Genomic DNA, 57,671 nt, shown 5'->3' with positions numbered 1-57,671 from the left:
ACCGCGATCATCAGGAACGGTGCAATCATCGGCAGCGTCAGATAACGGAACTTCTGCCAGACATTGGCGCCATCGATTTCGGCGCTCTCGTAAGGTTCGCGTGGCACGGCGGCGAGCCCGCCCAGCACGATCAACATGACGAGCGGTGTCCACTGCCAGGTTTCCACCAGCACCAGAGAGGGAATGACGCTCGCCTGGTTGTAGATCCATTCCTGCGGGCCGATCCCGATATAGGAAAGCAGGTAGTTCAAAACACCGAGCTGGGGATGGAACATCATCGTCCAGACGAGCGCGATGGCGACCGGGGTCGCCATCATCGGCATCACAAACACCCCGCGCAGGATGCCGCGCAGCGGAAACTGGGCATCGAAGATGAGGGCGGCCAGCATTCCGAGGAGCAGGGGAGCGACGACCGACAACGTCGTGTACAGCACGGTATGCCACAACGAGTCCCAAAAGCGCAGGTCAACGGCAAGGCGGAGGTAATTATCCAACCCGGCAAAGACCTGTGCCTGGCCGAGCGTCCAGCTGTTGACGCTCATCCACAGCGTAAAGACCCACGGAAAAACGATGACAGCGGCCACGACGATCAGGGCGGGAATGACGAAAGGCCAATAATTGGGAGCAAACCGACCCGGTTTGCTCCCCTGCTTTGTCTCGGCCTTGGCCGCGGTTGCTGTTTCCATGCTCACCGAAGCCATTATCCCTCGCTTCGAGCCAGGACCGGCTCGAATTGAGCCGTGGCCGTCTTCAGCTCCGTGGCAGGATCGGCGCCGCCGATCATGTTGGTGAGGCCGACGCCATAGATGTCGCGGAACTCCGTGACTGGAATGATAACCGGTAAGGCAAGTTGCGACACCTTCGCGGAACCTGCGACAGCATCAAGCCATGCGGCCGGCATCTTCACGCCCTCGCGCACCTTCTGATCTGCAAGGACCGACTGGCGGAACGGAACGCCGGCGCCGGCCTGAAGCAGGCGCGCACCCATGTCATGGGAAATGGCCCACTGGCAGAAGAGATATGCGGCTTCCTTCTTCTGGCTTGCGGCGACGACGCCGAGGCCGTCTCCGAACGTTCCCGCCGCCTGGGCCTTTGGCCCCTTCGGCATGATGCCGTATCCGACCTGGCCGACGACGCGCGACTTTTCCGGGTTCTCGATCGGTGGCGCAAAGCCCACGCCATCAAGCCACATGCCGATCTTGCCCTGAAGGAAGGCCGATTGGGCTTCGGCCCAATTGAAGCCGGAGACGCCGGGAGGAGCCGCCTTGGTCATCAGGCGCTGGTAGAGCTTGGCCGCTTCAACCGCTTCCTCGGAATTGGTGCGCAGCTTGCCATCCGGCCCAAGTGGGCTCGATCCGTAGCCGAGCAGCAGCGTCGTCCACACCGGGGTATTGGCATTCTTGAGACCACGGGCGACGAAGCCATAGGTGTTGGTCGACGGATCGGTGAGCGCCTCGGCAGCACTTGCCATTTCCTCGAACGACGTCGGATAGGAAAGCCCCTTTTTCTCGAAAAGCGCCTTGTTCCAGTAAACGATCCAGTAGTCGACCGAAAAGGGCAGGGAGCGCAGGACACCATCAGAATCCTTGGCGAAGGTCATACCCGCTTCGGCAAAATCGCTCTCGACCAGCGACGAATCGGTGAGTGAAGGATCCTTGAGGAAGCCACCGATGTCGGCGAGCCAGCCACCCTTTTCGAACTGTCGCTTCTGGACGTGATAGCTCATATGCACGACGTCGAAACTCGGCTTGCCGGAGCTCAATTCGATTGTGGTCTTCTGGCGCTGCTGCTGCTCAGGCGTGGCTTCCGCATTGACCTTGATGCCGGTCAGTTCTTCGAACTCCGGAAGATACTTGATGAGCGTCTCGCTGCGCGGGCTTTTCACCAGATTGACTTCCAGCGTCGTGCCGGCAAAACGCTTCCAGTCGACGGCCGCCGATGCCGAGCGCACGCCCATGAGGCTGCTCGCACCGAGGGCTGCGGTACCGGCGAGAAAGCCGCGCCGGGTGGGATTAAGAAATGATGATGGCATGTAAGTCCTCCTCCTCCTGTTGCCGTCGATCTCCTCATCGCCGGCTATGGTGCAATTAAATCTTCAGGGCGCGATCCCTCGCGTGATTAATGTGGGCGGCGAGGTTGTTGACCGCATCCTCGGCCGAGCGCTTTTCGATTGCCTCCAGAACCTTCAGATGCTCACCCATGACGGGGCCGACACGCCCGTCGATGCGAAAGCGCTCCTGACTGATCAGACGCATCTTGATCGAATTGACTCGGTAGGCGTTGGAAATGATCGTATTGCCAAGCGCGTCGATAAAGGCGTCGTGCATGCCCCAGTCGACGGCTTGAGCGCGCACTTCCAGTTCATGCGAGGCGTCGCCATTGGCAATGGCATCGGCGATATCGCGATGCTGCTTGATGAGCCCAGCGATCATCTCATCGGAGGCGGAGCGCGTGAAGAGCGCCACGGCTTCCTTCTCCAGGAAAAGCCGAAGCTGGAAAGCCTCGCGAATGAGGTTGAGGTCGATATGTGCTATCTGCAGGCCGCGCTGCGGGACCGTCTTGATCAGCCCTTCGGCCTCAAGCCGGGGGATCAGTTCGCGGATCGCCGCCAGCGTCAATCCGGTCAGTTCGACAAGACGGCGCTGAGAGACAAACTGACCCGGACGCACGTCGCGCGCCAGCAGGTGGCGCGTGAAGCTTTCATACGCCTTTTCCCGCAGCGTCGGCTGCTCGTCGATTCCGTCCATTGCCTCCCCCTGGTACATGGTGCCTATGCTGCCTTGGAGCGGAAAAGTAGATCGAAGGCAAGACCAAGCTGCTCCTGCCCCTCGCTGGATATTGAAACAAGCGGCGGACGAACCGCAAGCCACATCTCCTCGCCGGTGAGCCTGGCCACCATGACCTTGACGGCCGGAGTAACTGGGTATTTGAGGAGTTCGGCGACAAAATCCTCGACGCGGGCGTCATCCCTGCCTTCTTCGGCCATCAGCCTGACCTCGCCAGGCAGGAAGTTTGCCATGCCGGAGATCGCGCCTTGTCCGCCAAGACGCACACCCTTTGCCAAGTGGCGCTCATCGCCGATCAGGATGATGAGATCGCCGTGCGCCTTCAGGAGCGCTTCGGTGAACGGCCAGTCGCCGGACGAATCCTTCACTCCAGTGACGACCGCTGGAAAGGCTGCACGCAACCGCCCGATCAGCGACACCGTCAGCGGCACCATGGTGACCGACGGAATATTGTAGACGATGATGTCGCGTGCCTTGTCACCGAGGATCGCAAAGACGGCGGAGAACCATTTGAAGACGCCGTCATCGCTGACATTCTTGAAGTAGGAGGGCGGGGCGAGGAGAATGTTGCGCACACCGTACGAAAACGCTTGTCCGGCTTGAGCGGCCGCATCCTCGGCCGCATCGACCAGCACAGCGATCACAACCTTCTGAGGCGCGATACCGGCATCCAGAAATGCATTGAGGATCCGCTCGCGCTCCTGTGTGCCGATCGAGGCTCCTTCACCCGTGGTGCCGAAAAGCGTGACGCTCGAGCATCCCGCCGCAAGACTTTGTTTTGCCTGCGCAATCATCGCCGCGACAGCGATCTCGCCATTCGCATCAAATGGCGTAGCAAGTGCCACGGAAAGCCCGAATTTTTCAGTCAACATTAATCCTCCCCACCAACGTGTTAGGTATAACGGACTAACATGTTAGTTGTAAAGAGGTAATATGGCAGCGATGAAATCCGCCGCACTCCGGGAAACGAGACGCCTGAAGCCGGGCACGGAAAAGGATAGGTTTCCTCAGACGCCGTTTTCCTTGACGGCCTCCATAGCCACAAAAGTCGACGTACTGGCGACGAAAGGAAGGCTCGATATCTTCTCGCCGAGTACAAGACGGTAATTGGCGATGTCTGACGTGCGAATCTTCAAGAGATAGTCGAAAGCGCCGGCGATCATGTGGCACTCCTCGACCTCCTGTAGCTTCCGCGCGGCGATATTGAAGGCCGTCAGCGCATGCTCCCGCGTGTCGGAGAGCTTTACTTCGGTGAATGCGACGTGATTCTTCCCGAGTTTCTTCACATCGACGATCGCGCGAAAGCCGAGAATATAGCCATCTTCGATCAATCTCTTTAATCTGACCTGGCAGGGCGTGTTTGACAAACCGACCTTTTTGGCGAGGTCGGTAATGGACATGCGACCATCGGCGACAAGGGCCTCTATGATCTTGTGATCGAATTGGTCGATTTCCCTGCCATTTGCGATAGTATTCACGATATTGCCTCTAGGTTTCGCACAAATTAGGCAAATATATTCGCATTACGCCAGTTTCAAGTGAAATCACCTTTATTGGATCTGCTATGTTCGGCCACTATCCTTCTCTGGAGCAAAGACATGACGATCACCAACGATCCGGTGGCGAACGAAACCGTTAACGCGCAGCCTCGCAGCGCCGCAAATCCTTTCGAGGGTTTTGCGCCGGAAGTCCGACCGCAAAGCGATCTGCGCCGTGCCATTACAGCGGCTTACCGTACGCCGGAGACGGTATGTGTCCCGCGCCTCGTTGACGCCGCAACGATTTCGGAAAAGGTCAGGCAGGGCGCAGCTGCAACCGCTCGCAAGCTCATTGAGGCGCTCCGCGCCAAGCACAAGGGCACGGGCGTCGAAGGTCTCGTCCACGAGTATTCGCTCTCGAGCCAGGAGGGCGTTGCGCTGATGTGTCTCGCCGAAGCGCTGCTGCGCATTCCCGATACGGCGACGCGCGATGCGCTGATCCGCGACAAGATCGCCGAAGGCGATTGGAAGTCGCATCTGGGCGGCGGTCGTTCGCTGTTCGTGAATGCCGCAACCTGGGGGCTGGTCGTCACCGGAAAACTCACCTCCACGGTCAACGATCGTAACCTTTCGGCCGCGCTCACCCGCCTGATCGCCCGCTGCGGCGAGCCTGTCATCCGACGCGGTGTGGACATGGCGATGCGCATGATGGGCGAGCAGTTCGTCACCGGCGAGACGATCGACGAGGCGCTGCTGCGGGCCAAGCCGCTGGAGCAGCGCGGTTTCCGCTATTCCTACGATATGCTCGGCGAGGCCGCCACCACGGGCGCGGATGCCGAACGCTATTACAAAGACTACGAAGCCGCGATCCATGCCATCGGCAAGGCCTCTGACCGACGCGGCATCTACGAAGGTCCCGGCATTTCCATCAAGCTTTCGGCGCTGCATCCACGTTATTCGAGAGCCCAGAGCGGGCGCGTGATGGGCGAGTTGTTGCCGAAGGTCAAGGCGCTTGCGCTGATTGCCAAGTCCTACGACATCGGCTTCAACATCGATGCCGAGGAGGCAGATCGGCTGGAGCTGTCGCTCGATATTCTTGAGACGCTGTGCCTCGATGAAGACCTTGCCGGCTGGAACGGAATGGGCTTCGTTGTCCAGGCCTATGGCAAGCGCTGTCCCTTCGTGCTCGACTACATCATCGATCTTGCCCGCCGCGCCGGTCGCCGCATCATGGTTCGCCTTGTCAAGGGCGCCTATTGGGACGCCGAAATCAAGCGTGCGCAGCTCGATGGCCTTGAAGACTTCCCCGTCTTTACCCGCAAGATTTACACCGACGTCTCCTACATCGCCTGCGCCAAGAAGCTGCTTGCTGCAACCGATGCTGTCTTCCCGCAGTTTGCAACCCACAATGCGCAGACACTCGCCACCATCTACCACATGGCTGGCTCCGACTACTATGTCGGCAAGTATGAGTTCCAGTGCCTGCATGGCATGGGTGAGCCGCTGTACGACGAGGTTGTCGGCCGACAGAACCTCAACCGTCCGTGCCGCATCTACGCGCCCGTGGGCACCCATGAAACCCTGCTTGCCTACCTCGTGCGCCGTCTTCTTGAAAACGGCGCCAACTCGTCGTTCGTAAACCGGATCGCCGATCCCAATGTCTCGATCGACGAGCTCGTCGCTGATCCCATTGACATCGTCGCCAGGATGCCAGTGCCCGGTCAAAAGCACGATAAGATCGCGCTTCCCTCCGACCTGTACGGTCAGCGCCGCAACTCCGCCGGCTTTGATATCTCCAATGAGACGTCCCTGCAGGCGCTGACAGAGGCGCTGAAGATGAGTGCCACGATCTCGTGGGCAGCCGCGCCAAGCGGCCCGATCGAAGAGGCTCCAGCGGCGCGCGATGTCGTCAATCCCGCCGACAAGCGGGACGTTGTCGGCACTGTACGCGAGGCAAGGGCTGAAGAGGCGGCCGCAGCAGCGGTGGTCGCGCTGGAGGCCGCGCAGTCCTGGGCGTTGGTCCCGCCAGCGGAAAGAGCGACACTGCTTGATCGCGCTGCTGACATCATGCAGGCGAGAATGGAAACCTTGCTGGGCCTCATCATGCGCGAAGCCGGCAAATCGCTGTTGAACGCCGTCGCCGAAGTGCGCGAGGCGATCGACTTCCTGCGCTACTACGCTGAGCAAACCCGCCGCACGCTTGGCCCGTCGCATGCGCCGCTTGGACCGGTGGTGTGCATCAGCCCCTGGAACTTCCCCCTGGCAATCTTTACGGGGCAGGTCGCCGCAGCTCTTGTCGCCGGCAACCCGGTTCTCGCCAAACCTGCGGAGGAGACCCCCCTGATCGCCGCCGAGGCGGTCCGTATCCTGCACGAGGCCGGCATTCCTTCCCATGTGGTGCAACTGGTGCCGGGAGACGGAAGGGTAGGGGCAGCCTTGGTCGCAGCACCGCAAGCCGCTGCGGTGATGTTCACCGGCTCCACTGAGGTTGCAAGGATCATCCAGGCGGAGCTTGCGAAGCGCCTGTCGACTGACGGAAAGCCAATCCCGCTGATCGCTGAAACGGGCGGCCAGAACGCCATGATCGTCGATTCCTCGGCGCTCGCCGAACAGGTCGTGGGCGACGTGATCGCTTCGGCCTTCGACAGCGCCGGACAGCGCTGCTCGGCGCTGCGTATCCTGTGCCTGCAGGAAGACGTCGCCGATCGTACGTTGACGATGTTGAAGGGCGCAGTGCGCGAGCTTTCGATCGCCAACACCAATCGGCTGGCCTCCGATATCGGCCCGGTGATCACCGCTGAAGCCAAGGATATCATTGAGGCGCACATAGACGCCATGAGCCGGTCCGGCTGTGCCGTCGAGCGCGTCGCCTTACCGGATGCGACCCAAAACGGAACCTTCGTTGCGCCAACGATCATCGAGATCAAAAAGATCTCGGACCTGAAGCGGGAGGTATTCGGGCCTGTTCTGCACGTCATCCGGTGGCGTCGTCAGGACCTCGGCCGCCTGATCGACGAGATCAATGCGACGGGCTACGGCCTGACTTTCGGTCTCCACACGCGCCTCGACGAAACGATCGCCAATGTGACGTCACAGGTGAAGGCCGGCAACCTTTATGTGAACCGGAACGTCATCGGAGCTGTCGTCGGCGTCCAGCCCTTCGGCGGCCGCGGCTTGTCCGGCACCGGCCCCAAGGCGGGCGGTCCTCTCTATCTCGGAAGGCTGGTCACCACGCCGCCGATCCCACCCCAGCACAGCTCCGTTTATAGCGACCCCGCTCTTTCGGACTTTGCGAAGTGGCTGGATCAGCAGGGCCTTTTCGAGGATGCGGAAATGGCGCGCCATCTCGGCGGCCAGTCGGCCCTGGGGCTCGAAACCGAACTCGCCGGCCCGGTCGGCGAGCGCAATCTCTACGCGCTTCATCCCCGCGGTGTGATCTTGTGCGCTCCGGTCTCGCAAACCGGTCTCGTTCGCCAGGTCTCGGCTGTGCTCGCCACCGGAAACAGCGCAATCATCGACGCCGACGAGAGCCTTCGCTCGATGCTGAAGCGGGTTCCCGTCAGTGTCGCCCGGCGGATTTCCTGGAAGGAGACCTCCGCCGATGCTGAGCCAATGGCCGGCGCCCTGATTGAAGGCGATGCCGACCGCGTCTCGGCCATGCTCGCAAAAATCGCCGCGATGCCGGGTGCGCTGCTGCTCACCCAGTCAGCCTCGACGGAGCAGCTTGAGCGCGACCCTGATGCGTATTGCCTTAACTGGCTTCTGGAGGAGGTGTCCACCTCCATCAACACGGCCGCAGCCGGCGGCAATGCCAGCCTGATGTCGATAGGGTAGGCTGGTCGGCTGCAACTTCGTCCTCCGAACCAGGCGCGACCCTTCGCGCCCGATCTCCTGTAGCCGCTGAGGTCAACACAAAAAGACCAGCGCGATCACGACTTTCCGGCCTGCACGACCTGGAATGTTTCGACCACTCCCCAAGGGCATCGATTCGGATCATAGACTGGCTCGCCGCAATATAGATCTTAAGGCCCTCGGTTCAGGCACGGTTTATGGGAGTTGCGACCTCAAGCCGCTCCAATACGGAATGCAAGAACTCCGATGCAATTCATACAGACCGAGCGGCCAATGTCAGACGACCAGATTGCGCAAAAGATCGATACCGACGAGCTGAGCTGACATTATCGCCCGGTCGCGACCAAGATGGTGCGGGCTGTAGGCGTGATCACCCTGGGGTTTTTGGCACGGCTTGGTGACCAGCCGACCATCGCCGACGGCCGCCGCTTCTTTCCATCAGCGACTTCATGCAGGAACGCCTTGATATCCTGCGTCGGAAGACTTGATCATTGCAGGCGCTTTTGCACCTGCAATTTCTGGCCGCAAAAAAATATTACGCAAGAACGGTGGCCTCACCATCATTTTAGATATTGTGTATATATGGTAATAGACTGAACTGAGGGACTGGCTATGCAAGTTGCCCGATCCACCACCGCGATAGTTTCCCAAAGCACCCTTTCAGCCATTTTCCGTCTCGCCCTGATCTTGCTCGGGACGTTGATACCGGCTTCGCTGGCCCACCCCTGCGCAGGCATTTCCGATGTGGCCTTCACCGCAAAACATGGCGGTCCGGAACGTGGTGATATTCTGGAGAAGACAGGCAACAGCCTTCAAGACTCATCGAATGCTGTCACGAGTGCCCTTCAGAGCGTCGTTACTGCGCTCAATGAGATTCAAGCCAGTGTCGTAACTGGGCCATTGCTGGAAAGAGCTCTTGTTAAGAGCCGCAATGACGCGATTAGCGGATCAATGCCGATCCCTCCGTATATTCGAGAGCAATTGACCGGCTACGCGACCGAAGACTCGATGAACCGTGTGCGGTACAAGATCGGCAACGACGACTCTCTAGACCTTGCTCAGCTGCTAGAGAAGGGAGGCTTTGCAGACGCCGTCACCCTGATCGACGTGGTGATATTTCGCGAACCCAGCGCGGCCGCGAACGTCTCCGCGTGGGCGCATGAACTGACACATGTCGACCAGTTTCGAGACTGGGGCGTACACAACTTTGCAGTTCGATACGCACGGAACTGGCGAGGCGTCGAAAGTCCGGCCTATGCCAAAGGCGACGGCTTTTGCAATTGGCGACAATCCCAAAACGTCGGAAATATACGACAGGCCCTATCGCAACGCCCTGCCACTCCAATGGAATGCAACTCAGGCTCCAACGACGAGTGAGCCCGAACGTGTACGGTTTCTGCGTTGTACATATGGGGTGCAACTGGCACCTGCCGCATGAAGTTTATTCAATCTCCGAAAATGGAAATGCCTGCATAGTGCGGGCAAATCCTTTCTTTCCATCAGCAAGCGGCTCGCGCAGGGCACTTCCAGTCATTTTCTTCGACAATATCAAGGATCTTGATGGCCGTGCTGCTGGGTTTCTGGTGACCTTCTTGACGTTGATGAACTGGTTAAGCACGGCCTGGCTGACCTTGTTTGCGTTTCAAATCTTCTTGATCTCCTCGCGCATAGTCACGAAGAGGATGAAGGCAAAGAGCGTCGAGCTCCCTCATCGCCCACAAAGCCGGCTTCGTGTTGTCGCGCAGCAGACTTATGAACGTTCTTAAGAGCCCCGCTCGTGGCACTAGAGCATCGCACTTGAATTGAGAATCGAGTGGGGTTTTCACGAGGGTATTGGTGTGATTGAACTAAGCCGCTACCGCGGCAATTGCGGCGGGCTTTGAGAAGAGCCTCCTGGCTGAGAGGATGAGGGTGTTGCAAACCCACCCTTCAGACAGGAGGTCCAGATGGCCGAGATAAGCCCTCTTCGCCGCCGGATGATCGAGGACATGACGGTCCGCAATCTGTCTCCGGCCACCCAACGATCCTATATCAATGCCGTCCAGAAGTTCAGCCGCCATTTCGGCCACTCGCCGGATCGGCTTGATCTTGAAGATGTCCGCGCGTTCCAAGTCTACCTTGTCTCAGGTGGAATATCCTGGGCGGCATTGAACCAGATCGTCTGCGCGCTGCGGTTTTTTTATGGGGTCACGCTCGGTCAGAATGAGATCCCGGAGCGCATCCCCTATGCCCGCGCACCGCGGAAGCTACCCATCGTTCTGTCGACGGACGAGGTAGTCCAATTCCTGGAAGCTGTCTCCAGCCTGAAGGCGCGTGTGGCACTAACCTGCGCCTATGGAGCCGGTCTCAGGGTCTCGGAAGTCTGCGGACTAAGCATCGGTGATATCGACAGCTCGCGCATGGTGATTCATATCCGCCATGGCAAGGGCGGCAAAGCCCGCTACGTCATGCTGTCGCCGGAACTGCTCGGCATCCTACGCAGCTATTGGCGCTTGACGAGGCCCAAGACGCTGCTCTTTCCCGGACGCAATCCTGACAAGCCGATCGAGCCGACGGTGTTGCATGCCGCTTGTCGTTCGGCGGTTGCAGCAACGGGACTGGCCAAGCGGGTCACCATCCATACATTGCGGCACAGTTTTGCCACCCACTTGCTGGAGAACGGCACCGATATTCGTATTATCCAAGTACTGCTCGGTCATGCACACCTGTCGAGCACGGCACATTACACGCGGGTTTCCACCGACACGATCCGCTCCACGGCAAGCCCGCTCGACCGATTGCGACTGGAGGTGACGCCGCCGGTATCATAATCGGTTGCGCCCCGCTTTCGAAGTTGCCGACATCTTTCGGCGACACGGTGGCTGCTACAGGCGAGAGAACGCCGGTCATCTTAGTCGTGGCGAACGACGTGTCATGGGCGCGATCGAAGCTTGCCGCACACCCAGGCTCGGCGGCCATGTCGATGCCTGCGATGAGTGTGGCACGACTCGCATCTCCTATAATTCCTGCCGCAATCGTCACTGCCCGAAGTGCCAGGGCATAGCTCGCAGGGGATGGGTCGCGGCCCGCATCTGCGATCTCTTGCCGGTCCAGTACTTCCATGTGGTCTTCACACTACCGCCTGGCATCGCCGAGATAGCCTTCCACAACAAGGCGGTCGTCTACGCACTGCTGATGCGGATCGCAGCCCAGACGCTGCAGACGGTCGCCGCCGACCCTAAACGGCTGGGTGCCGAGATCGGTATCATCGCCGTGCTTCACACCTGGGGCCAGGCGATGACCCACCATCCCCACGTCCACTGCGTCATACCAGGCGGCGGTCTCTCACCGGATAAGTCAAAGTGGATCGCATGCCGGCCGGGCTTTTTCTTGCCCGTCCGAGTTCTATCGCGTGTCTTCCGGCGGCTCTTTCTGACGGCCCTTGCTGACGCCTTCGCTCAGCGTAAACTTCGCTTCTCCAACGCGCTTGCACGCCTTGCCGACCCCACCGCTTTCACCAGCCATCTCGCGCACGCCCGTCGCAGTGAATGGGTCGTCTACGCCAAGCCGCCGTTTGGCGGACCGGACCAAGTGCTCGCCTATCTCGGCAGATACACCCATCGTGTGGCCATCGCCAACAGTCGTATCGTCGGTGCCGATGACGAGCATGTCGACTTCCGGTGGAAGGACTATCGACGCCAAGGACATGATCGCGAGAAGATCATGCGCCTTGACCCGCTCGAGTTTATCCGGCGCTTCCTTCTCCACGTACTACCCGACGGCTTTCACCGTATGCGTCACTTCGGCTTTCTCGCCAATAGCCATCGCCGGCAACGCATCGCCCTCTGTCGGGACCTGCTGGGCCAGCGGTCGACGTCGGCCGAGCAACCGCATTGCCTCAACCCAAATCAAGGCTACCCCTTCACATGCCCCGAATGTGACCGGCCGATGCGTCGGATGAAGGCCAACATCCGACCCGCTCAAGCACGGTCATCTTCATTCCGATGTGACACATCATGACATCAGGCGATCGGCAGACGACCCATATCACCCGCCGACTTGGACGCCGTTCCGGCGGACAATCGTCGCTGCCTGGAACCAGGCCAGATGTTCGATCCGTAGGCGCAAATGCATCCATATCGGCACAACCGGCACAGCGACCCGCGACATTGCGCTTCGACAATCATGTAAAACCTCGCCGTCTGCCACTTGATTGCGCGCCCTCAGGGCCACCGCATCACCGCGCCGGAACCGGACGCAGAACGCAATCCCCATAGTGCCAAACAACCCGCGCCTTCGTTCAATCCGGCTTATGTGAGGTCGGCCGAGTATGACGCCACTGTCCTATCCGACCTCACATAACCCTCCAGATTCACTGCGGTTGGAGGTGAATCACATGGGTAAATCTCATTCTGTTGATCTTCGTCAGCGTGTTGTTTCCATGGTCGCTAGCGGCCAATCACGGCGAGCCGCTGCCCGTCATTTCGCAATCAGCGACAGCAGTGCGATCAAGCTGCTGCAACGCCGGGAGCGGACTGGGCTGATAACCCCCGCGCGTCAAGGAAGGCCACCAGGTGCAGGGAAACTGTCGGCGTTTCGCGATTTCCTGGTCGCACAGGTCGAAGGCAAACCGGATATCACCATGCCAGAGCTTGCCCGTCGCCTTGAGGATGAACATGGATTGGTTATTCCACCATCGTCCCTGTCGCGGTTTTTGATAACGCAGGGATACACATATAAAAAAACAGATAATGGCGTCGGAACGCGCTCGCGCTGATATCCGAAAGGATCGTGATGTCTGGATTTCGAAACGCCAACCCCGGATGCGATTTGAACCGCATCGACTTGTTTTCTTGGACGAAACCTCGGTGAACACAAAGATGGTGAGACTGCGTGGGCGCTCCCCGCGCGGCGAGCGTCTCATCACGGATGCGCCCTTTGGCCACTGGGGGACACAGACATTCATTGCAGGCTTGCGCTGTTTCGGTCTTACTGCGCCCTGGATTATTGACAGGCCGATGAACCGGGAAATCTTCGACACCTACATCGAGACCCAGCTTGCGCCGACACTCGAACCAGGCAATGTCGTCATCCTGGATAATCTTCGCGTTCACAAGAGCGATAAAGCCAAAGCCTGCCTCAAGGAAGTTGGTGCGTGGCTCCTGTTTCTGCCGTCTTATTCGCCAGATTTGAACCCGATCGAAATGGCCTTCGCCAAAATTAAGGCCCATCTCCGAGCCGCCGCCGCTCGCACGTTTGACGCACTCTCAAATGCGCTCGGATCCATCTGCAACCTCTTCAACAGCCAAGAATGTCGAAACTATTTTACAGCCGCAGGCTATGGGTTCGATTAAAGGTACGGCGCTCTAGTCGGACCTTGGCGAATGCGAATAAAAAGGCGCCATAGCAACTTGCTATAATCGGATTATCGCGCTAGATTGCAGCCATAGCAAAATGCGATGCGCGATTCCGGGTTTATGCACGTCATTACACAGATAAAGATCTGGGAGGCGAAAGACCGATGGCCCCAAGCAGCCAGTGCCCTAGATACTTGGTATCGACTAATAAATTCCTCGGAGCCGACAGACTTCGCTGACATGAAGTCGCTGTTTCCGGCAATAGATAAGGTCGGCCAGCACCACGTGTTCGACATTGGTGGCAACAAGCTGCGCTTGATCGCGGTGGTGCATTACAAATTTAAGAAGGTCTATATTCAGCGGATTATGGACCATGCGGAATACGACAAAGGAAAATGGAAGGGTTAGCCCGATGAACGCACTTGTAAAACTGGTAAGCGAGCACTGGACGCATGTGGCCCCTCTTCTTGCCATGCCGACCAACGAAGCTGAGTATGATCATCTCGTGGAGCAACTTGACGAGATCCTGGCTGAAGTAGGCGACGATGAGGATCATCCTTTGGCGTTGCTTGCATCTCGCATGGGGGACCTTATCGAGGCCTATGACGAGCAAACCCGCCCAATGCCTCACGTAACCGGTGCTGATGCACTCCGTTACATCATGGAAGAGCGGAGTCTTGGCCAGTCCGAGGTGCCAGAAGTAGGCGCTCAGTCCGTCGTGTCTGAGATTCTAAGAGGAAAAAGACAAATCAACGTTCGACAAGCTCGTGCGCTGAGTGAGCGATTTTTGATACCAGCGACAGTATTTCTATCGCTTTGAAGACGAACGTCTACTGCTGACGTCCCAAACGCCGAAGGGTCAACACAGAACTATCGTCAGAGTGACATTTTTTGTACATCACTGCATCCACGGTCTGAGCCCGATTGCGCGACGCGGTTCGTTTCCAAGCCAAATCCAAATACGGCCACCGTTCGAAGCAACCGCACCAACATCCCGCTTGCGGGCGGTCAAGGCTCACGACGACGACCCTTCTACACCGGATCTCGTCTGGGAGTGGCCCGGACATGCATGATCAGGCAGCACTCTCCCAGAGGCGGGGCTGCCGATCGGCGATGCCCGGCCCTTAGTTGGCCCAGTGACGCCATAGGCGCTGCAGCCTTTTCCACCCCTTAATAGCCCGAATGACGATAGGAGGCGGGATCTTTCGGTGATCTCCAACTGTTCCTCTGCGAACCACCGGGGCATGTGGATCTACAAGGAACGCGACAACCACACTGGAGCTCTTTGCCCTTATCGTAAGTGTGGCACCAGACAAAAGCAGTCCTTGTTCGCGCTCGTCAAACTTCAGCCCGTCGGCAACGACTGAACCGCTGAACACGTGGAAAAAGAGGTCACGCCCAGGCACCTGCGGGAATTCAACAACCGCGTCAGCCTCCAGCCGGATATCAAAGAAATCGGCCGCATTGCGCACGTAGAAGGGGGCCTTGCTACCCTCCGGTCCTACGAGATGCCGCCACAAGTTCGGCTCCGCCGGCGGGATAGGTCCGTGCTGAATCTTGGGATCGAGATCCATCGCAGAGGGCCGCACAAGAATTTGCAGCATGCGCAAGGGGGATCGGACTGTATTGTCTCTTCAGAGTGCCAAAAGCTGCGTCCGGCATTCATCACCATAAGGCTGTTTCTGTCGGTAATCAGTCGGCCGGTGATTTTGTCTTCGTGGCGCATCACGCCAGCCGGCACCCAGGAGATGATTTCATCGTTTCGGTGCTCGTGCATCGCAATGACCCGACCTGGATGGAGGATGGATTCGACGACCATAGCGAGAGGACCATGACCGTGATCGGTCGGCTTGTGTTGCAGCCATCCAGGCATGTTAATGTGGACGATGAAGCCTCCCATGTCGCGGACCACAAATGTGCGTTCACCTTTGATCAGCACAGAGTCCTCCTCATTGAGTGTTGGCGCTCTACCGCGCACTAAACCGGAACCAAGAATACTATTCCCAACCCGATTCAGGCAGCTTTCCCGGTATATGGCCGATCCTCAAACACCTGCGTCTGACCGCATGCAAGACGCGTCGATGGAATGGTGCGCACGCACGCAGACGGCTCATTCAAGCTCGCAGGGCCCCGCTCTTTCGCGACGCTGCTACGTCAATACGGATGGCGCACATCGGCGGGAGATTCTTGTCCTCAAACGTCGCCCGCCGTGGCGTCCCGCCATCCGGCACCCAAACGTCCCAGGCTCTGTTCATTTCCTCGAATGAGGCAAGGTCGCTAAGCCAGATGTTGGCGAGAATGATCTCCGACTTATCGGTACCTTCGTGCAGCAGCATATCATTGATGCGCTGCAGTATTTCGTTGGTTTGTGCCGTCACGCTCGCTCCCCTCGTGAGGTTTGCGATCTGGCCGGGCAGATAGACGGCATCTGCAAGGAGAGTTTCGTCAACTTTGGCTTGCCCCATCATCGTATGCGCAGACTTCCATGAATGCTTGAAATTTGGCCGTCGACCCTTCATTCGATCACTGTGGGGCTTTGCTCGCCATTCCGGTAGAGGGAATTAAATTGACCCGATATAATGGAAGCTGAACGCTCCTAGCTGGACAATATGGCGGTATGCCGCGAAATGAAGTCCACAAGGTAGCGCGCGCCTTCGGCCGTCTCGGATTGAGCATACAGACCGATCTCGATACGCACGGGACCGGGCAGGTCGGCCGACCTGTCAAGCGTCCGGCAGCCCTCCGGTTTCGTCGTGACCATCATTGGCGCGATACCGATACCGACGCGAACCGCGGTCGCCATGGCCACCAGCGTCGATGCGACGCATGCCGTCTTCCACTTGACGTTCCGCTGGGACAGAGCTGCAATCGTCGGGAGCGTCCAGGGACACTCCTCCTCGAACATGATGATGGGAAGCGGTTTTTCCGCGTCGGCCACAAAGTCAGATCTGACCGTCCACATCAGATATTCAGTCCAGATGAGGGTCGGTTTTCGCGAGAGGCAGGTGATATCGCAAACAACCAGATCCAGCTTCCTGTCTTCAAACAGCTCTGCGAGGCGGCGATTCGGCTCAACAATGATATCGATCTCGACTTTCGGGTTTTGGGCTCTAAAGTCCCGAAGAATGTCGATCAGGTGGCCGGCTGCAAAATCTTCGACAACGCCGAGGCGAATGCGGTCCTCGATCATCTTGCCGGTCAGCCTTTTCTCGACCTCGTCGCTGAGGGCGACCATTTCGCGGGCATATGCCAGCATGATCTGCCCATGGCTCGTGAGTTCGAGGCCTTTTGACGATCGCGAAAACAGCGTAACGCCGACAAGCTCCTCCAGCTTGCGGATCTGCATGCTCACGGCCGCCTGCGTTCTATTCAGAGTGACGGCTGCGCCATTGACGGTGCCGATCTCCGCAACGGTCAGAAACGCACGAAGCAGATAGGAATCAAGGTCAAGCATCAGAAGCCGCATTCCATATTTTGTGGCGCTCGAGAGCGGATGGCCTCTCTGCCCATATGCGGATATTGGACGAACCCTGTCCCTCAGGCAACTGGTGGCCCTCAAGCTGGGGCGCGGTACAAGCTGCGCACCATCAACGCCAGCTTATCGCGCGAAGAGAACGCATGCCTCGGCGGGGATGGAAATGCTGATTTCCTGCCCGCGGGCGAAGGCTATATCTGGACGGTTGGGGCAAGCCGAGATGATGCGGTCGCCACTGGCAAGGTCCAGAACGACATGCCTGAAGGCACCGAGTGTCACGACCTCAGCAACGCGTCCCGGCATCGCCCCAGCAGCCGGAGCGCCGGATGATATCGAGACGCTTTCCGGCCTCACGCAAACCTCGGCGGCACCTAAAAGGCTTCCCGTGGATGCGACCGGAAACTCCCAGCCGGATTCGGAGCGGAATTTGCAGGCCGTTCCGCCAGCGGCCGAAATCGAGCCATGAATCCAGTTCGTCCGACCCATAAAATCCGCTACGAAGCGCGAGTCTGGACGCCAATACACATCATCCGGCCTGCCCGACTGCATGATTGCACCACCGTTCATCACGAATATGCGCTCTCCCAGGCTCATTGCCTCTTCCTGGTCATGGGTTACCACGATTGCGGTCGAGCCGACGGCGGCGAGCACATCCTTCAATTCGGTGCGCAACTCATGTCGAAGTTTGGCGTCCAGGGCCGACAAGGGCTCATCCAGGAGAACAAGGCTCGGATGGGTGGCGAGCGCCCGCGCAAGTGCAACACGCTGCTGCTGGCCCCCGCTCAACTGATGCGGCCGCCGCTGTCCGAAACCGACGAGCCGGACGAGCTCGAGCATCTCGGCAACGCGACCGGGTATTTCGCCTGGCGCATGGTTGCGATGGCGAAGTCCGTAGCCGATGTTCTGTTCGACGGTCATATGCGGGAAAAGAGCGTAGTGCTGGAACAGCAGCCCGACATTGCGCTCATAGGGTTTTAATCCGGCCATCGACTTGCCGTTGATCATGATCGAGCCTTTGTCCGGCCGCTCGAATCCGGCAATGAGCCGAAGAATGGTGGTCTTGCCGCAGCCGCTTGGTCCAAGCAGTGCGATTGTTTCACCTGGGTTCACCGAGAAGGAGATATTACCGAGGGCGACAATTTCGCCGAAGCGCTTGCTGACCCCTTGAAATTCCACGGCAGAAATCATCGTATTGTCCTCATGAACGAAACAAACCCTGACCGACGACAGTGTCGAAGCCGACAAGGCGGTCCAGCACAGCAATCAGAAACGCGCTCACGGCAATCAGGACCACGGCCGCCGCAGCGATCGTCAGATCGAAAGCCGCACGCATGTTGCTGACCAGCGTAACCGGCAAGGTCGTTGCGGACGGATCGCTCAGAAAGAGACTGATCGATACGTCATCCATCGAAATCGCGAAGGCGAAGATCGCGCCGGTGACGACGCCCGTCCGCATGAGCGGCAGGGTGATGGTCCAAAAGGCCTGGCGCTCCGTGGCGCCGAGAACCATTGCGGCTTCCGTCAATCGCTGGTCGCTGCCGAGAAGGCTGGCGAGACTGGTCCTTATGCAATAGGGCACCGTCACGATCACATGGCCGAGGAGTAGGCGCGCCATGCCGTATGTGATACCGGCCCTGGAAAGGAAAAGCAGCAGACCGAATCCAATGACGACCGGGGGAACGATGAGCGGCGAGAGAAAGGCCGAAGTCAGAGCTGCCTTTCCCAAAAAATTGCCACGGGCAAGGCCGACAGCCGCCGCGGTTCCAATCGTGACCGACAGAACCGTCGTGAGTACCGCCAAGATGAGGCTGGTGCGAAGACTGGCAAGGATATCCGCCTGGGAGACGAGCCGTTCGAACCAGTGAAGCGACAAGGCCGGCGGGGGCAATGGACCGAGATAGGTCCTGGCGTCGAAAGCCATGAGACACGTTATCCCCAACGGGATGGCGAGGAAGGCCAGTCCAAGGCCTATGAGGCCGTAGGCAAGGGAACCGGCGATCCGGTTCCCGGTTCTCGCTGTAAGAGACTGTATGCTCATCGGGAAACCTTCCGCGCCTGCGCAAACGTAATGACGGCGACGACCGCCAACGCCGCGGCAAGCATGACGAGCGAGATCGCCGCGCCGCTCGGATAGTTGGCGATATCGCTGAAGCGGGTGTAAATGACGTTCGACATGAAAAGCACCCGGCCCCTCCCGAGCACCATGGGAATAACGAAGGCGCTGATCGCGAAAGTCAGTGAGACAAGCGTGCTTGAGATCAGAGCCGGGAGGCTCAGGGGAAGCGTGATCGACAGATGGGCTTTCCATCCCGGCGCGCCGAGCGACTGAGCTGCATCGAGCAGACGCGGATCGATCGATTGCATCGCGCCAATCAGCGTCAGTGTTGCAACCGGTATGATCGCGTGAACCAGACCCGCAATAACGACGATATTAATGTATTCGCGGCTGTTGGGCGAAAGGCCAAGTGTCAAGAGGAAGGGTCGGAAGATGCCGACCGACCCGAAGGTCAGTTCGATCGCGTAAGTCTTGATCAGGACGCTGGATAGCACAAGCGTTATCAAAAAACCGAGGGTGAGCGTGCGCATCCGCGGGGAAAAGCGCCGCACGATGAAGTAGGCCAGCGGGAATGCCACAAGCTGGCCGATGATAGCGGCAGTTCCACCGATCCAGAAGGTCGTCAGCAGGACACTCGCAAACGCCTGGTTTGCAAGCTCGTAGCAGTTCTGAACCGTTGCCGCGGCATTCTCCACGGAGCCTACGCGCCCGGGCGTAAACTCCTTCAAGCTTTCGATTGCCAGAGTGATCAACGGTAACAGAAAACCGAATGCAAACACCAGGAGGGCTGGCGCGAGCGTCAGGGCCGCATCTCGGGGATCCCGAATTGAAATGGCAACGGGTTGCCGCCTTGCTTTGGTCATGGTGGAACAGCCTTTTCCTCGCCCTTACGGGTCATGAGAAAGGGAGGTTGTCGAAGCCCGCTCGTGCCTTCGACAACCTGCCGCGAGGTGCCTTAGAGCAACGGGGCGATGTCCTGTTCCCAGCGCCTGGACCAGGCATCCTGCTGTTCAAGAACGACATTGTAGTCCGGCACATAGACGAAGCTCGAAAACTCGTCCGACGTGAAGGACAGATGCTTGAGATTGTCGGGCGTGACCGCCTTGCCGTTCAACGGCGCTTCGCCAGCCACCTTGGCGTAGAGCGAGTTCATGTCCGGGCTGATCGCGAAGTTGACGAAATCGAGCGTCGCCTTGGTGTTCGGTCTATTCTTCAGTACGCCGAAACCGCTCTGGTAGAGGAAGGCCTTGAAGTTGCTGTCCTTGGTGAAGCGCGTGACCGGGAAATTCTTCGCCACGGCCGCCCAGCCGGGCTCGGCGAAGAAGCCGACGGAGGTCTCGCCCGACGTCAGCGAATTGGTGAAATCGATATCGGTGACGGCGATGCGCCCGATATTGCCGGATTTCGCCAATTCCCTCATGAGCTTCCAACCGGGCTCCATATTCGTTTCACTTCCGCCGGCGTGAAGGGCGAGCGCGACGATCTGGAGCATCATGCTCTGTGTCGGGCCCGGCCAGCAGATCGCTCCCTTCAGATCGGGATTCAGCAGATCATCGATGGTCTTCACAGCGATGGGAGCCGTGTCGGTCCGGGCACCGAAATACATGCCGCCAACTGCGCGTGGGACCGCTTTGATATCACCCTTGCCATCACGAATGATGATTTTCTCGGGAATATTCGCAAGGTTGGGAACATCGGCAGGATTGATGGTCTCGAGCCAATCCTCCTTCACCATGCTGTTGAACGAGCCTTCCCAACCGGCGACGTAGTCGTAGTCGACACTCGGCCAGACGGCCTTGATCTTCGGAAGGATTGCGCCCGCGCCCCCCTGATGGAGAACCCAGTTGAATGTCGCGGCATCTTGGTCAGCGGCAATCTGCTTCATGGCTTCGACAACATCGCCGCCCCATTCCACAGCGGTGAGATTGCCGCTGCCGGCAGCGGCCGATCTCGCAAACCCGGTTATCGTGCCGGCAATCCCCAGAGCTGCTGCGGATCCGAGGAAGCGGCGGCGTGTCAACTCGTGCAACATGGTAGGTTCCCTTTGGTGTCGGTCCTCTTGTGGACCGTTCGCATCGGAGACTGGGTGGACGTTGCAAACCGCGGTAGTGGGAAAATTCTCGCCGGGTTATAAAGTTTTCTGAATATGCCGATCGACGCACTACCCGCATCGCGGATCGTTAGTGAATCCGACCTATCAATAATCGTTATATCCCCTCTCGAATTTTCGAGGTTCCAAGAGGCGCGTGCGACCCCGATGATGATGGCGACATCAACACTGCGGGAGCCAGCCTTGACCATTGACCGGGATTTTCTGCAAGGCTTGAGAAAGCGCTTCGGCAACGCTGCAGGCGGGGAAATGGAGGATCCACACTTCCGCGCTGTGGCGGCGAGTGTATTCAAGGACGGCGACAGCCGCAAATGGCCCTTCGCCGATCCTGCGACCTTTCTGGACGCCCGTTTTATCGAGAACGGCTTGAGGCCCGAGGTTCTTGAGGCGCTTGACGTCGCTCTGATCGGCGTGCCGATGGATCTCGGCGTCACCAATCGTGCCGGCGCGCGGCTGGGACCGCGGGCCGTAAGGGCGATCGAGCGTGTCGGACCCTACGAGCATGTTCTGCGTGTCGCGCCGATGGGAGAGCTAAAGGTCGCCGATGTCGGCGACGTGCCGATGCGCAGCCGGTTCGGCTTGGCCGAGTGCCATGCCGACATCGAGGCCTGCTACCGGATGATCGCGGCAACCGGGGTTATCCCGCTGTCGGTCGGCGGTGACCATTCGATCTCCGGTGCCATTCTGAAGGGCGTCGTGGCCAGCGAGCCGGTGGGCATGATCCACATCGACGCTCATTGCGACACCGCTGGTCCCTATGAGGGCTCGAAGTTCCATCATGGCGCGCCCTTCCGCGAGGCGGTTCTGGCGGGTGTGCTCGATCCGAAGCGTACGATCCAGATAGGCATCCGCGGCGGCGGCGAATATCTCTGGGAGTTCTCCTTTGCGTCCGGCATGACCGTCATCCACGCGGAAGAGGTGGCGGAGATGGGCCTCAAGGCGGTGATCGCAAAGGCTCTGGAGGTTGTCGGTGCTGGTCCGACCTATCTCAGCTTCGACGTGGATAGCCTGGATCCGGCGTTCGCTCCGGGAACCGGCACTCCCGAAGTCGGCGGACTTCAGCCGAGGGAGGTCCTGACCCTCCTGCGCGGCTTCAAGGGTATCAACCTCATCGGCGGGGACGTCGTGGAAATCGCGCCGCAATACGACAACACCACTAACACCGCGCAGATTGCCGCGCAGGTTCTATTCGAACTCCTGTGCCTCGCGGCGTTCAGTCCCGCGGTCAGGGCGAATGTGGCCTAACCAGCTCCAAAACGGCAGCGTGTCTCGTGCCCGCTGCCACCCATCACCTGTCGCATAACACGTCTCAAAAAGGGGAACGACATGACTGCTCTTATGAACTTGCGTCACACCGCCACAGCGGCAATTGCCGTATTCGCCATCCTGGCAGGGGCCGCGCAGGCCGACCAACTTGCCGATATCAAAGCCGCAGGCGAGATCAACATCGGCATATTCTCCGATTTCCCGCCCTTTTCCTCGGCCAGCGCCGATATGAGCATCAAGGGCTATGACGTCGACGTCGCCCAGAAGATCGCCGACGGGGTCGGCGTGAAACTCAATCTCGTCAGCGTTACCGGCCAGAACAGGATTGCCTACCTGAACGACAACCGCGTCGACCTGCTGATGAGCGTCGGCTATTCGAAGGAGCGCGCCGAAGTTATCGATTTTGCCGCCCCGTACGCCCCCTACTATATCGCCGTCATCGGTCCGGCGGCGCTGAAGGTGAGCGGCAAGGAAGACCTTGCCGACAAGACCGTTGCCGTCAATCGCGGAACGCTCGAAGACACTTCGCTGACGGCCGCTGCCCCGGGCTCGGCTGCGATCCAGCGTTTCGAGAACTACAATTCGGTCATCCAGGCCTTCATATCCGGCCAGACCCAGTTGATGGTCGTCGGCAACGACGTAGGCGCGCAGGTTCTGGCACGACAGGACGCCCTGAAGCCGGAGCAGAAGTTCCAGCTCCTCAGCTCCCCCTCGCACATCGCGCTCCGCAAGGGCGAGGAAGGCCTGAAGAAGGCTGTCAACGACAGCGTCGCTGCCATGATCTCCAATGGTTCGCTCGACGCAAGCTCGAAGAGCTGGCTGAAATCGCCGCTCAACCCAGAAAACCTGAAGGACTGACGAGGACGTCCCACTCACTAGAGCATGATGCCGAAAACTGTAAGCGATCGCGGTGGCATCATGCTCCAATTCTTTGGTTGAGAGGCGGATCCAGATTTCGGGCCGACCCGGCCCAGATCATCCGGCCCCAAAGGACAGAAGATGAGATACAGCCTCGATTTCAACTGGCTTTGGGACGGAATGGGAGCTCTGGCCGATGGCGCAGGCACGACGCTTGCACTGACGGCCTGCACATCGGTCCTGGGGATCGTTTTCAGCGTGCTCGGCGCGGCCGCGCGCCGTGCGCCTTATCCATGGTTGCGCAAGGTCGTCGGCCTGTATGTGGAAATCATGCGCAACACGCCATTCCTGGTACAGCTATTCTTCATCTTCTTCGGCTTGCCGAGCATCGGCATTCGCCTGGATCCGATCGCAGCGGCCGTCCTGGCCATGACCCTCAACATGGCGGCCTACACGATCGAGGTGGTCGGGGCCGGACTCGATGCCATACCGAGGGGCCAGAAAGAGGCTGCGCAGGCACTCGGCCTGAGGCCCCGGCTGGTGTTCATCAAGATCATCCTGCCGCAAGCGCTCGCCATCATTTTTCCCGCGCTGACAAGCCAGATCATCATCATGATGCTGGAATCGGCGGTGGTTTCGCAAATATCCGTCCGCGAGCTAGCGCAGGAGGCTGATCTGCTTCAGGCGCGCACCTTCCGCTCCTTTGAGACCTATCTGGTCGCGACGTTGATCTACCTTTCGATGTCCGCCGCGCTTCGCCGGCTCCTTGTCGCCGGGAAACGCCGTTTTCTGGGAGCCGGTCTGGAATGATTGAGTTCACGTTCTGGGACATTCTGCGCAATCTTGTCTTCGCGACACGCTGGACCCTGTTGCTTTCGCTCGCAGCCTTTGCCGGCGGTGCCATCGTTGGCCTGGCGATCCTGTCTGCACGGATATCGAAAACGCGCTGGCCGCGCACCTTCGCGTCCGGCTACATTGCCCTGTTTCAGGGAACGCCGCTCCTCATGCAGCTCTTCTTGATGTTCTTCGGCCTGCCGATGCTCGGTTTCCGGATCGAAGCATGGACCGCGGCCATCTGCGGCCTGACGTTCTACGCAAGCGCTTATCTTGCGGAAATCTGGCGGAGCGGCGTCGAGGCGGTGCCGCGCGGGCAATGGGACGCTGCAGCCAGCCTTGGCTTGCATCGGCTCCTGGAACTTCGCCTTGTCATCCTGCCGCAGGCTTTCCGGATCACACGCGCGCCGACTGTCGGGTTTTTGGTCCAGTTGATCAAGAGCACCGCACTGGCCTCGATCCTCGGCTTCGAAGAGCTGCTGAAAACCGCGAACGCCATCAACAACGCGACCTTCGAACCTTTCAAGGTCTACGGTCTCGTCGCGGTGATCTTCTTCGCCCTCTGCTATCCGCTTACGCAATACGCCAGAATTCTGGAAAAGAAAGCTGCGTTTGGCTGAGCTGTGCCGAGTTGGCTCCGCATTCCGATCGCAACGGAGTGTCTAGGGCCGATGCCGGGTTGAAAAGCCTGCTCTCGTTCGATCACACAGAACTCGCTTTATCCAGCCGACACGGCCGCAGTCAGAACTTATTGGGAGATCGCTTCAATGACCGACACACAAATCCGTATTCTCGACTCCCGGACAACAGGCGAACTTCTACCTTTCGGCGCACTGGTCGCGACCCTGCGGCAAGCATTTTCCGAAGGCTGCGTTGTGCCGGTCCGGCATCACCACACGATTGCAAATAGTGGCGGGCGGGATGCGACGCTCCTTCTGATGCCGGCCTGGCATGAAACGCACCGATCGGAGCGCTACCTTGGCATCAAGATCGTCACCGTCTTTCCCGGCAACACGGCGCGCGGCATTCCCGGCCTGACCTCGACATACATGCTCTATGATGGTCGGACCGGGCTGCAGCTTGCGCTGCTTGACGGAAACGCGATCACGACGCGTCGCACGGTGGCGGCATCGGCCCTTGCCGCCGACTATCTTGCCCGAAAGGACGCCCGCCGTTTGCTGGTGATCGGCGCAGGCCGCGTCGCGAGCCTCATACCCGATGCCTACTGCATCGTCCGGCCGATCGCGCATGTTGATATCTGGGATATCGATCCCGTCAGTGCGGAGCGGCTGGCGCAGAGCCTGCGGCAACGGGGGCTGCAGGCAACTGCCGTCACGAATCTGGAAGCCGCGGCGCGGCAAGCCGATATCATCAGCGCGGCGACGCTGGCGACCGCGCCGCTTATCCGGGGCGAATGGCTGCGGCCGGGCACCCATGTCGATCTGATCGGCGGCTTCACCCCGGCGATGCGTGAGGCCGATGACGAGGCGCTCCGGCGCTCCTCGGTCTATATCGACACCCGCGAAGCCCTTCATGAAGCGGGCGATCTGGTTCAACCGATCAGGACTGGCGTCATTTCTACGGATGCGGTGCGCGCGACACTCGACAACCTGTGCCGACGCAATATTCCGGCGCGGACGTCCAACGATGAGATCACGCTCTACAAGGCAGTCGGAACGGCGTTGGCGGATCTTGCCGCCGCGACGATGGTATATGAAGCCGCTTTGATCGCCAGCTGATCGTCCAAGGCGCATGGAGGCCGAGACGTTAAAAATTCTTACGCCCACCAATGGCAGAATGTTCCGGAATCCCTTTTGGTGAACGAGAAGACACCGTTCGTGAAGCCGCTTTTTTGCCAACCACGTCGAGGGCTCGGCCAGGGCAGCGGTTCGCGGGAGGGCACACATCACCATCTGCGTCCATCAATGCTAAAAGCCCTGGGGCTACCCAATCCTTTGTGGCGGCGTGCAAAGTAGAAGTGTCACTTTGGGGGGCGCCTTCAGCCATTTGGAAATGCGACACTCGGCATCTCCACTTGCGCTGAGGCAAAGCCCTCGACCGGACCGGCTGGTTGGGATTGCAAGGGAAGATCGGGGGCCGGGTGAGTTGGACGCCGCCTCGATACGAGAAATCGCTCTCTGCCGCTGGAAAAATGACGGTAGGATCGGGGACAAGATCCGTCCGCCGTCCCAGTTTACGACTGCCCAGTGCGTTATAATTAAAACGTCACGAGGGATTGGAGAAGAGGCCTTGTGCCAGTCCGGCAGCGCGCAGCGCGACGCTGATCCTGCGGCGGCCTGTCAACTCGGAGCGGCGCGTGCTAGATCACTTGCAACGGATGCGCCGACGTGGTGCGGCGTGCCCGCAATCTTCGTCATGCAAGGCGATCACGATGAGACAACTCAGTGAAGAGTGCCGACGGACCCTGGGAGAGATCGCAGAGCGGTACGGGGTCAGCTTCGGCGCGGTGGAGCACCTTCTGATGGCGATTATCGCCGGGCAGGCGACACAGGCCCAGTTCAACCATCCCGATCTGGGTGGGATGGGGCAATGGTCGCAGGGCGGCATGATCATGGTCGGCGACATGTTCAACAATGCGCTAAAAGCGAACGTGGCCGGGATTTGTTCCGAGCTTGCGGCCTTGGTGCACGGCATGGATTTGCTGGGCCCGCAGGCGTCGCACCAGTCCCAATATCAAGGTCAGGGCGGCAGCGTCAGCCTGTTCCTGCCTGGCGCACTGTCGGCTGGAAACTGGTGGCCCGAGGAGTTTGGGCATCCTGCCTCGACCGGGGCGCAGAATGACCTTCGCTATGCCTTGTTCCCGACAATTCGACGGCTGGCGATCGATATCGGTGGCCGGGTTACGATCTATGACACGAAGGACCATCGAATTGGCGGGTTCTCACAACAGCAAAGCGGCGACCAGTCGCTGAGCTTTACCTCTCAGTACGGGCTGGTGAAAATTTCGGAGCTGGATGTGGTACGGCAGGGCGGCAAGGAACCGGCGGACACGTCGGCTACCGGAACATCCGCCGCCACGGCTGCGCCGTCGATATTCGCATCGTCCGCGCCGGAATCCGCCGAGCCACAACAAGCGACACGTCCAGCAGCGGAGGCGCTTCGGTCGGATGAGGACATCTTCGACAAGATCGAACGTCTCGCGGCACTTCATGCAAAAGGCATTCTCACGGATCAGGAATTCGAGGCCAAGAAGTCGGACTTGCTCAGCCGACTATAGCATCCGATGAACGGGGCTTTCCACACGGAGGTCAATGGAAGGCTTTCCATCGAGCCGGCGGCCGAGCTGACGGGCAATCTCACCAGTCGGAACATTGCGTTCCCTGAGTTGGTGAAGACGTCGTCGATCGGAAAGGGTGATCTGCAAAAGCAATGCGACACCCAAAAATCTCCAGAGCGAAACCATTGTAATCATTGGCATGTCGCACTTGAAAATAGAATGTACCCCCCTACAATGCTGCATGTGGCGGCAAGGTTGGAATGTCCGTTTGTGCGCAAAGTTAAAGTGTCACTTTGGGCGCGTCTTCAGCCATTTAGAAATGCGACACTCGGCATGTCCACTTGCGCTGAGGCAAGCCCCCGACCGGACCGGCTGGGCCGGGTTGCAAGGGAAGGGCGGGGGCGGATGAGACACACCCATCGGCGTTCCTGACGTCCTTGACTGTGGCAATCCGGAAGAAAAACGTCGCGCGCTCTATCGCGAATACGGGTTTCTACCTTTCCATTCGAACGAGATGCGCCTTTTCCTTGCAAGCGCATCCGTTCGGACGTTGATTGCGGACGAGTGAGTGATCTCGGACGTCGAAACACCATCATAGCCTTCCGCGCCCACAGATCGCCGAGCAGATCCCGATCGCACCAATCGGGCAAAGAAGAATCGGTGTTCCGCCTGCTTTTCCAGTGACGCGACGTCGACCGGATAGGGTGAGGGAGCAATTCATGCATTCCGACCGACAATCAGATCCTCAGGCGAAGGTGACTTGCTGAATGTCTAGATCTAGACTATATCTATTTTCAGATTGGAGCAATGTAATGCGGAACGCTGAACAGAAGATAGATGGGACGGTACTACCGCGCCTTCAAACAGATCGGTTTGCTCCCTCGAATCGAAAAAAACTCAGTGCGCCATCGCTGAGGACCTTCTTGGCCATTGCGGATCTGTGGGCGTTGACCGAAGAGCAGCGATTACTCGTTCTCGGTTATCCATCACGGTCGACTTATCATAGCTGGGCCAAACAGGCCCGTGAACATGGCGTGTTTACCCTGGACGTCGACACGCTTACTCGAATCTCTGCAGTGCTGGGGATTCATCAGGCGCTTGGCATCCTGTTCTCCAACGAACGGGCGGGAGTAGAGTGGTTGCGCATGCCGCATCAGGCGCTTGCTTTTGGCGGTCATCCCCCGCTTACAGTCCTAACCAATGGAACTCAGGACGGACTGATGACTGTCCGTCGATTTCTGGACGCGGCGAGGGGCGGTGTATACATGTCCCCAAACACTCTAGACGAAGCATTTACGCCATACGACGACGGGGACATTGTGTTCCGGTGACCAGTCGCTTTGCCCCGGCGCCATATCCCTCATTCCGGCTAGTGCCGTCGCAGTTTCCGCCGATCGGGCTGTTTGACACAGTTGCTACGGCGGCTGATCTCGAGGCTGTGATGGAGCTTGTCGGCTGGACCAACGACCGATTGGTCGCTGAACGCATTCAGCGACTCCCCCAAGATGAATGGGTTTACAGTGTTCCCAACGCCAGTGTGGTAATGGCTGCGTTCCTGCATGTGGCTCCTGATGGAATGCGGTTCAATGGCGGGGATCTTGGTGCCTGGTATGCGGCCGATGATCTTCGCACAGCCGCTGCCGAGGTCGGGCATCATCTTCGCCGCGAGGTCGTTGCCCGCGGTGTGAGAGAAATGGCGCGCTCCTACAGATGTTACACCGCAGTTCTGCACGGAGACTACCTGGACATCCGTGGAGAGCAGTCGCGGCACTCTGCGGTATATGACAGTGCCAGCTATGCAGCTTCTCAAGCGCTTGGTGAGCAGGTCCGGGCGGGCGTCGGCGCAGGTATCATCTACGACAGCCTGAGGCGCAGGACCGGCGTGAATGTTGCGGCACTTCGGCCACGGAACATTCGGGATGTCACGCAGACCGACCACTTTGAGATCACTGTGTCCGCCGGTGAACGCCGAATCGACGTGCGGAAGCTTTCGAGCTGAGAGGCATCATTTTGTGAGTTCATGGCGAACCGCGACCTGCGGGCTTCGAGAGGCTAACCGGTACGCCGGATTTGCGCGAGGAGTTTCTGGCGGAAGACTTCGGCGGGTGTTTTGTAGCCGAGGCATTTGCGTGGTGTCGCGTTCAGATGATTGCAGATCTCGGTGAGATCGCCGTCGCTGAGAGACAGTGGATCCACCTCTCTCGAGAGCCATTTCCTGGCCCGTCTGTTGGTGTTTTCGACAGTGCCTTTCTGCCAAGGGGATTGTGGATCGCAGAACCATGTTTGCGCTCCGATGCTCGCCTGCAAGTAGGGCCAGTCGGTGAACTCAGTCCCACGGTCAAAGGTGATCGAGCGGCGGGCGAGGTGGGGTAGAGACTGGAGAACCTGGATCAGCCCGTCCATCACTGGTCTCGATTGCCGGTCATTGTTGCGCAGGAAGACGGCGAAGCGACTGACCCGTTCGACCAGCGACGTCACGTTGGCCTTTCCGAACTTCTTGCGAAACTGGATGAGATCGCATTCCCAATGCCCGAACTGTTTGCGCTCGGCGACGGCGTCTGGCCGGTAGAGAATGTTGACATCCGGGGTGAAACGCCTGCCATGGCGGCGTCTGGCGTGCCGTGGCCGGCGTCTGGCACGATGCTCCGGCAGATGTCGCCACAGCTTGATCGCATGACCGTCCGATGAATAGGCGAACTTGTAGATCGTCTCATGGCTGACGGAGATCGGATGGCGCTCAAGCTGCAACCGGCCAGCAATCTGTTGCGGCGACCGCCATGCATGATGCGCTCAATCACCGACTGGCGCAGATGCGAGAACCGGGCAAGTTTGCGCAGCTTGGCACGCCGTTCTCGCGCCGTGTCATTGGCCATCACGCAATAGTAACCCTTGAGGTCCGGCATCTCACGATCCTCGAAAGTATTGCGGCGCAGCTCACGGAAAATGGTTGAGCGATGTCGGTGCAGTTTCTCGGCGATCACGTCAACGCTGATTCCAGCCGTACGCCAGCGAGCAATCTTGCGGCGTTCATCCATATCGATCTGGGAGTAGGTGCGCTTCATGTCTCGTTCCTTGCAGGGATAAACCGTTGTTATCTATTGCAAGTCGCACTTCATCCTTGAACCCACCTTTGATCACTGCATGTGGCGGCAGGGTTGAACTGTCCGTTTCGACGCAAAGTTAAAATGTCACTTTGCGCCGCCACACGGCACGACAATCAGCCCCCGATCTGTCCGGCTGTTCCAGGTTGCGAGGACAGACCGGGGCGAGTGGGAGGTAGCATACCCGGTCTTCAGACGCCCTGGTCACCGGGTCTGGTTTTCGCCCGCGGCGGCCCGTGCCGGTGCCAGTCACGCTAGGCGGCTCATCGCGAAAAAGCTTCCGGCGCCTGCCTGGTCGGACGCGGCAATGTCCGTCTGGTTAATTCCGATCTGGTCTTGTTGTGACGCCATTGCCATCGGACATCTACAAACTCGAAAGAGATGGCGGAGATCTTGGCAGTGAGTTTAGACTTGCCCAATCTATCATAAATTGATAAATTTTGATAAGTTGAAAGGTAAGGTCATGCCAGCGAGTTACAGCATTGGATCTCACTATGAAGCTCTCGTGCAAGAGCTTGTCAAAAGCGGTCGCTATGCCAGCGCGAGCGAGGTCGTGCGCGATAGCCTGCGCATGCTTGAGGAACGCGAAGAGCAGCGGGCTGCAAAGTTGTCGGCGTTGCGTGAAGAAATTCGCAAGGGTGTCGTGAGTGGCGATGGACTCCCGGCAGCATCAGTGCTTAATCGCCTCGAAGCGAAATACCGCAGGTAATGGATATCGTGTTCGCTCCCGCGGCGGCGCAGGATATTGAGGAAATTGGCGACTACATCTACGCGGAGAATCCGCCGGCGGCGATCCGGTTCATTATGGGGTTGAGAAGCCGTTGCAGCCGTATTGCTGGCGCGCCGAGCGGGAGGAGGTCTTCCTTGGTGGTCACGATGACGGCGTCGCAGGCAACGATGGATCCGACCTCTTCGAGGCCACGAAGACGGCCATCGCCTTGGAGCGATCCTACGGCATGGGCGAGAAGCTTGCCTCCTATGGCGATCTCAGTCGGCGCCGTCTCGAAGAGATCGGCCATTTGGATCCTGAGTTAATGGCACGGGTCGACCGCATTCTCCAAGAGCAGCTCGATCGGGCGAAAGGAATCCTTGAGCGGCATCGGAGACCCTGCATGATGCTCGCCGATGAACTTGTCGCGCGGCTTGAGTTGCCGGGCAAAGAGGTCTTGGAGACGCTTGACCAACACAGAGGGGGGAGGGATGGATCCGCCATGCGACTTGATCTCGGCCCTCGGGTTCGATAAGCGAACTCCATGAAATCACGACACCGGGGCGGCGAATGGCCGGACGTCCGTGAGAGTCCAGGACTCCGGGAAAGGGCATTCGCGTTATGCTCGTCCCGGAGATCCGCCATCTCGACGTTCGATCACATGAGGGAGCTACGCGGTCTTCTTCGTGTTAAGCCGAAATCGGTTGGTCCTTTCCGGTCACCCGGTCGCGCACGCTCTCCAGAATCTCGTCGGACAAGGCGGGATCGTTCACCGCCCGGGACATGACGAGAGCGCCGACGAAGCTTGCGACATCCGCGATCGCTTGGCTGCGGTCAGGCTTGGAACCACTCTCCGTCTGCCAGTTCTCCATATGGGCAATCAACCCGCGGATATGATCTGTCACCGGGCCTCGCTCCGCTTCCGGCAGTCTTGCAAGCTCCGGCCCAAGAGCGGCCACGGTGCATCCCGCTCCAACGACGGCGCGATGCTCTGGTGAAAGATAGGATTTTGCGAAATCGTCCAAAGAACCATTGAGGGCATTGGCACCCAGCATGTTCTGCATCGCATGGGCCAGCGCTTGCTCTGCAAGATCGCTCTTGGATTTGAAGTGGCCGTAGAAGCCGCCATGGGTGAGGCCAGCCCCTTTCATGACAGCATCGACACCGACAGCGTGGATGCCATTCTCGCGAAACAGCTTTGCCGCTGTATCGAGAATGCGCTGTCGGTTTTCCTTTGCCTGTTCCTTGGTCGGACGCATCGGCAGATCCTTTTTAAAAATGCCCTTGACAAAATATATGACGAGCGTCATTTAAATGCAATACATGACGAACGTCATTTAAATTAACAGGCCCAGCGGAAACGCTTTTTAGAAGGATGAAGCACATGAGCATGCGTTATAGAGTTTTCGGCCGCACCGGCCTTCGCGTTTCGTCGTTGGCGCTGGGTACCGGCAATTTCGGCACCGGCTGGGGCTACGGCGCGGATCGAGAGACTGCGAAGCAGATATTCGACGGTTACCGCACCGCCGGCGGCAGTTTCATCGATACGGCCGACCAGTATCAGTTCGGCCAGTCGGAAACGCTGACCGGCGAATTCATCACTAGCGAGCGCGACGACATCGTGCTCGCTACAAAGTTCTCGCTGGGCGATGCGCCGACCAGCGGCTTGCAGCGCACTGGCAACAGCCGCAAGGCCATGATCCAGTCCGTGGAAGCCAGCCTGAAGCTCCTGAACACCGATCGCATCGATCTTCTCTGGGTGCATATGCCGGATGCCGTCACCCCGATCGACGAAATCGTCCGCGGCCTTGATGACCTCGCCCGTTCCGGCAAGATCCTCTATTCCGGCCTGTCGGATTTCCCAGCCTGGCGCGTCGCCACCGCCGCCACCGTTGCAGACCTGCGCGGCTGGTCGCCGATCTCGGCGCTGCAGATCGAATACAGCCTCGTGGAACGCACCGTCGAGCGTGAGCTGATCCCCATGGCCAATGCCTTCGGTCTGGGCACCGTTAGCTGGTCGCCGCTTGGCGGTGGTCTGCTCACCGGAAAATATCGCAAGGGCGAGACGGGCAGGGCACAAGGGCTCGGCGCGGTCATCCATGGCGAAAGCGACGATCGCAAGACGGCAACCGTTGACGCGGTTCTGGCGATTGCCGAGGAAACCGGACTTCCTGCCGGTCAGATCGCCATCGCCTGGGTACTAGCCAAAGGCACAACGCTGCCGATCATCGGTCCGCGCACCAAGGAGCAGCTCGACGACAATCTTTCAGCACTCAATGTTCGCCTGACCGAAGAGCAGATCGCCCGCCTCGATACCGCCAGCGCCATCCCGCTCGGCTTCCCCTACGACATCGTTACCGGCAGCCGCGGTCGTCTGGCGGGCGGCAAGGAGGATGTGATGGACTGGCCGGCCGCTGCGGTGAAATGAGGCCGTTGATCGGCCGAATTTTCCATCCGACATGCTCGGCCTGGGGCGAAGCTTCCGTTTCGCGGCGTGAATCCTCGGCTCAGCAGCCGGGGATGCTCTTCTGCGTTCATCACGGATCTTCTGAATGACTTCGAGGCGATGCAATTCTTTCTGCGACATGGTGATCATAAAGGACATGACGACTCCGACCGCTCATGGTCTCGACCAGGCTGAAGATCGTCATCCTTGCTCCCAACGTTGGCTTTGACCAGCGCGTCGAGAGGCAAGACTGTCGCATCTCTAACTGGCCCAACTGTCGCATTACTAAATAGAATGTACCCCCTTACACTGCAATGTGGCATAATCAACATTATGGAACACCCGAGCGGTTTTGTGTCTGTTGCTTTTGGCAATCAAACCGCTTGTTGCGTTCCTGTGGATGTCCTCGATAAACGGCGGTTTCACCTGTTGCTTTTTCGAAGCAGCATTGTGACATTTGCCCGCGTTCGGGAGCGCGGGTCAACATGCCGGTCAACCTCAATTCGTCATCGCTACCACCCACGCTGCGCGGCATGGCCAGCGTCGATCAGCACGGCATACCTCGGTTTTGGGCGACCATCTGGATCGATGTGCTGAAACCGACGATGGAGTCGTCAACCAGGCGCAAACACCTGACAGCCTTGGATCGGCTTTATGAAGCGTGCAATCGTCAGCGCGGCCGCGACTGCCTTGACCGCTTGATCGCCGAGGCTGACGCGGACGGCCTTGAGAATGTCCTGCTGGGCTTCCTCGCTCAACTCCGCAACGAAGCGATCATAACCGGGTTCGACAAAGCCTCGACGTGGACGTCTGCGGTGAGCTTTGTGATCGACATGCTCCGATACACGGGCAATTCTTTGGGCGCTCGCGCCGCCGAAATGGAGGCCAAGCTTCTCAGGCTCGAAGTCCTGTATCGCCAGCTTGCTCCCAACCCCGAGGCTACCGAGGGGCCGGTGGTCCGTGCGCTGCCTTCGACGGTGGTTCAGGACCTCTATGAAATCTTTCGACCAGATTCCGCACGCAATCCCTTCAAAACCGAGGCGCTTCGTTGGCGCAACCTCGTCATCTTCATGCTTCTCCTACGTCTGGGACTGCGTCGCGGTGAAGCAGCACTTCTGTGTATCAATTCCTTCAAGGAAGACTTCAACTACGACACCGGCGCAATGGATTACTGGCTCGACGTCGAGGAGACGCACGACGGTGACCCACGCTACGAGCAACCGAGCTTGAAAACCGCGCCGTCACGGCGGCAACTCCCGCTATCCAAGGAGTTTGTCGAGTTGATCCCGATCTTTGCTCAAAACTTCCGAGGCAAAGCAAACTATCCGCATCTTCTGATCTCCCAGAAATCCAAGCCTCTGTCGCTTCGATCCATGAACGAGATTTTTGAGGTGGCATCCAAAGCGCTCTCTCCGGAAGCGAGGAAATCTCTGAGTAAACAGGGCCTTGGCAGCGTTTCCTGTCACGATCTTCGACATACGTCTGCCGTCGTCCGAATGACACGATATCGGGACAAAGGGCTCGATCTGGACACGGCTCAAGGGAATTTGCGGGAATACTTCGGCTGGTCGGAGGAGTCCAACATGCCCCGCCTCTATGCGAAGGCCTACTTTGAAACCACTCTTGCCGAAGTGTGGGACGAGACGTTTGACACGTTCGTGGACGCCTTGAGGCGCATTAGTCCGGAGCGAAACCATTGAATAACAATGCTATCGAGCCGTATTCAGCGCCGTCAGTCGAAATCACGAGGATGTCTGCCAAGCTTCCACCACTGCCTCCTGTCATTCGGTACTTCGATGACTTCTACAATGAGATGAGGTCAATCCGTGACATATCGTCGAGCGGTAAGATATCGATCCTCGTAGACGGTCTCGAACGGTTTATCGACTTTGATGCGTTCGGTGTTTTGGACATCGTTATGAAGCACGTTGTAGTCGACTGGTTCCAGAGGCTTGATCCGACCACTGTGATCATGAAGGTTGCCAATGTCCTTAGGTACATCGCACGATGCGGACTGGAACCCGTCGCGTATCTATTTGTATCCTCGCCCTTTGACAGCCGAGCTTACTGGTCAACTCAGGTTCTATCAGATGTGAAAGCAGATGAGAGCTGGGCATTGCGAGCAGCGTTGCACTCGCTCTGTCGGCTGAACATCGGCCACTGGTCTCCGCTGTCAACCTCGATCATACGAGGATTAAAAAAGCCCGAGGGTCGACAAGTACCGCGTCGTTCGCGCTGGCGATTGTTTCCTGCCTCTTGATCAGCAGGCCATGATCGTCAATCACATCGACAGCCTCTGCGAAAAACTGGCGGTTGACCCAGCTTCGCTCGACAATGAAGAGGTTCGTGACGCTTGCATGCTCGTCATGTCTTTCCAGTACGCGTTCCGTCCAGGGCAGATCGCACGCATAGAGCTTGCTGACGTCCGGCTCTTCTCGACGGGCGCGGTGCACGTCGCCGTGTCGATCATCAAGCAGAAGGACAACAACAAACGCATCCGCATCACGCGAAAGATCAAGCGCGAGTGGGGACCGCTCTTCAATGAATTGGTCAGACGGCGGGAAGAGGGTTCGCTCCAACTGGAGGAGGGTGCGCCCCCTCGCCTGCTCTTCGGCCTCACGCCACAGGGGGTCAGCCGCGCCATCATGGAACTGACCGAGGAGCTGACTGGTGACGCTTGGTCACCGACCGACCTGCGGCACACTGCAGCCCAACGTCTTGCCGATGGTGGTATCTCACATGTCGGTCTCACGGAGTTCATGGGGCAGACGAGCGACCGCATCGCCAGCGTCTACTACGACAAGTCTCCTGCGCAGGCACAGCGCATCAACGAGGCGCTCGCCATCTCGCCAATTTATTCCAACATCGCCAAAATCGCGAAGACCAAGACTATCGACAAGGCGATGCTTCTCGGCTTGCCACCGGACCAGCAGATTGGCGGCGTACCGCACGGCGTTCCCATTGCCGGGATCGGGGGCTGCGGACTCGGTCAGAGCCTTTGCACGAAGAACCCGGTCTTGGCTTGTTACACCTGTTCCAGGTTCATGCCGCTTGGCGAGTCAGAAATACACGAGGAGGTACTCGAAAGCCTTCGTCCGGTCGTTGTCGAATTTGCATCTGCCTCACGCAATAACGAGCAGTCTCCGGCCTACGCGCAGCTCAAAGCCACGATGGATGCGGTCCGCCGGGTCGTTGAAGAGTTGAAATCCGACCGAATCCAAGAGCGTCACCCATGAACCCGTTTTATGCAGAATATATTGCGACGGCCAAAAGGTTGGCTGCCGAGCGCGGGTTGATCTGGGACCTCGACTACGACGACCAGGGAAAGGTAAGCAAGGAAACACGTTGGGACCTGATCGGGCTAGTCGGCATGTTCCCGCCACCCCCACTTTATCTGGGGCAGGTTGGGGTCGATCCTAATGCGCATGAAAAGCTCAACGAGATCAGAAGGAGGATGAATCAAAGTCCGATTACCGCCGGGCCGATGACACTGCACTGGCGTGAACTGTACCAGGCAGTTTTGATACATCAGCTTCTTGTCCGCAAGACGAAGCCGCAGAGCGCGTTCCAGGTCGCACAAGGTATCCGGCGACTGGCCCCCGCCGCCGAAGATACGCCGCCTTGGGCCGTAAAACCTGAGCAAGTACAACAAGCCTACAATGCCGTCCTTCAGTCGGCGGCCTCCGGCAAATTGGCGTTGGACTTCGCCGGTACCTTGCGGAACATCCTTGACGGTCAGAAGCTCGCAGACATCCCATCCCTAGCCCGGTTTTGCGCTCCCTACCCGACCAACGAGTCCCTGTCCGCTCAGCAGCAGGCGGAAACCGTACGCAAAAGGCAGAATGCTCATGGCGGCAAGAACGGCCTTCGTCGATCCCTAGCCGAAAGAAAATCGGCCACAAAGCTTCCAGATGAGCGTGCCTTCTGGGAACTGGTTCGGATCGTCTTCACCGAGACGCCGCGTACCTTCTCCGACGCCATTCGGTTCGCGGCATTCCGTGTGCAGATCATCATGGGCTTCCGGATTGGTGAAACTGCTCTGCTCCCTTTGGATTGGAAAAGATGGCGTGAATACTTCGACGCCGATGGCCGCCCTGCCGGGGAACATGGCGGCTTCTCTCGCTCGTTGATGATCCGGCATTTTGCCGAGAAGCAGGAAGATGACGAGCGTACGGACGGTGTCGCGCTGTACGAGAACACTCAGCACATACCGCCAATGTTCGAGCAGATTCTCGTGGAGACGCTAGATCATATCGAGCGGATCACTGCGCCTTTGCGAGAGCGGTTGAGACAGCAGACGGCGACGGGCCGCATCTTTCCAGAATACACCGATGACGCGCTGGTCCCTGCGTCAGAGATGTATGTTCGGATGACAGGCAATGCCATTTTTACGGATGTCGATCTTCCGGAGGAACTGGTTCGAACCTATCGGGAAAGTTATAATCCATCGTTCCTGGCTAAAATACAGGACATGCAGAAAGGCAGGGCACAGCGTGGCCTCTCTGCTTTCTGGACTAATCCTGCGCAAGAGCAAATTGCTGTTCGGAATGAAGCGGGTGTCCCGTTCGGTGGAAAAATCGACTGGCGGACGGCCTATATCCGTGTGGGAGACGTGGAGCGCCATATCCGTGAGAGCCGCGCCACCAAGCTCTCCGATACCAGCCCGACGAGGACGACCGATGGAACTCTTCTTTATCCCCATGAGATGATGTTCGTGGTGCCGGTAAGGAATTTGATCGAAGGGCGTAATGACGGCGTCTTGGATACGACGCTTTACTCAGCCGTTGGCCGTTTGGATGTTGGAGACCTGAAAAACATCCTTGGCGGTTATGGCGGTCAAACCTGCATCTTCGCCCGCTACGGACTGACCGAAGAGGATCGCGCCTTTACGATGAAGACGCACGCTTTGCGTCATCTTCAGAACACGGAGCTGTTCCGTCTCGGCGTCGCCGACACGATCATCACCAAGAAATTTAATCGGCGCAGCGTTCAGCAGAGCCACGTGTACGATCATCGCAGTCTGGCCGAGGACCTTGCCAACATCGATCTCCCTCCGGAAGCGGAGGAGCGGCTAGGCAACAAGGCACTGCAGGTCTTCAAGCTTATCTCAGCCAACAGGGCGCGGGGTCCGGTGGTCGATGAGTTCCGTAAGGTCCAGCGCGAGTACGGAGACGAGGCGGCTTTCGACTACCTGAATGCCGAGGCAGACGGACTGCATGTCACGCCTTATGGCCTGTGTATGAATAGCTTTACCAGCGACCCCTGCCCCAAGCACCTAGAATGCTTCAATGGGTGCCTTCACCTAGCGCGGACGAACGTGATCAGCGAACAGGAAAACCTCGAACGCATGCGTGACAGGTTCGCGAAGGTGATCATCACGCTGGAGGCACTGCCCGAGGACCGCCGCAACATCGGCTGGGCTAACCAGCTCACCCACGCCCGTGTCCGGTACGAAAACATCGTGACGGCGCTCGGCACAGAGCCGGGAATGCAGGTGTTCCCCGACGGAGAAGACCTGTCGGTCACGGCCGAGCAGAAAGCTGGCACCACCATCATAGACACGATGAAGCGGCTGAGGGACCTCGATGATTGATAAGGCCCAGATTCTCGAAGAACTCCTTGAGGCGATGATCGCCGAGGACGAGGACATTACCGTCCGTGCCGTGTGCAGGAGGAGTGACGGCGTCTTCAAGCACGCCACCGATATCACGCGGAACGAAACCCGCAACGAGAGTGTGAAGTCGGCGATCGCCAAGCAGGAAACCATCCGGACAGCCGTCAACCGATCCAGCAAAAAGTCTCGTGCCGAACTGGAAAAGCTCGTGGCGGCGAAGAACGCGGAGATCGCGCAGTTGCAAGCCGACAAGGAGTTGCTGACGGCTTCACACCGCAAGATGATCCTTGGCGTAGCGCAGATGGGTGGCCTGCCCATCTGGAGACAGTTCTTCGAGCGATACCACGAGGTCCTCGACAAGCTCGACAGCATGGATGCCATTCCCTCCGGTGAAGTCGTCGCTCTTCCTCCGAGGAAGTCCTGATGGCGCGAGGAACGGGCAAGAGCGGCGTCGAGGTCGCCCAGGAGCATGTCGATGCCCTGGAGTCGTATCTGGAGAACCTCGGCGACCAGCCGCTGCCACGCTATGGCGGCGTCGAACTGAACAAGAGCGCCATCGCGAAGGCCTGCGGCTTCGACCGTCAGGTGTTCCGCACCAATCCCCGTTGCGCCGAAATCCTCAGCGACGCCGACGACCGTGATCGCAAGGCCAACCTGACACGCCTCGAACAGGCGGAAGCGGACCGCGAGCAGAAGGCCAAAGTGGACGGCAACCAGATGGCTCTTGAAGAGGAGAACCTTCGGCTGAAGGCGGAGAACGCCTCGCTGCGCCGCGACCTGGATCGCATGAAGCGACTGAGCGCGGTGATCGCCGAGACTGGTAGACTTCCATGATTGGGTGTTTGAAGTCTGGTCCTCGGAGCCGCGCCGTCGTGGTCCCGACAGGCCGTGGGAGCTGGATCGCAGTGAACGAGGCGCAGGGACCCGCGACGTCCCGTCGTGGGTGGCCGCAGTGAACGGAGAGCCAGAGCCCATGGCAGGGGCCAATCAACGACGGGGTGGCGCAGAGGGGCAGACGTTCCTGGTCCTTGGTGAGCGTTCTGAGCAGTCCTGGGAGCTCTCCATCACGTCAGTCCATGCCAGCCGGTTCGGCGACCATGTCATCATCGGTCGCGACGAGACCGAGCAGCTCCGCCGTGCCCTCGTTCTTTCCAAGAGATCGCCGCGTGATCCGGCCGTTGGCGAGACGTGGCGTGTCACAGGCTCGATCCAACTCCATCCAGAACATGGTCCGCAGCTCCATGCCGAGGTGGCACTGCCCCTCGTCACCAAAGGGCGGGCGATTATCCGCCACCTTGCTACCGACAAGCGCTTCATCGGGATCGGCTGGGCGACGGCAGAAAGGGTCTGGGAGCGCTTCGGCGAGACCACCTACGACATCATCCGGGATCGCGATCTGAAGGCGCTCGCGGACGTCGTCGGAGCGGATCGGGCCATCGCTATCGTCGACGGGTTCGGCATGCTCGCCGAAGAGGCCGAAATCTTCCGCTGGCTGGATCGATACGGTGTCTCTCCTCGCGTGGCTGGTGCCGCCGCCCGTGTCTGGGGTCTTGGAGCCATCGACCGCATCAAGGCCGATCCCTTCACGATGACGTTGCTGGAGCCGTGGAAGGATGTGGATGCGAGAGCACTTCGGCTCGGTGTTGCCCTGGATGATCCGAGGCGACTGACGGCCGCCGTCGAGGAGGCGTTGGCCATCCGCTTCCGGGCAGGGAACATGGCCTCCCCTTCCCCGGTTCTGAAACATCTGGTGAAGCGGCTGCTTGCACCTTGGACTGGCGATCCGGTAAGTGCCATCGATCTGGCCTTGGCCAGCGGTCGCGTGGTTTCTCCAGCTTGCGACCTTCTGCAATCAAGAGCCTGTCGATTCATGGAGGATGAGGTCGCTCGGCAGATCGGCGTGCGCATGGGCCGCGAAGTTCCGGGATTCGACGGCAAGCTGGTTGTCGATGCCATGGCCAAGGTCGAGGCGGATATCGGCTACGCCCTTACCGATGCGCAGCGAGAGGCGGTCTTCATGGCCACCACCTGCGGCGTCTGCGTGATCAGCGGTGGCGCGGGCACGGGCAAGACGACCGTCGTCCGGGCGATCCTTGCCGCGCTGGAGGCCATGCGCGATCATCTTCCAGCTTCGCAGCGCCATGGCGTCGAACACCTGCAGGTGGCACTGGCTGGGCGTGCCGTCAGGCGGATCAGCGAAGCCACAGGTCGCCCCGCAAGCACCCTCTCGCGGCTGGTGCACGACATCGAGGATGCTGGCCGCCGCGTCCAAGCTGGCACTGTCATCTTCGACGAATCCTCGATGCTCGATACCCCGTCGATCTACCGGGTGCTCGCGCAGTTGCCTATCGAGGTCAACCTGATCTTCATCGGTGATCCCGGCCAGCTCCCGCCTATCGGACCCGGCCTGCCCTTCCACACCATGGTCAAGGCACCGGGCATTCCTTCGGTCACTTTGGACATTGTTCACAGGCAGGACGACGCCACCGGCATTCCGGCCGTCGCATCCGCCGTGCGCACCGGGAAGGCGGTCGGCCTCAGGCGCTTCGATCCGAATGTTGCGCTGACACCTGGCGTCTATCTCTTCCCGGCGTCGAAAGATGATGTGGCCGGAAAGACCATAGCCGCCTTCCGCGCCATGTGCGGACGGGTTCCAGCCTATGGCAAGACGGCCGCCCTGCACGAGATGGACGTCCAGATACTCACACAGGTGAAGAACGGCCCGGCCGGATCGAAGGAGCTGAACCGTGCCATCGAGGTCGAATACATGGACAGGCAGCCCAACGTCGAGGATTGGGGTCTGAGCGTCGGCTCGAAGATCATGTGGCTGAAGAACGATTACTCGAAGGCCCCTCTGCTCGACGCCGAAGGGAAGCCCGTTGTCGACAAAATGACGGGCGATCCGATCTGCGCGGGGTTCATGAACGGCTCCCTCGGAGTCGTCACCAAACCCCATCCCAAAGGTGCCTGGGTGCGGTTCGACGATGGCGCTGAAGACGCGATCACCACGGCCGATCTTGAGAAGCTCACCCACGGCTGGGCGATCAGCGTCCATAAGGCACAAGGGTCGGCATTCAAGCGGGTCATCATCCCCGTCGTCCGGTCGAAGCTGCTGGACCGGACCATGCTCTACACGGCCATAACTCGCGGTATTGAGGCCGTCGTTCTCGTCGGAGACATTGATCTCATCAATGAGATAATCGCGGCGTCTCCTTCGAGCCTCGCCAGGCACACTGCCCTAAGGTTTGTCGTGGAATAAGCGAAGGTGCGTGTCATTACGCTTCCTTGGATGCCAGCCGCTCCTTACGCATGAAGGCCCAGTCGATCAGTTCGGCCATCGACGGCCCGAGCGCTTTGCCAATCTCGGTCAGCGCGTATTCCACCTTGGGCGGCACCTGAGGATAGACGGTGCGGGTGACTATGCCGTCCTTCTCCAGTTCCTTCAGTTGCTGGATCAGCATCTTCTGGTTCACGCCTTCGCACCGCCGTTCGAGTTCGGAAAAGCGAAGTGGCTCTTTGGCTCCGAACAACTGGCAGATGATCACGATCTTCCATTTGCCTTCCAGTACCCGGAGGGCGTCGGTGGTCGCTTCTGCCCACTTGAGATGCTGTTGCGGGTCTCCGCACTTCCAGTCCCGATCCAATGTCATACTTACCTTTTGGTGGGTAACCCACTTATCCGTCAGTTCTTGTCGATGCCGCAGTATCTAATATCTTGGTGGGCAGAGCAACAGGAGCATCGGCATGAAAATCGGCATCATCGGCATTGGCAACATCGGGGGCACCCTTGCCCGCAAGCTCGCATCTGCGGGCCATGAGGTCAGGGTCGCGAACTCCAAGGGCGCGGACGCTGTGCAGCCCTTCGCGGAGGAGATCGGAGCGACTGCCGCCGACACGAACGGAGCTATCGCCGGGGCAGATTTGGTCATCATATCCATTCCGCTTCCCGCCATCGAAAAGCTATCGAAAGACCACTTTAGCGACCTGCCTGCCAGTGTCCCGGTCGTCGACACCAGCAACTACTATCCTGGCCTGCGCGATCCGCAGATTACCGACCTTGATGCAGGTGAGGTCGAAAGCGTGTGGGTCTCAAAGCAACTCGGCCGTTCCGTCATCAAGGCGTTCAACAATATCCTTGCGCATTCGCTGGCCGAACTGGGTCAGCCTGAAGGGACGCCCGGTCGCCTGGCAGTAGCGGTCGCCGGAGATAACGACGCAGCGAAGCAGCTTGTTATGAGGATTGTGAGCGAAGTCGGGTTCGATCCGGTTGATAGCGGACCGCTTTCGGAGTCCTGGCGGCAGCAGCCGTCGACGCCAGGATACTGCTGCGACTACGACGCGCCCACCATGCGCAAGGCGCTCGATGCGGCGGTGAAGGGTGAGGCGTCTAAGAAGCGTGACCAGCTCATGGGCAAATTTGCAACGCTCGGAGCGAACCCCACCCACGATGATGTCGTGGCAATGAACCGCTCGCTGAATCCTCTACAATAAAGCAACAGAGGCCATGCTTTTGATCTGCAACATAGGCTGTACGTGTTGCAGATCGATGCCTCGTGAAAAGCAACAAACGCGCTCTGAACCGGTGTGCAACACCCTTTGTTGGATCGAGCGGCGCAGAAGCCCTGTGGGAGAAAGCCTTAGCTTTACTCACTCACCCAGCTTCAACGCCGAAACCGCACTCTTTGGAACATCTAGGCGGTTTTGAACGTGTAGTGTGAAAAGCAACGTTGTATTTCCCACAGCAAGGTTTGGCTTCCGCAAAAGCAACGCGAAAATTCCTACGACGCATGCGGCTGTCTTCGAGGCCATTTCACGCGCTCGTTGGTCGCGGATTTTGTGAGAGAAGTAATCAACCAGAGTGCGTCGCAGCTGGAAAGCGCGCCAATCGGTCTCTAAAGCTATTTCCGCCTAAATCCGAACAGTTTCGTCGTAGCAACAAGTCGGTCCGAACACCCCAAGGCGTCGGCGATGTCGTGCAAGCGATCGATTGAGAAACCCGGGTTTGCGGCGCACCTTTGGAGGGCGTCGAAGAACGTCTGATCTGTGGCTCGAGCAGCGGCTGCTCTCACTCGGTTAAGTGGACTGAAAATGAATAGGTCGACGAGTGTTCGCTCCTGGTCGGTGACGCGGACATCGGTTCCAGCTAGCCTCACACTGTCGATTCCGACCGTTAAAAACCTGGGATTCCGAGAACTGATGGCATCGACATGCTCCGTGCAATCGCCTCCTATGTTAACGGACCCGCCATAGCGACGTGGAACGAAAGCCTGTATCGATTCGGGTTGCTCGTTAGTCATTCCATGGAATCTGGCGGCGGTGAGAAGGCCGAGGGCTCCGTCTGGCAGCGCCAGGGCGAAGCCAACCCATGGGAGGTCGCGGCTATCAATCTTGCCCTTGAGCGCGTAGTAGCCGAAGGCAGTCCGCACGGCAATGCCGGCGACGACTAGCCGGCTGAGCGTTTCGTGTGGAATATTGGCGTTCACAAAGCACGAAAGATGAAGCGCGCCATCGGCTTGCTTGAGCATGTCAACAACTGAATCTGCGTGGGTCATAAGCCTGATTGCCTCCGTCCAAACGAATGTTCTTCCGGGAACGTTCCTCCGAATCTACGAACGTATGGCTGCGAGGTCGTTTGGCTATCCCGACGCCGGAGGATCGCGAACCGGGACCGACTTAGGTCAGGCGCTCCCACCCAGCGGGTGAAGTGAGGTTGCTGCGAGTACGTCCATTGAGCGCGGTCTTCTTTGTGAACTCTTTCCAGACGTAAGGACAACTGTCCGATCCTTGGTTTCGCTACAGCATCGACCCGAAAATCGGAATCGATTTTCGGAAAGCACGATGCGTAGGCTCAAAGAGTTAGAGCGTCCTTTGTGCGCCCATTCGAACGCACGGCGCTCTAAGTGACCAGGGTTTAAGCCGTCGAGGAACGCGCGGGTATTGGCGACAACGTACCTCGGGGCGGAAAGCCACTTGCGGCCGGTCTCCTTTTCCGGATGACCCTTTTCTTGTAGCCAAGTGCAAGCAAGGAATGCTCTGTGACCGATACCGCAACCCGATCGTCCACCCGCCCGTCCCCACCGCAGCCGAAGCAGCAATGGAATGCGCCTTCCCCCTCCTCTTCTTCGGCAAGTACGATGACGGAGAACGGGATGCCGCTGGTCCCACGCTTCCGATGGCAATCACCAAAGCTTTGCCGTCCATAGCTCGTGGCGTGGCTCACTCTCGCGCAGTTTTCGGCGCGCGCCGCTTGCCTGCCACCGGAAGGTCGTACGGAGGGCTTGAGGTTATATTTCCTGAGGAGGACGAGCGACCAAGCGATGGTTAGTTACGCTGAATGGGGCGTACGCGCCTCGGTTCGCTTCGACGATGAGATCGAGATATTCGATGCATCCGAAGAATTCGACACCGCGGAGGGCTGCCTGCGCTATCGCGCTCAGGAACTTGGCGACGACGAGAAAGTCGCTCGAGACTATTCAAAACGGCGTTCAGAGATATATGGAGGCCTTCGACAATCTTGCGCTTTGGGACCCCAAGGCTTCCATAGATATCGAAAAAGGCTTGGATGACCTCATCGAAGACCGCGACTGGACACGGTTCATAAGCCGAGCGGACCTTCGCGTACCCGAAGTGTCAGTATCAAAAGTCGCGCTCGTTCCGCACGAGGATTCGTGGCTCCTGCGATTTGATTACGCTAACGGCGCTGACCGAGGCACTGAGATGGAATACGCGCAAAATAAAAGAGGGCGTCTGAAAGTGCGGCGGGACAGCTACAGCGCTGTGCGTTCAGCGATACCAGCATTCAATGGTCGCCAGTTGAACAAAGTCTACGACGCCCTGCAAAGTGCGCTCGATGCGCGCCCTTCCGCAGCAGGAGCGGGTTCGTGACGCAATGCCAGGTAACTTCAACTCGCCAATGTTAACCTCTACCCTTCCTCAGAAACCGTTGAGCGAAGACTCCAAGAGTAATAACCGCAGGTTATACCGGAGTTTCCAAGAGGATTCCTGGCAGGTCGGCGATCAAGTATATGAAAAGTCGCTGACTGATCGGCGGGATAGCCACAGACTATTCGATCGCTTTCCCATCGTCGAACAGCGTCTACGGTAGTGACTCTTTAGGAGCGCCCAATTTCTGGCATGGCAACCCAAGCCCTGCCAGCAAAGCGAGGAAAAATGCAGCTTTCGCAGCGGAAGACTGACCCCGAAATCAATCTCATTGAGAGGTATAAGCCGCTGGGACTGATGGCAGTTCGCGCCGCGACAGAGATCAGACCTCGCCAGTTGTCGTATTCCGAGCCTCCCCTATCGCCCGACGGTGGAATTCCGGGGAATAAACAGCGGGACAGTGACTGAGCAGTGGTCCGACGTGGCTACAAGACGAACTGGCATCTACGTACTGAACAATGAGGGATCACACATGCGTGAGATCATTTGAATAGTTCAATTAATTGAAGTCCGCTAATAATCGCGTCTCAAACATGAGAAGGATTCATTAGTGGCTCGCGAGTCTATCAACGATCTAACTGCCTTTACCGAGGTCGCGCGCGAATGCAGCTTCACGCGCGCAGCCGCCAAGATGGGTGTCTCACAGTCCGCATTGAGCCACACAATTCGGCAGCTGGAAGCCAGGCTCGGGGTGCGCCTCCTGACGCGAACAACTCGTGCGGTATCCCTGACCACTGCGGGGGAGCGGTTGCTCGACGGGATCGGACCCCATATCGACGAGATAAACGCTCATATCGAAGCCTTGAGCGCACTCAAGGATAAGCCTGCGGGAACAATCCGCATATCTGCCGCAGACTACGCGATCAGCCATGTTCTCTGGCCGAAGCTCCGAAAATTTCTCCCGCAATACCCCGACATCAAAGTCGAACTCATCCTCGACAACGGCCTGACGGATATCGTTACCGAGCGCTACGACGCCGGTGTGCGTATGGGCGAGCACCTTGCCAAGGACATGATTTCCGCCCGGATCGGCCCCGACTTCAGCCTGGCCGTTGTCGGGTCCCCCTCGTATTTTGCCGAACACAGCGTGCCCGCTCACCCTAAGGACCTCGTCGCCCATACCTGTATCAACTTCAGGCTTCCGAGTTCGGGAGGACTTTACGTTTGGGAATTCGAGGAGAATGGACAGGAAATCAGGATACGAGTGGACGGACAACTCGTGTTCAACAATACATTTAACGCGCTCGAGGCCACGCTCGACGGGTTCGGTATGTCTTACATCCCGCTCGAGATCGCCAAGCCGTATATCGAGGAAGGACGATTGCAGCACGTTCTCCAGGAATTCTCCCCTCCATGGGACGGCTACTATCTCTATTATCCCAGCCGACGTCAGTCCTCGCCCGCATTCGCTGCGTTGCTCGACGCGTTGCGCCATCGATCTTGAGTTTCCTCAACGCCCCTATGTCTTCGCCTCGTCATTCTCCAGATCGCCATCAGCACGTGGGTGATAATGGCGGGCAGCGTAAACACTGCCAGCCAATGACCGAAGAACGGCGTGACGGAGGCGGTAAAGTCCCAGAAATCCAAGCTGTAATTGAACGTCAGCTTCGTCGAGACGCCAAGGGTCCGAAAGCTCGCCGTGCCCTGCAAGGCAAAGGCAGCGCCCATCGCCAGGAGGACGGCTCGCAATACCGGGTTCGTCTGTCTGACACCCAAAAAGTTCAGTAAGCTCGTTCGCAAACGCTCCCAATGCAGGCCCACGTGGATGCCGGTGACGATGATGACCCAGTAGGCAGCGAACCAGTGTATTTCTCTGAGGTAGACAGAATCTGGGATGGGCAGCCAGGCAAAGACCGACTTGGAAATAACCACGCTGGTGACGAGCAGCACACCCATGTTTACAATGAGACCAAAATGGAGGAGCACGCGGACAGCTCGCCTCGCATCGTACTTCCCACGCGTCAGGTTATTGAACCAAGTCCGGTTCATGTAGATGTGCCAGCAGAGGAACGTAAAGAGCCCGGTTCCGAAGGCTTCATGGGGCACGTTGCCCAGCCACCAGTAGGCAAGCGAGAGAAGCAACAGCGCGAGCATCAACGACGGCAGCATCACGCGCTGCAAAAGAAAGCTTTTGAACATGGGGAATGACACGCCCCTGTGCCTATTCACTTCAACGACAGCGCGTCGGTGAACGTGAACATGAACTGGCGATCCTCGCGCGAACGATGGCACGAGTAGCACTGCGCTACGTTCTCGTCGGCCTTGATGGACTTGTCCGGCCAGAACCATTGATACGCCCAATCGGCCGAGCCCTCGCCCATTTTCTGCGCGACGAGGTAGCGGTGCAGCACATCACTCTGGAAATCGACTAGAACCACATGCGTGCCGACTGCCACAGGCTGGCCAGCTTTGATCGCCGCGAGCGCCTCGGGGTTTGTCAGCATATGTTCTCGTGTCACGCCCCTCCGCACCGTGGTGTAGTGGACAAGTTTGTCCAAGGGAGGAAAGGTAACGGCGTTTTCTGCTGCGATAGCTGGCGTGGTTTCATTGATAACTGGGCCGGAAAAATAGCCGACCACGAAAACGACTAAGCCGGCAACGACAAACCAGGCCAAGCTCGCAAAGGTCTTACGTGGCATTCAAATAAATCCTTTCGTTGCCGGTCCTCCCCACCGAACGAGTCAAGAAGTGAGCAAACCGCTCGCTCCGGAGCATACGGAGGCGGCCAGACAACAGATAGCAAAGACGACAGGCCAGGATTAGAGCCCGCAACCGTTTGACGTTATGAGGTTATTTCATCAATCGAGAGAGAATACGCGTAGCGCCAAGAAGAGATGCCAAAGATCAGTCGGCTTCCAGTTGCCCGCCGAAAGCGACAAGTTGCTCAGTGGTATCGATGTCTATCTTCGCGCTCACGCCGATCTCGACGTCGATTGCGGACCACGACCGCAACCGAACCTGGCGCATTCTCGATCGGTGCAATAGTGCGTCACGCGTAGATGGACAAGCGGCGAGCTGCAACGTCAGCCAGGATGGAAAGGGCAAGTGAACTGGCGTCGCGAGCGGGTCCGAACACACCGATCGGCGCTTTTATCCATGGATTTGCGCCTTCGTGAACCCGGAGCTGTCGAGCCTATCGACCCTTTTGCGGTGAGTGCGAGTGCTTCCCAACGCACCGATGTAAAACGCGTTCGAGCGCAGTGCTGCGTGGAGAAGCGCCTGCTCCGCCTCGAGGTCGTGATGGAGAAGAACCACGGCGGTACAATGATCGATATCGGGCAGGTATCTTTCTCTCTTCGTGTACGTGACGACCTCATACCCGGATGAATTGGCGAGAGCAGCAACGAGCTCGGCCTCAACGCTTTGACCCGAGATCACAACACGCGTGCGGGGCCGATAAATTGTTGAAAAGCAGCCATCGACATAGCCTGCCCTTGCCGGCGGTTCGACCATCTCAAGCTGTTCTGTTGACCTCGTATACCGCAGGCCCGCACACCGGCGCTGCTGAAGCTCCGTAAGGACCTGGCTTAGCACCTGAGCGTCGCGCAGCACCTGTATCGACACCGTGATTCCGCCACCACATGGCAGGACAATATCGAAAAAGGGCGAGCCTTCTCCGTACCTAACCTCCCGGTCTTTGTCTTGGCTGAGCGCGTCGAGAGCCTCGGAAGCAACCGCTGCCTCTATGCAGCCGCCAGACACATAGCCACAGAAACGTCCATCGGTCGCAATGGCGACATGGGAGCCGAGTGCGTGGGCGGCTCCTCCCCGGATTTCGACCAGGGTGGCAAGCGCCACCCTGCCCTGTGCAAGCTCCCGTGTCGCAAAGCGAAATATTTCTTCCATATCATCAGTTAGCAGCGATCGAACCGGCGTCGGTCTTGTGCCAGCTTCGCCGACCTCGTGCGGATAGATATCCGGAATGGAGGCAATGTCGTCACGCGACATCCGGCAGCCCGCGTATGATCTTGTCGAGGGTCATCGGATAGTGACGCACCCTCACCCCGGTGGCGTTGTAAATCGCGTTGCCGACGGCCGCCGAAACACCACAAAGCCCAAGCTCGCCTACGCCTTTAGCCTTCATCGGCGACGACATTGGATCTGCTTCGTCCATGAAAACCACCTCCTGATGTGGAATGTCGGCGTGGACGGGGACTTCATAGCCAGCGAGATCGTGGTTTACGAAGAGGCCTTGCTTCGTATCGACCGCCAGCTCCTCAGATAGGGCACCGCCCACGCCCATCGTCATGGCCCCGTTGACCTGGCTGCGCGCGGTGATGGGGTTGAGGATTCGGCCGGCGGCGCAGACTGCAAGCATGCGCCGAATGCGTGTTTCACCCGTCGCGACGTCGACGCCGACCTCCACGAAATGGGCACCGAAGGTCGACTGTTGATGGGTTTCGGCCAGATCGCCCCATTCCATATTGTCCTCGCCTACCAGCCCATCGGGACCGGCTGCGTCGGCGAGTGCGACCGAACGGTTTCCCGATCGTACCTGTCCGTTCTCGAATACAACGTCATCGGTGTTGAAACCGAGCTTCTGCGCGACCGCCTCACGGAGCTTCACGCACGCGGCATACACGCCTGAGGTGGAACAGTTCGCACCGAACTGCCCACCCGAACCCGCCGAAATCGGAAAGCGGGAGTCGCCAAGTTGAACGGCCACCCGATCCACCGGGAGGCCCAACATCTCCGCCGCCGTCTGCGCGATGATGGTATAGCTACCGGTCCCGATATCCGTCATGTCGGTTTCGACTGTTGCGATCCCGTCCGCCCCGAGTCGAACCCGTGCCGCCGACGGGAGGAGCAAGTTGTTCCGGAACGCGGCTGCAACACCGAAGCCAATGAGCCAATTCCCTTCCCGTCGAGAGCCCGGCTTGCCGCGTTGGTTCCAGCCGAACCGTTCCGCGCCGAGCTTGAGGCAACCCACCAAATTCCTTTGGGTGAACGGACGCTCCGGCTTCTCGGGATCGACCTGAGTATCGTTGAGAATACGAAACTCGACAGGGTCGACGCCCACCTTTTCGGCGATCTCGTCGATTGCGATCTCGAGAGCCATGAGACCCGGTGCTTCGCCCGGCGCTCTCATAGCATTGCCTTCCGGCAAATCGAGTGTCGCCAACCTCATCGCCGTCATGCGGTTCTCGCCGGCGTAAAGTAGCCTCGTTTGGTTGACAGCCGTTTCCAGCTGACCGCCTGGTTGGTCGCCCGACCAGCTCTCATGGGCGATCGCGGTGATCTTTCCATCGCGAGTCGTACCGATGCGAATACGCTGAATCGTCGCCGGCCGATGCGTCGTATTATTCGCCACAAAAGGACGCGGAAGCGCAACCTTTACCGGTCTGCCTGCGGCCTTCGCTCCGAACACGGCGAGCACGGCATCGGCTCGCAGAAATAGCTTGCCTCCGAACCCGCCGCCGATGAACGGCGACATCAGATGGATATTGTCCTTGTCGATACCAAGTGTAGTCGCGAGATCGGATCGCCACCAATCGATCATCTGGCTGGAGGTCCACACAGTCACCTTATCGCCATCCCAGGCGGCGATCGAAGCGTGCGGCTCCATCATCGAGTGGGACTGGTCGGGCGTGGTGTAGGACTGGTCTAAGGTCACGGTGGCGTTCTTGAAGGCTCCCTCGAAGTCGCCGACGGCTGTGTCGGGCTGCTGCTTCTCGTCGGGCTTGACGGCGCTGTCCTTGGCCTTCGCCAGGTCGAAACTGCCCGCCGCGGTTTCGTAGTCGACTTTCACGAGTGAAGCCGCAGCGCGCGCCTGCTCGAAGGTTTCGGCGACAACTACCGCTACGGCCTGGTGGTAGTGCTGGACTTCATCGCCTCCGAAGAGATTGGCCGTGTTGAACTTGCCCTTTTCGCGCTTGCCCACGTCCAGAGTCGTGACAACCGCCAGAACGCCGGGGGACCGCTTTGCGGCATCGGTGTTCATTGACCGGACACGGCCCTTAGCGATCGAGGAACCGACTGGATAACCGTAGGCATAGGGGACCTTCGGATCATGCCACTCATAGGCATACATCGCTCGCCGGTCGTCTTCAGTTGCCCGTCAATGCGGGGGATGGGCTGTCCGACGACCTTCATTTGATCGATGGGATTGTTGATTGCTGGTGTGTCGAATTTCATGGTCGTTATCCCCTTGCCTCTGCGATCACCGCGCCGATCGTTCGTTCCACGAGGGTCACCTTGAAGCGATTTTGCTCCGTCGGGCGTGCGTCGGCGAGCAGTGCTGCGCTCGCGGCTTTTGCCCCGCTCTTCAGCTGCTGGTCCCCTGACGCTGTCCGCCATGGCTTGTGAGCGATGCCGCCGACAGCAACGCGGCCGGTTCCATCCGGTTGGATCACTGCGGCGACGGATACGAGCGCAAACGCGTAAGAGGCGCGATCGCGCACTTTGCGATAGATATGCTTGCCGCCAATCGGCTTGGGCAGCGTAACTGCAGTTATGAACTCACCCGGCTCAAGCACCGTCTCGACGTGGGGTGTATCGCCTGGCAGCCGGTGGAAGTCTGCGATCGGCACTGCGCGAGTGCTGCCGTCGCCCTTGACAGTTTCGACGGTCGCGTCGAGCGCCCTCATCGCGACAGCCATATCGCTGGGATGAGTGGCAATACAGGAATCGCTACTTCCGACGACCGCATGCTGGCGGGAGAACCCGCCCAGCGCCGAGCACCCGCTTCCCGGCTGCCTTTTGTTGCAGGGTTGATTGGTGTCGTAGAAATACGGACAGCGTGTGCGTTGCAGGAGGTTGCCTGCCGTAGTGGCTTTGTTGCGCAGCTGGCCGGATGCCCCAGCGACAAGAGCGCGCGTAACCAAACCGTAATCCCGGCGGACGGTTGGGTCACTTGCCAGATCGGTGTTGCGGACCAAAGCGCCGATGCGCAGGCCCCCTTCGGACGTCGGTTCAATTTTATCGAGGCCAATGCCGTTTACGTCAATGAGATGCGTCGGCTGCTCGATTTCGAGCTTCATCAAGTCCAGAAGATTGGTCCCGCCAGCGATGAATTTCGCTTCCGGATTGGCTGCTGCTGCTGTCGCTGCCGCCTCGACCGTTGTGGCACGTTCATAGGTGAAGGGTCTCATGCTTTGATCCCCCCAACTTCAGAGATTGCGTCGAGAATGTTGGAGTACGCGCCGCATCGACAGATGTTTCCGCTCATGCGCTCCCTGACTTCCGCAGCGGTGAGTTCAACCTTTGCCGAGATGTCTGGGGTCGCGTGGCTGGGAATATTCGATTTGATTTCTTCCAACACCGCCACAGAGGAACAGATCTGTCCGGGGGTGCAGTAACCACACTGGAAGCCGTCGTGTTTAACGAATGCGGCTTGCATCGGGTGAAGGTCGCCGGGCTGTCCGAGGCCTTCGATGGTTGTGACCTCGTCACCCTCGTGCATGACAGCCAATGTCAGGCAGGAATTGATCCGACGTCCGTCCACCATCACAGTGCATGCGCCGCACTGGCCGTGATCGCAACCCTTCTTCGTGCCTGTCAGATGAAGGTGCTCGCGTAAGGCATCGAGCAAGGTCGTACGATTGTCGACCTCGAGATCGCGCATCTCGCCGTTCACCTTGAAGGAGACGGTTGTGTTGAAGTTCATTTCTTTCCCCGAGGATTGTGCCGCTGCCCCTTTTGCAGCAACTCCAGTAACGGCGAGTGCCGCCGCCGAGGAGACAAGCAAGTCTCGACGGGAAAGTTCCAAATGTGAGTGATCTCTCATCTCCAGCTCCATTCGTTGCTGATGGCCTGGCGCATTCCGAGAAACGCCGCCTTCCAACGTAGCGCGGCTGAAAAAGATGATTAGGTGCGATATCTTGCTAACGGTTATCGAACACGCTCATCAATCGGACGCGAGAACAAGCGACCGGCGACGGCATAGATTCATTCGCTGACCACGTGCCCGGCATGCTCATCGGATGAGCCACCCCCCATCAGCGGTATAGACCGACCCATGGACGAAGCTCGCCTCATAACCTGCGAGGCAGAGCGCCACGCTCGCAATTTCGGAAGCTTTAGCATCTGCCTGCCGGCGCGATCCGGCGTTCATGGTGTTGTTCCTGAGATGGCTGACCGGCAACGCACGAGATCGATTAACGCCCGTTCTGAGTCCGTGTGGCGTGAGCGGACATACCATTTGAATTCAGCCATCGAGCTTGATGTTCAGCGAACGGATCAGAGGCTGCCAGGTGGCTTTCTCGCTTGCCCATCGCTGAGCCATGGTTTCGGGGTCGCTCGGAGGCATGTCGAGACCAAGCTCGGCATAGCGGGTCTTCACCAACGGGTCCTGCAAAGCCTTGCCGAGTGCCTGAGACAGAGTAGCGACCACGTCATCCGGCGTGGCCTTGGGCACGATCAGCGAATGCCAAGCCCCAGCCGAGAAGCCGGACACGCCCTGCTCCGCCATCGTTGGAACGTCCGGAAGCACCGTCAGGCGCTTTTCCGAGAAGACCGCGATCGCGCGGATTTTGCCGTCCTTGATCTGGGAATTTGCCGTCGTGTAATCGATCACAATGCTATCGACGATACCCGCCAAGACGTCGTTTAGCGCAGGTGCCATACCTTTGTAGGCGACATGCTTGAGGTTAACTTTCGCATCGCGGGCCAAACGCTCCATTGCGAGGTGGAGGGGCGTCCCTATCCCCGGGCTGGCATAAAGCAGAGGCTCGGAAGCGCCCTTGGCCTTTTCCAGATATTCGGCACCAGTTTTAATCGGCGAGCTGCTCGGAACACAAAGCAGGAGATTGATCCCCGCATACATGCCCACCGCGCGGAAGTCGCGGTCAGGGTCGTACTGGATATTTGGATAGACCACCGGGTTGATGATCAGCGTCCCGTTGTCAGCGCTTCCCACGGTGTAACCGTCCGCGGGAGAGCCGGCCAAAGCCGTCGCCCCGACCGAGCTACCCGCGCCCGGACGATTATCGACGACGATCGGTTTTCCAAGCGCCTCCGACATTGAATGGCCGACGAGGCGGGCGACAGTGTCAGTAGCTCCACCGGGAGGAAAACCCACGATCCACTTTACTGGCTTATCCGGGTAGGCCGCCCAGGCTGGACCAGACGCTGCAAGGGTTGCGGCGGTTGCCGCTCCGGTCATGAGGAACCTCCGTCTCGTGATTTCAAAGCTTGGCATGCTGTTCTCCTCCCATTGAGATACATGGCTGTTTCGATATCCCGCGACGGGTCCGCCGTCCCCGGGAGAAACCCGCGTCGCGGGCTATGCGGACTTTTTGTGTGCGACGTCGAAGTTGGAAACGGCTGTCGCGACTATCTCCCGGACGTCACGGACGGTTTCGAGTGTCTTCAGCGAGTTGCAAAGTTCGGAAATCCTGTCGGCCGAGAGCGGTGAGACTGCGGCACGTGCGCAGGAACCAAACTTGTGGAAGAGTTCCTCCCAGGTCATCGGCAGCTTTACCGACCCCGGCACCCTCGATCCAAGACGCGAGACGCTGGTGCCATCTGCGAGCAAGACTTCGATTTTTCCGTCGGGCAGTTTGGACGTCCAGTTGTAGCTGCTGTCGGGGACCGGCACGACCTTGCGGGCCAAGGCGAGGACGGTCCGATCCTTCAGCGCTTCGCTCGTAAAGTCCCCCACTTCCATCTGCCCTTTTGCCAATGCGAGGGCGACAAGGAACGGCAGGCTGAACTTCGCATCGACAAGCGTGTTTGGAACCTGCCGCTCCGCCAAAGGCGAGCACATCCTCTGCTGGAAGTCACCGACGAAGACCTTCACCTCGGTTACCTGATCCAGCGCCACGTCGTTTTCCTTCATCAACTCGATCGCCGCGTGAATGTAGGTGTGGGCGTTTCCGACGGCAGGCCAGTACTTGTAGGTCATTCCACCGCTGAGGAATTCCTTGCCGAGGTTGGCGACCATCTTGTCGCGGTCGTACTCACCCTTGAAATAGACTTTGAAGACCCCCGCCTCGCCTTCGAAGAGGTTGCGGATACCGGTCATCCCGCGGGCAGCAAGCCTGACGGCGTTGACGCTCGCCTGCGAGCTGAACCCGGCGTACATGCCCCTCAGGTCGCTACCGAGCCCGAAAATCTGTTCCATCGTACCGCTGGACTGGAGGCTGGCGATGCCGAGGGCGTTGGCCAGCTGCGTCGCGTCGAGCTTGAAGAGCGAGCCGCCTGCCGCCGTCGCGGAGAAGCAGCCAACGACCGTCGAGAGGTTCCAGTCCATGTGCCAACCGACATTGCAGCGAAGGCGAATGAAAATCTCCTGCCCGATGGCGACCGCGGTGATCAGCTCCTCCCCGGTCACACTCTCGCGCAGTTCCGCCAGTGCGAGCACTGTCGGAACGATCGAACTGTCGGCGTGCGCTCCCCATGGCGTCTGACTGTCAAAGTCGAGACCGTGCGCGAGCGCGCCGTTGGCAAAGGCCGCAGCGCCAGCCGGAACGCGGTCACCGTATCCAAAAATGGTTGCCTCGCCCTTGCCGCCGCTTTCCTGAACCAGTTCGATGATCGGTCTGACAGCAGGCTCCATGCCACTCGCAGCAAGCATGACGCCGATCGTATCCAGGACACTTTTCTTCGCGGCTTCGACCGCAGCAGGCGGCATATCGGCGAACCTGGTGTTTGCGGCGAATTCGGCAAGTTGCTGCGAAAGGTCGGCAGTGATGGTCATTTCAGCGTCATCCTCGTTTTGATTTCAAACTGCCGGTCAACCGGCGAACCGGGTCTCGGGAAGTCCTGTGACCCCGAGACCATGAATGGCGAACAGCCCGCCGGCACCGGGCTCCTTTTGCGGGACGCCACGCATCGGGCGTCCCATGCTCGTGAAGTAAAGAATGTCCAGATCGGGACCACCAAACATGATGCTCGTCACGTTTCGGACCGGAACCACGATTACGCGGTCGATGACACCGTCCGGCCGGTAGCGGACGATCCGGCCGCCAAGAACCTTCGCGTTCCAGATGAAGCCGTCGGAGTCGACGGTCGCACCGTCGACCGTGCTGACGTAGCCCGCATCAGAAATGAAGAGACGCTTGTCGCGGACGTCGCCCGTTTCGAGATCGTAATTGTACGCCCAGATGGCCCTGTGCTCGGAGTCACCGCAATAGAACGTCTGATTGTCCGGGCTCCAGCACGGCGCATTGAAGCAGATGAACCCCGAGTCCACCTGAGTAATGCGAAGGTCCGGATCCAAGCGGTAGAGCGATCCGTTGCCGGAGGGCTTTTTAGGGATAGTCACATCAAGCGGATCAAAGTCGTACCCCATGCAGCCTGCGAAAAACCTGCCGCTTCGATCGACCTTTCCATCATTGAAACGATAGTCGGGTTGGTCAGCCAGCGGATTTCCAACGATCTCGATCTTCTGGGTATCGAACTCATACAGGGCAAATCCACTGGCGAGTGCCAGAACAGCGCCACCGCTTTCACGGAGGGCCATGGAGCCGACGTAGGTCGGGACATAAAAGGTGCGAACATCGTTTCCGTCTTCACTGCACGACCATATCTCTCCCGCAGTGCTGTCCACCCAGTAAAGGCGCTGTTCGCGAACGTCCCAGACAGGGCCCTCGCCGAGATTGTTTTTGCAGTCCACTAAAAGTCGAATA

50 protein-coding genes and 5 pseudogenes (2 of these 55 running past the window's edge) are annotated in these 57,671 nt (G+C 58.9%); 29 read left to right on the top strand and 26 right to left on the bottom strand.

Annotated features, from left to right (window positions below; genetic code table 11):
• The 5 genes from LPU83_RS71940 to LPU83_RS71920 form a co-directional block, all read right to left on the bottom strand.
• A protein-coding gene (locus LPU83_RS71940) for a carbohydrate ABC transporter permease (protein WP_024314664.1) crosses the window boundary here: on the bottom strand, positions 1–701 show its 5' portion. 241 nt of this gene lie to the left of the window's left edge; only the first 701 of its 942 coding nucleotides appear in the window; its start codon is at positions 699–701; its stop codon lies beyond the left edge, outside the window.
• Entirely contained in the window at positions 701–2,032 is a 1,332-nt protein-coding gene (locus LPU83_RS71935) for an ABC transporter substrate-binding protein (protein WP_024314665.1), read from the bottom strand. The genes LPU83_RS71940 and LPU83_RS71935 overlap by 1 nt, the downstream gene beginning before the upstream one ends.
• Before the next feature lie 55 nt (positions 2,033–2,087).
• A complete protein-coding gene (locus tag LPU83_RS71930; protein WP_024314666.1) occupies positions 2,088–2,765 on the bottom strand; it encodes a GntR family transcriptional regulator in 678 nt (225 codons plus the stop codon).
• 5 nt (positions 2,766–2,770) lie between these two features.
• Complete coding sequence (locus tag LPU83_RS71925; RefSeq protein ID WP_024314667.1) at positions 2,771–3,655, bottom strand: dihydrodipicolinate synthase family protein; 885 nt, start codon at positions 3,653–3,655, stop codon at positions 2,771–2,773.
• Positions 3,656–3,793: 138 nt separating this feature from the next.
• A complete protein-coding gene (locus LPU83_RS71920) occupies positions 3,794–4,186 on the bottom strand; it encodes an Lrp/AsnC family transcriptional regulator (RefSeq protein ID WP_425301974.1) in 393 nt (130 codons plus the stop codon).
• A gap of 204 nt (positions 4,187–4,390) precedes the next feature.
• Between LPU83_RS71920 and putA the strand changes: the two genes are divergently transcribed.
• The 8 genes from putA to LPU83_RS71880 all read left to right on the top strand — a co-directional run bounded on the left by putA (position 4,391) and on the right by LPU83_RS71880 (position 14,272).
• Complete coding sequence (gene putA, locus LPU83_RS71915) at positions 4,391–8,098, top strand: trifunctional transcriptional regulator/proline dehydrogenase/L-glutamate gamma-semialdehyde dehydrogenase (protein WP_024314669.1); 3,708 nt, start codon at positions 4,391–4,393, stop codon at positions 8,096–8,098.
• 630 nt (positions 8,099–8,728) lie between these two features.
• Positions 8,729–9,493, top strand: a complete 765-nt coding sequence (locus LPU83_RS71910) for an eCIS core domain-containing protein (RefSeq protein ID WP_024314670.1) — start codon at positions 8,729–8,731, stop codon at positions 9,491–9,493.
• Complete coding sequence (locus LPU83_RS73590; RefSeq protein ID WP_157997414.1) at positions 9,490–9,882, top strand: hypothetical protein; 393 nt, start codon at positions 9,490–9,492, stop codon at positions 9,880–9,882. Before LPU83_RS71910 ends, LPU83_RS73590 begins: the two co-directional genes overlap by 4 nt.
• A gap of 180 nt (positions 9,883–10,062) precedes the next feature.
• On the top strand, positions 10,063–10,926 hold the full coding sequence (locus tag LPU83_RS71900; protein WP_037069958.1) for a tyrosine-type recombinase/integrase: 864 nt from the start codon (positions 10,063–10,065) through the stop codon (positions 10,924–10,926).
• A gap of 4 nt (positions 10,927–10,930) precedes the next feature.
• Positions 10,931–12,115 (top strand): IS91 family transposase, encoded by a 1,185-nt coding sequence (locus LPU83_RS71895; protein WP_082321374.1) that lies wholly within the window; start codon positions 10,931–10,933, stop codon positions 12,113–12,115.
• A 376-nt stretch (positions 12,116–12,491) separates the two neighbouring features.
• A protein-coding gene (locus LPU83_RS71890) for an IS630 family transposase (RefSeq protein ID WP_112334086.1) occupies positions 12,492–13,449 on the top strand; the annotation gives its coding sequence in 2 pieces (ribosomal slippage) (positions 12,492–12,842 and positions 12,844–13,449; 957 coding nt in all).
• Positions 13,450–13,572: 123 nt separating this feature from the next.
• Complete coding sequence (locus LPU83_RS71885) at positions 13,573–13,860, top strand: type II toxin-antitoxin system HigB family toxin (protein ID WP_024318386.1); 288 nt, start codon at positions 13,573–13,575, stop codon at positions 13,858–13,860.
• Positions 13,861–13,864: 4 nt separating this feature from the next.
• Complete coding sequence (locus LPU83_RS71880; protein WP_024318387.1) at positions 13,865–14,272, top strand: helix-turn-helix domain-containing protein; 408 nt, start codon at positions 13,865–13,867, stop codon at positions 14,270–14,272.
• 304 nt (positions 14,273–14,576) lie between these two features.
• Here the strand turns inward: LPU83_RS71880 and LPU83_RS71875 are convergent.
• From LPU83_RS71875 to LPU83_RS71845, 7 genes and pseudogenes are all read right to left on the bottom strand, one after another.
• Positions 14,577–15,391, bottom strand: a pseudogene (locus tag LPU83_RS71875) (pirin family protein).
• Between the two features lie 175 nt (positions 15,392–15,566).
• On the bottom strand, positions 15,567–15,920 hold the full coding sequence (locus LPU83_RS71870; protein WP_024318388.1) for a RidA family protein: 354 nt from the start codon (positions 15,918–15,920) through the stop codon (positions 15,567–15,569).
• 128 nt (positions 15,921–16,048) lie between these two features.
• The gene (locus LPU83_RS71865; RefSeq protein WP_029710452.1) at positions 16,049–16,918 is read right to left on the bottom strand and encodes a LysR substrate-binding domain-containing protein; all 870 of its coding nucleotides are present in this window, start codon (positions 16,916–16,918) and stop codon (positions 16,049–16,051) included.
• Positions 16,919–17,050: 132 nt separating this feature from the next.
• Positions 17,051–18,115 carry an ABC transporter ATP-binding protein gene (locus LPU83_RS71860; protein WP_024318390.1) on the bottom strand — a complete coding sequence of 355 codons (1,065 nt, stop codon included), beginning with the start codon at positions 18,113–18,115 and terminating at the stop codon, positions 17,051–17,053.
• A 10-nt stretch (positions 18,116–18,125) separates the two neighbouring features.
• On the bottom strand, positions 18,126–18,965 hold the full coding sequence (locus LPU83_RS71855) for an ABC transporter permease (RefSeq protein WP_024318391.1): 840 nt from the start codon (positions 18,963–18,965) through the stop codon (positions 18,126–18,128).
• On the bottom strand, positions 18,962–19,846 hold the full coding sequence (locus LPU83_RS71850) for an ABC transporter permease (protein ID WP_024318392.1): 885 nt from the start codon (positions 19,844–19,846) through the stop codon (positions 18,962–18,964). The genes LPU83_RS71855 and LPU83_RS71850 overlap by 4 nt, the downstream gene beginning before the upstream one ends.
• A 92-nt stretch (positions 19,847–19,938) precedes the next feature.
• Entirely contained in the window at positions 19,939–21,015 is a 1,077-nt protein-coding gene (locus LPU83_RS71845; protein WP_024318393.1) for an ABC transporter substrate-binding protein, read from the bottom strand.
• 261 nt (positions 21,016–21,276) lie between these two features.
• Here LPU83_RS71845 and speB point away from each other — a divergent pair, with 261 nt between their 5' ends.
• The 6 genes from speB to LPU83_RS71815 all read left to right on the top strand — a co-directional run bounded on the left by speB (position 21,277) and on the right by LPU83_RS71815 (position 27,289).
• Positions 21,277–22,338 carry an agmatinase gene (speB, locus tag LPU83_RS71840; protein ID WP_024318394.1) on the top strand — a complete coding sequence of 354 codons (1,062 nt, stop codon included), beginning with the start codon at positions 21,277–21,279 and terminating at the stop codon, positions 22,336–22,338.
• Between the two features lie 81 nt (positions 22,339–22,419).
• Positions 22,420–23,217 carry a transporter substrate-binding domain-containing protein gene (locus tag LPU83_RS71835; protein WP_040681014.1) on the top strand — a complete coding sequence of 266 codons (798 nt, stop codon included), beginning with the start codon at positions 22,420–22,422 and terminating at the stop codon, positions 23,215–23,217.
• A 141-nt stretch (positions 23,218–23,358) separates the two neighbouring features.
• Positions 23,359–24,027, top strand: a complete 669-nt coding sequence (locus LPU83_RS71830) for an amino acid ABC transporter permease (protein WP_024318395.1) — start codon at positions 23,359–23,361, stop codon at positions 24,025–24,027.
• Positions 24,024–24,671, top strand: coding sequence for an amino acid ABC transporter permease (locus LPU83_RS71825; protein WP_040681012.1), 648 nt, complete (start codon positions 24,024–24,026; stop codon positions 24,669–24,671). Before LPU83_RS71830 ends, LPU83_RS71825 begins: the two co-directional genes overlap by 4 nt.
• A gap of 147 nt (positions 24,672–24,818) precedes the next feature.
• Complete coding sequence (gene lhpI / locus LPU83_RS71820; RefSeq protein WP_024318397.1) at positions 24,819–25,790, top strand: bifunctional Delta(1)-pyrroline-2-carboxylate/Delta(1)-piperideine-2-carboxylate reductase; 972 nt, start codon at positions 24,819–24,821, stop codon at positions 25,788–25,790.
• A gap of 743 nt (positions 25,791–26,533) precedes the next feature.
• Positions 26,534–27,289, top strand: a complete 756-nt coding sequence (locus LPU83_RS71815) for an SHOCT domain-containing protein (protein ID WP_245272588.1) — start codon at positions 26,534–26,536, stop codon at positions 27,287–27,289.
• A gap of 57 nt (positions 27,290–27,346) precedes the next feature.
• Here the strand turns inward: LPU83_RS71815 and LPU83_RS76060 are convergent.
• A pseudogene (locus LPU83_RS76060) lies at positions 27,347–27,450 on the bottom strand (IS30 family transposase); the annotation flags it as partial.
• Positions 27,451–28,101: 651 nt separating this feature from the next.
• Here LPU83_RS76060 and LPU83_RS71805 point away from each other — a divergent pair.
• Positions 28,102–28,620: an MbcA/ParS/Xre antitoxin family protein gene (locus tag LPU83_RS71805; protein ID WP_024318399.1), complete on the top strand. Its 519-nt coding sequence runs from the start codon at positions 28,102–28,104 to the stop codon at positions 28,618–28,620.
• Positions 28,617–29,288, top strand: coding sequence for an RES family NAD+ phosphorylase (locus LPU83_RS71800; RefSeq protein ID WP_024318400.1), 672 nt, complete (start codon positions 28,617–28,619; stop codon positions 29,286–29,288). Before LPU83_RS71805 ends, LPU83_RS71800 begins: the two co-directional genes overlap by 4 nt.
• 53 nt (positions 29,289–29,341) lie before the next feature.
• Here the strand turns inward: LPU83_RS71800 and LPU83_RS71795 are convergent.
• Positions 29,342–30,351, bottom strand: a pseudogene (locus LPU83_RS71795) (IS30 family transposase).
• A gap of 502 nt (positions 30,352–30,853) precedes the next feature.
• On the opposite strand from LPU83_RS71795, the gene LPU83_RS71790 reads away from it, so the two are divergent.
• Positions 30,854–31,099 (top strand): type II toxin-antitoxin system ParD family antitoxin, encoded by a 246-nt coding sequence (locus LPU83_RS71790; protein WP_024318401.1) that lies wholly within the window; start codon positions 30,854–30,856, stop codon positions 31,097–31,099.
• Positions 31,099–31,425, top strand: a complete 327-nt coding sequence (locus tag LPU83_RS71785; RefSeq protein ID WP_082321372.1) for a type II toxin-antitoxin system RelE/ParE family toxin — start codon at positions 31,099–31,101, stop codon at positions 31,423–31,425. The genes LPU83_RS71790 and LPU83_RS71785 overlap by 1 nt, the downstream gene beginning before the upstream one ends.
• 363 nt (positions 31,426–31,788) lie before the next feature.
• Here the strand turns inward: LPU83_RS71785 and LPU83_RS71780 are convergent, their stop codons facing one another.
• On the bottom strand, positions 31,789–32,358 hold the full coding sequence (locus LPU83_RS71780) for a TetR/AcrR family transcriptional regulator (RefSeq protein ID WP_024318403.1): 570 nt from the start codon (positions 32,356–32,358) through the stop codon (positions 31,789–31,791).
• Positions 32,359–32,489: 131 nt separating this feature from the next.
• On the opposite strand from LPU83_RS71780, the gene LPU83_RS71775 reads away from it, so the two are divergent.
• The 7 genes from LPU83_RS71775 (at position 32,490) to LPU83_RS71745 (ending at position 42,418) form a co-directional block, all read left to right on the top strand.
• Complete coding sequence (locus tag LPU83_RS71775; RefSeq protein WP_024318404.1) at positions 32,490–33,527, top strand: aldo/keto reductase; 1,038 nt, start codon at positions 32,490–32,492, stop codon at positions 33,525–33,527.
• Between the two features lie 503 nt (positions 33,528–34,030).
• Positions 34,031–35,245 (top strand): tyrosine-type recombinase/integrase, encoded by a 1,215-nt coding sequence (locus LPU83_RS71770; protein ID WP_024318782.1) that lies wholly within the window; start codon positions 34,031–34,033, stop codon positions 35,243–35,245.
• A gap of 570 nt (positions 35,246–35,815) precedes the next feature.
• Entirely contained in the window at positions 35,816–36,781 is a 966-nt protein-coding gene (locus LPU83_RS71765) for a tyrosine-type recombinase/integrase (protein WP_244656165.1), read from the top strand.
• Positions 36,778–39,138, top strand: a complete 2,361-nt coding sequence (locus tag LPU83_RS71760) for a hypothetical protein (protein ID WP_024318783.1) — start codon at positions 36,778–36,780, stop codon at positions 39,136–39,138. The genes LPU83_RS71765 and LPU83_RS71760 overlap by 4 nt, the downstream gene beginning before the upstream one ends.
• Positions 39,131–39,583, top strand: coding sequence for a hypothetical protein (locus LPU83_RS71755; RefSeq protein ID WP_024318784.1), 453 nt, complete (start codon positions 39,131–39,133; stop codon positions 39,581–39,583). Before LPU83_RS71760 ends, LPU83_RS71755 begins: the two co-directional genes overlap by 8 nt.
• Positions 39,583–39,993, top strand: coding sequence for a hypothetical protein (locus LPU83_RS71750; RefSeq protein ID WP_024318785.1), 411 nt, complete (start codon positions 39,583–39,585; stop codon positions 39,991–39,993). Before LPU83_RS71755 ends, LPU83_RS71750 begins: the two co-directional genes overlap by 1 nt.
• A 139-nt stretch (positions 39,994–40,132) precedes the next feature.
• A complete protein-coding gene (locus LPU83_RS71745; protein ID WP_024318786.1) occupies positions 40,133–42,418 on the top strand; it encodes an AAA family ATPase in 2,286 nt (761 codons plus the stop codon).
• A 16-nt stretch (positions 42,419–42,434) separates the two neighbouring features.
• On the opposite strand, the gene LPU83_RS71740 is transcribed toward LPU83_RS71745, so the two are convergent.
• Positions 42,435–42,809: a winged helix-turn-helix transcriptional regulator gene (locus LPU83_RS71740; protein WP_024318787.1), complete on the bottom strand. Its 375-nt coding sequence runs from the start codon at positions 42,807–42,809 to the stop codon at positions 42,435–42,437.
• 94 nt (positions 42,810–42,903) lie between these two features.
• Here LPU83_RS71740 and LPU83_RS71735 point away from each other — a divergent pair, with 94 nt between their 5' ends.
• Positions 42,904–43,650, top strand: coding sequence for an NADPH-dependent F420 reductase (locus LPU83_RS71735; protein WP_024318788.1), 747 nt, complete (start codon positions 42,904–42,906; stop codon positions 43,648–43,650).
• A gap of 407 nt (positions 43,651–44,057) precedes the next feature.
• On the opposite strand, the gene LPU83_RS76055 is transcribed toward LPU83_RS71735, so the two are convergent.
• Entirely contained in the window at positions 44,058–44,456 is a 399-nt protein-coding gene (locus LPU83_RS76055) for a hypothetical protein (protein WP_374046204.1), read from the bottom strand.
• Between the two features lie 3 nt (positions 44,457–44,459).
• On the opposite strand from LPU83_RS76055, the gene LPU83_RS71730 reads away from it, so the two are divergent.
• The 3 genes from LPU83_RS71730 (at position 44,460) to LPU83_RS71720 (ending at position 47,545) form a co-directional block, all read left to right on the top strand.
• Positions 44,460–44,606 (top strand): hypothetical protein, encoded by a 147-nt coding sequence (locus LPU83_RS71730; RefSeq protein WP_157997412.1) that lies wholly within the window; start codon positions 44,460–44,462, stop codon positions 44,604–44,606.
• A gap of 1,048 nt (positions 44,607–45,654) precedes the next feature.
• Positions 45,655–46,044 carry a hypothetical protein gene (locus tag LPU83_RS71725; RefSeq protein WP_141652626.1) on the top strand — a complete coding sequence of 130 codons (390 nt, stop codon included), beginning with the start codon at positions 45,655–45,657 and terminating at the stop codon, positions 46,042–46,044.
• A 607-nt stretch (positions 46,045–46,651) separates the two neighbouring features.
• Positions 46,652–47,545, top strand: a complete 894-nt coding sequence (locus tag LPU83_RS71720; RefSeq protein WP_024318202.1) for a LysR family transcriptional regulator — start codon at positions 46,652–46,654, stop codon at positions 47,543–47,545.
• Here the strand turns inward: LPU83_RS71720 and LPU83_RS71715 are convergent.
• The 9 genes and pseudogenes from LPU83_RS71715 to LPU83_RS71675 form a co-directional block, all read right to left on the bottom strand.
• Positions 47,491–48,240: a DUF4405 domain-containing protein gene (locus LPU83_RS71715; RefSeq protein ID WP_024318201.1), complete on the bottom strand. Its 750-nt coding sequence runs from the start codon at positions 48,238–48,240 to the stop codon at positions 47,491–47,493. The genes LPU83_RS71720 and LPU83_RS71715 overlap by 55 nt on opposite strands.
• Positions 48,241–48,266: 26 nt before the next feature.
• Complete coding sequence (locus LPU83_RS71710) at positions 48,267–48,740, bottom strand: cytochrome P460 family protein (RefSeq protein WP_024318200.1); 474 nt, start codon at positions 48,738–48,740, stop codon at positions 48,267–48,269.
• Between the two features lie 350 nt (positions 48,741–49,090).
• Positions 49,091–50,049 (bottom strand): annotated as a pseudogene (locus LPU83_RS71705) (XdhC family protein).
• Positions 50,039–52,236: pseudogene (gene paoC, locus LPU83_RS71700) on the bottom strand (aldehyde oxidoreductase molybdenum-binding subunit PaoC). Before paoC ends, LPU83_RS71705 begins: the two co-directional pseudogenes overlap by 11 nt.
• A gap of 5 nt (positions 52,237–52,241) precedes the next feature.
• Entirely contained in the window at positions 52,242–53,192 is a 951-nt protein-coding gene (locus LPU83_RS71695; protein WP_024318199.1) for an FAD binding domain-containing protein, read from the bottom strand.
• Positions 53,189–53,827 (bottom strand): aldehyde dehydrogenase iron-sulfur subunit PaoA, encoded by a 639-nt coding sequence (gene paoA, locus LPU83_RS71690; RefSeq protein WP_037071289.1) that lies wholly within the window; start codon positions 53,825–53,827, stop codon positions 53,189–53,191. The genes LPU83_RS71695 and paoA overlap by 4 nt, the downstream gene beginning before the upstream one ends.
• 420 nt (positions 53,828–54,247) lie before the next feature.
• Positions 54,248–55,204 carry a Bug family tripartite tricarboxylate transporter substrate binding protein gene (locus LPU83_RS71685; RefSeq protein WP_231052108.1) on the bottom strand — a complete coding sequence of 319 codons (957 nt, stop codon included), beginning with the start codon at positions 55,202–55,204 and terminating at the stop codon, positions 54,248–54,250.
• A gap of 120 nt (positions 55,205–55,324) precedes the next feature.
• Entirely contained in the window at positions 55,325–56,740 is a 1,416-nt protein-coding gene (locus LPU83_RS71680; protein ID WP_024318196.1) for an MmgE/PrpD family protein, read from the bottom strand.
• 36 nt (positions 56,741–56,776) lie between these two features.
• A protein-coding gene (locus LPU83_RS71675) for an SMP-30/gluconolactonase/LRE family protein (protein ID WP_024318195.1) crosses the window boundary here: on the bottom strand, positions 56,777–57,671 show its 3' portion. Its footprint extends 8 nt past the window's final position; the window shows 895 of its 903 coding nt (coding positions 9–903); the start codon falls outside the window, past its right edge; the stop codon is at positions 56,777–56,779.

It is taken from the genome of Rhizobium favelukesii (genome assembly GCF_000577275.2).
GTDB classification, from domain to species: domain Bacteria; phylum Pseudomonadota; class Alphaproteobacteria; order Rhizobiales; family Rhizobiaceae; genus Rhizobium; species Rhizobium favelukesii.
The sequence above is the reverse complement of the archived record's forward strand: the minus strand, read 5'-3'. Positions and strand labels throughout refer to the sequence as shown.

Coding starts and splice junctions, on each gene's coding strand:
- LPU83_RS71750 (WP_024318785.1), top strand. CDS start 39,583: ATGGCGCGAGGAACGGGCAAGAGCGGCGTCGAGGTCGCCCAGGAGCAT.
- LPU83_RS76055 (WP_374046204.1), bottom strand. CDS start 44,456: ATGACTAACGAGCAACCCGAATCGATACAGGCTTTCGTTCCACGTCGC.
- LPU83_RS71695 (WP_024318199.1), bottom strand. CDS start 53,192: ATGAGACCCTTCACCTATGAACGTGCCACAACGGTCGAGGCGGCAGCG.
- LPU83_RS71755 (WP_024318784.1), top strand. CDS start 39,131: ATGATTGATAAGGCCCAGATTCTCGAAGAACTCCTTGAGGCGATGATC.
- LPU83_RS71785 (WP_082321372.1), top strand. CDS start 31,099: ATGGATATCGTGTTCGCTCCCGCGGCGGCGCAGGATATTGAGGAAATT.
- LPU83_RS71760 (WP_024318783.1), top strand. CDS start 36,778: ATGAACCCGTTTTATGCAGAATATATTGCGACGGCCAAAAGGTTGGCT.
- LPU83_RS71780 (WP_024318403.1), bottom strand. CDS start 32,358: ATGCGTCCGACCAAGGAACAGGCAAAGGAAAACCGACAGCGCATTCTC.
- LPU83_RS71730 (WP_157997412.1), top strand. CDS start 44,460: ATGGAATCTGGCGGCGGTGAGAAGGCCGAGGGCTCCGTCTGGCAGCGC.
- LPU83_RS71880 (WP_024318387.1), top strand. CDS start 13,865: ATGAACGCACTTGTAAAACTGGTAAGCGAGCACTGGACGCATGTGGCC.
- LPU83_RS71770 (WP_024318782.1), top strand. CDS start 34,031: ATGCCGGTCAACCTCAATTCGTCATCGCTACCACCCACGCTGCGCGGC.
- LPU83_RS71725 (WP_141652626.1), top strand. CDS start 45,655: ATGGAGGCCTTCGACAATCTTGCGCTTTGGGACCCCAAGGCTTCCATA.
- LPU83_RS71825 (WP_040681012.1), top strand. CDS start 24,024: ATGATTGAGTTCACGTTCTGGGACATTCTGCGCAATCTTGTCTTCGCG.
- LPU83_RS71900 (WP_037069958.1), top strand. CDS start 10,063: ATGGCCGAGATAAGCCCTCTTCGCCGCCGGATGATCGAGGACATGACG.
- LPU83_RS71685 (WP_231052108.1), bottom strand. CDS start 55,204: ATGACCGGAGCGGCAACCGCCGCAACCCTTGCAGCGTCTGGTCCAGCC.
- LPU83_RS71745 (WP_024318786.1), top strand. CDS start 40,133: ATGGCAGGGGCCAATCAACGACGGGGTGGCGCAGAGGGGCAGACGTTC.
- LPU83_RS71920 (WP_425301974.1), bottom strand. CDS start 4,186: ATGTCCATTACCGACCTCGCCAAAAAGGTCGGTTTGTCAAACACGCCC.
- lhpI (WP_024318397.1), top strand. CDS start 24,819: ATGACCGACACACAAATCCGTATTCTCGACTCCCGGACAACAGGCGAA.
- LPU83_RS71865 (WP_029710452.1), bottom strand. CDS start 16,918: ATGCGGCTTCTGATGCTTGACCTTGATTCCTATCTGCTTCGTGCGTTT.
- LPU83_RS71710 (WP_024318200.1), bottom strand. CDS start 48,740: ATGCCACGTAAGACCTTTGCGAGCTTGGCCTGGTTTGTCGTTGCCGGC.
- LPU83_RS71735 (WP_024318788.1), top strand. CDS start 42,904: ATGAAAATCGGCATCATCGGCATTGGCAACATCGGGGGCACCCTTGCC.
- LPU83_RS71935 (WP_024314665.1), bottom strand. CDS start 2,032: ATGCCATCATCATTTCTTAATCCCACCCGGCGCGGCTTTCTCGCCGGT.
- LPU83_RS71775 (WP_024318404.1), top strand. CDS start 32,490: ATGCGTTATAGAGTTTTCGGCCGCACCGGCCTTCGCGTTTCGTCGTTG.
- LPU83_RS71835 (WP_040681014.1), top strand. CDS start 22,420: ATGACTGCTCTTATGAACTTGCGTCACACCGCCACAGCGGCAATTGCC.
- LPU83_RS71885 (WP_024318386.1), top strand. CDS start 13,573: ATGCACGTCATTACACAGATAAAGATCTGGGAGGCGAAAGACCGATGG.
- LPU83_RS71815 (WP_245272588.1), top strand. CDS start 26,534: ATGGCGATTATCGCCGGGCAGGCGACACAGGCCCAGTTCAACCATCCC.
- LPU83_RS71790 (WP_024318401.1), top strand. CDS start 30,854: ATGCCAGCGAGTTACAGCATTGGATCTCACTATGAAGCTCTCGTGCAA.
- LPU83_RS71930 (WP_024314666.1), bottom strand. CDS start 2,765: ATGTACCAGGGGGAGGCAATGGACGGAATCGACGAGCAGCCGACGCTG.
- LPU83_RS71805 (WP_024318399.1), top strand. CDS start 28,102: ATGCGGAACGCTGAACAGAAGATAGATGGGACGGTACTACCGCGCCTT.
- LPU83_RS71850 (WP_024318392.1), bottom strand. CDS start 19,846: ATGACCAAAGCAAGGCGGCAACCCGTTGCCATTTCAATTCGGGATCCC.
- LPU83_RS71765 (WP_244656165.1), top strand. CDS start 35,816: ATGATCGTCAATCACATCGACAGCCTCTGCGAAAAACTGGCGGTTGAC.
- LPU83_RS71855 (WP_024318391.1), bottom strand. CDS start 18,965: ATGAGCATACAGTCTCTTACAGCGAGAACCGGGAACCGGATCGCCGGT.
- LPU83_RS71870 (WP_024318388.1), bottom strand. CDS start 15,920: ATGATGGGGCAAGCCAAAGTTGACGAAACTCTCCTTGCAGATGCCGTC.
- LPU83_RS71740 (WP_024318787.1), bottom strand. CDS start 42,809: ATGACATTGGATCGGGACTGGAAGTGCGGAGACCCGCAACAGCATCTC.
- LPU83_RS71910 (WP_024314670.1), top strand. CDS start 8,729: ATGCAAGTTGCCCGATCCACCACCGCGATAGTTTCCCAAAGCACCCTT.
- paoA (WP_037071289.1), bottom strand. CDS start 53,827: ATGAGAGATCACTCACATTTGGAACTTTCCCGTCGAGACTTGCTTGTC.
- LPU83_RS71845 (WP_024318393.1), bottom strand. CDS start 21,015: ATGTTGCACGAGTTGACACGCCGCCGCTTCCTCGGATCCGCAGCAGCT.
- LPU83_RS71680 (WP_024318196.1), bottom strand. CDS start 56,740: ATGACCATCACTGCCGACCTTTCGCAGCAACTTGCCGAATTCGCCGCA.
- LPU83_RS71860 (WP_024318390.1), bottom strand. CDS start 18,115: ATGATTTCTGCCGTGGAATTTCAAGGGGTCAGCAAGCGCTTCGGCGAA.
- LPU83_RS71715 (WP_024318201.1), bottom strand. CDS start 48,240: ATGTTCAAAAGCTTTCTTTTGCAGCGCGTGATGCTGCCGTCGTTGATG.
- LPU83_RS71830 (WP_024318395.1), top strand. CDS start 23,359: ATGAGATACAGCCTCGATTTCAACTGGCTTTGGGACGGAATGGGAGCT.